The sequence below is a fragment of the Microbulbifer elongatus genome, assembly GCF_021165935.1.
Taxonomy (GTDB): Bacteria; Pseudomonadota; Gammaproteobacteria; order Pseudomonadales; family Cellvibrionaceae; genus Microbulbifer; species Microbulbifer elongatus.
The window spans coordinates 3442990-3500660 of record NZ_CP088953.1; the positions used below are offsets into that span (position 1 = coordinate 3442990).

Consider the following 57671-nt stretch of genomic DNA (forward strand, 5'->3'; position numbering starts at 1 on the left):
GAAAGTGGGCAGCCTGAACTGGCGGGTCAGCACTACCGTGCGGCGCTCCGGGTTATATAGCAGCACCACCGCACCGTCCCCGCGGTCGTAGACTTCCCGCTGCAGAACTTCCCACTGACCTTCCGGGTTTTTGAACTCGAACGTATATTTTTCAAACCGGGACCAGTCACTGGACAGGACCTGACTTTTCAGATTTCTGACCGCATCACTCATGGCAACCTCCACAATTTCATGACTGGCTATCGTCCGCAATACTCTGCCCTGGTGCAAGCCAAAGGCAACAAAAAGGTGCGGCACAAGGCCACCCCAAATCGACGAGAGACGATGCTCCGAAGAGTTTTTAGAACCGGTAACTCATACTGGCTTTAACGGCGCGCAGGATGGCACTCGATCCCGATGGTGAATCCTGATCGCGCACAGCAACGTATTGGCCGCTATCGGGAATCACGTCGCCTGCCTGTACAATAATCCCCCACCTCGGCATACAATGAACACTTTTCTGCATGCAGCCTTTCAAAAAACAATTCACCCTATCAAGGGATTACCTGGCCGAATGTTTTGATCAGTCCCTACCTTATGGAAAAGGTGCCAAGCCCAACTACCTGTTCCCGGCCCTAATGCTGGCTGCCGGTGCAGGATCACTGATTTTTACCGATCAGCCCCGGGTACTGGGCTATATGCTCATCGCTTTCGCGATTCTGGAACTTCTGCATATCCGGTTCCGACGCACCTGGTGGCTGGCGCGGCAGATGTGGGGAAAAAGCGCGGGTAGTGAAGTGACCGTCATTGTCGATGAACGCGGAATAGCCACTCAGAGCGAGCACACACAGACTGCACTGCTATGGTCAGATATCCACGATGTCATTGAGACCGAGTTGGGGCTGATCATTGTGGCAACATCCGGTGGCAGACACTACTTGTCCAAATCCCTGTTTACTGAAGATCTGGTCAGTGAAATTGTCGCCACCGCCAGGGGTTAGTGTGCACTCACGCCTACGCGAAAGGCATTGCAAAAACAACCAGGTAAGAGCAACCTTTATAACGACTTTGCTCACCGTCTAATGAATCGTCCCGAATGCCATACATACTCGCCACTCTGGCCATCACCGCCCTGATCGTAGGCCCGCAACTGTGGGTGCGTTACGTGTTATGGCGACACTCTACCGAGGTCGGCGATATGCCGGGGTCCGGCGCGGAACTGGCCGAGCACCTGATCGAGCGATTTCAACTCGACGGAGTCCAGGTGATCAGGGCCGGCAAAGACGAGAACTATTACTCACCGTCAGAGAAAATCGTCGCGCTCAGCCCGGATGTTTACGATGGCAAATCGGTAACGGCGGTGGCGGTGGCTGCCCATGAGGTCGGCCATGCGATGCAGTTCTGCCGCGAAGAGCCCATCTCCCGACTGCGGGACAAATACCTGGGTCGGGCCGGGCAGATCCAGAAGATCGGCGGCACGATACTGGTCGCAGCTCCTGTTTTCACACTATTGATCAAATCTCCGATCGTCTTTCTGTGGATAGGTCTGATCGCGGTGATCACCATGCTGGCTTCCGTATTGATGTACGTGGCGATACTGCCGGAAGAGTACGATGCGAGCTTCAACAAGGCCCTGCCCATATTGCGGGAAGGCTACCTGCCGGAGCACCTGCTAAGTAAAGCCCACAGTGTGCTGAAAGCCTGTGCCCTCACCTACGTAGCGGGCGCACTGCTGGATGTGCTCAGGCTGTGGCGCTGGATACGATTTTTCCGATAAGTACTGCGGAGCCCGCTTTACCATGAACACCACTGCCGAAATCAAAACCGCCATTATCGGCTACGGTTTTTCTGCGACGACTTTTCACCTGCCGTTTATCCTGAACCTGCCGCTCTTCCGCTTCACGGCGGTCAGCACATCCAAGGGCGAGCAGGTGCAACAGCAGCACCCGGAGGTCGAGGTCTATGCCGATGCAGAGACATTGCTGACCCGATGCGATGCCGACCTGGTGATTATTACCGCCCCCAACGCCGCGCACTTTGCACTGGCCAAACTTTCCCTTGAGCAGGGCAAGCATGTGGTGCTGGAAAAGCCCTTCGTTACCCGCGTCGAGCAGGGTGAGGAGCTGATCGCGCTGGCAGAAAAACAGCAGCGTGTACTCAGCGTCTATCACAACCGACGCTGGGATGGTGACTTCCTGACGGTGCAGAAACTGATTACTGGTAATAGTCTGGGCCCTGTACGCTATTTCGAAAGTCACTTCGACCGCTTCCGCCCCGAAGTACGCAAGCGCTGGCGGGAGTCAGATGTGGAAGGTGGCGGAATACTGTTTGACCTGGGGCCGCATTTGATTGATCAGGCGCTACAGTTGTTCGGCCCGCCCACAGCGATCACGGCGCAGGTACAGGCAATGCGGCCACGGTCCCAAGTGGATGACTTCTTCCACATCACCCTGCACTACTCAGAACTCACCGCCGTTTTACGCAGCAGCCCCTACTGCGCCGCGCCGAACCTGCGCTTCGAGGTGCAGGGGGAGACTGGCAGCTATGTAAAGTACGGCCTGGACCCGCAGGAGGATCGCCTTAAGTCCGGCACACTGCCGGTAACGGCCGATTGGGCGCAGGAGAATACCGAGCAGTTTGGCCAGCTTTTCACGGCCGACAGCACCTATCCGGTTGCTACGGAATCCGGGGGCTATCAGCACTATTATCACCAGCTGGCGTCTGCCATTCAGAGAAATGGTGACGTCCCGGTAAGTGCCGAACAGGCGTTGTGGAGTATCCGCCTGATTCATCTGGCACGACAAAGCAGTGCCAGCGGCCAAACGCTCCAGGTTTCTCGCACCTGAGATTCAGGGAACGAACCATGAAGAAATTAACCGGCCATTGCCCCCGATAAGACAAGCTTTCCAGCTCTCACGCAACTGTTCGCGAAACGTGATACGACGAGTGAGACGTATGTGACCTACTTGGGTATCAATACTGACCCGGCAACCAGCGTCGTCGTTTACTACACTTCTCCCAAAGAGGTACCGTCGATGCTGAAACTGAAGTTCTTACCCGTTTGTTACAGCCTGTTGCTGTGCTCCGTGCTTACCGCTACCTGGACCCAACCCACAGAGGCCTGTACCCGAATTCTCTGGAACAACAACGACTTGGCCGTAGTTGTGAGCCGGACGATGGACTGGCCGGAATCGACCGAGCCGGTGTTAACGGTATTCCCCAGGGGAATGGAGCGCGATGGTGGACGCACCGGGGATACCATAACGGTCAAAGACAACCCGGCCCGATGGACCTCCAAATACGCCAGTCTCGTAACGACGATGTACGGCATCGGAACTGCAGACGGATTGAATGAGAAAGGCCTGAGTGGTCACTTGCTGTACTTGAATGACACCGACTTTGGGCCGCGAGATACCAAGCGACCCGGGGTTCAGGCCGGGCTGTGGCTGCAGTACCTGCTGGACAACGCGGCCAACGTGAAAGAAGCGTTGGCGCTGATGAAGCAGATTCAGATCGTAATGACGGAAGCCCACGGGCACAAAGCCACGGTGCACTTGGCCATAGAAGATGCCAGCGGTGACTCTGCGGTACTCGAATATATCGATGGCAAGCCGGTGGTGCACCACGGCAAGCAGTATCGGGTGATGACCAATGATCCCACCTATGACGAGCAACTGGCGCTGCTGAAGAAGCAGGGTTATTCGAACCCCAGTAGTGACACACCGCTACCGGGAAATGTGAACCCAGTTGATCGCTTCCAGCGGGCCAGCTATTTTTCCGAAATCCTGCCGAAACCCAACACCGAACGTGAGGCGATTGCCGCAATACTCGCCATCGCGCGGAATGTTTCGGTTCCCTTTGGGGCCCCCTACAAAGGTTTCGGTATCTACAACACAGAATACCGTACAGCGATTAACCTGACCGACCGCCGCTACTTCTTCGAACTGACCACTAGCCCGAATGTTATATGGGCCGACCTGGACAGCTTTCAACTGGCCCCAGGCTCACCGATAATGCGGTTAGACCCGGACAGTATTTCCCTCTCGGGCGACGTATCAGAAAAATTTCGCCCAGCCAGCAAGCCACCATTCTGAATGTGAATGATATATTACAGAACTGTATTCCCGGCATGACCGGCTATCATCGTTAACGCATTGATTATTCGAATAGCCCGGCGAGCGACCGAGCACTCTTCGAATATATAAATGACAACGACGAACACCACCCCTCGATGCGAAAACAGACAGCATCGACAGCCCAAATGCATATCTATCCTCTCGCCTTTCTGGCCTCGGTATTGCACAGATTCGTAAGATCGGTATTGTGGAATACTGAACAGCGGAGTACCGATACCCGTCTCCTCGTCAACTATCAGAACGATTTTCTCTGTTTAAAACGTGGCTGGATACAACCGTCATAAGCTCAACTGCGAAGCGCCTACGCAATGGCGCCAAAGAGAACATAAATCATGCGCACCCTGAAGAAAATTGTAATTGGCTACGTACTTTTCAACCTGGTCCTCGCCGGCCTGTTTCTGTCCGCTGGTGGGCTACAAATGCTCGCCAAACCCAAGATCCCACCAATAGAATCAACCACATCGCTCGCCGCCGACCTCAAGTATTTTCAACAGATCGTCCTCGCAAACGAAAAAGGTATTACCCCACAGCAAGCGACTGAATTTACCCAGATTATAGAGCGTGCGTCTTCACCGCAGACAGTAGATGAGCTTACTCTGATCGTTTTACGAGCACTTTCCATTTTCGACAATGCGCATACCACCGCACTGACAACAAAAATGTACCGGCTTCCAGTACGCTTTCACTGGACAGCCAATGGACTGATTATCGTAAAAGCACGCCCAGACTACAGCACACTCCTCGGGCACCGCATTGTGACACTCGGCGGAAAAACACCGGAAGCACTTCTGCCCAAAAGCGCCATTCTGACCGGTGGCGGCACCGAAAGCTGGCGCAAGTACCGCAGCGAGTTTCTGTTTTCCGCACCCAGTGCACTCGCGCTACTCGGATCCCGGATTGATGACGGCGCCGTACAAATCCAAACTGAGAGCCCCGACAAGGTCCACACCACCATTCGGCTCCGTGCAGAGGCAGACCTGAAACCCGGAGACCCGTTCTGGGAATTTCGCAACGCCTTCCCTGAAGATGAACATTTTGAAACCGATGGCTGGGTATCAGCCCTGAGTAAAACCGAGGATCTCCCGCTCTATCTTCAGGAAACCGAGAAACTGCACCTGTTACGTGACATGCCTTCCCACGACGCAATCTATGTACGAATGAATGCCAGCTTCGCGGATAAAAACGAGTCCTTAGAGCACTTTGAACAGAGAATTATCGATCTAGCCAACGCCGACAACGCGAAGAATGTTATCGTAGATTTCAGATTTAACCGTGGAGGTGACTACACAAAGGCATTACCAATTGTCCGCACCATCGCGGATACAGTACCGGCAAATGGTCGCATATACCTCATTGTCGGCCCCAATACATTTTCTGCAGGCATCATTGCGGCAAGCCAATTCAAGCACCTTGCACCTGAAAAGCTCGTAGTAGTCGGAAGCGAAGTAGGTGACAAATTACGCTTCCGCGCTGAAGGCTTCTACCCTAAATTACCAACCTCCGGCGTTCAGCTGTATCTCACCAAAGGCTGGACAGACCTGGCTAACGGCTGTGGATGGTTTGACGATTGCTGGCCACCAAACAAACTACTAATCAGCGAAATTGGTCAACTAGAGATTGACATCCCCGCTGAAAACACCTGGGAATCCTACCTGGCAGGAGAGGATCTCGTTATTGAAGCTGTAATTGAGCATATAGAAAATCAGCGCTCTCTTGCAAAGGTATCGGCGACGCTTTGATTAGATATGACGAGCTGCGACTACACCGACAATTTAGTTAAATAGAGGTGTGTGCAAAGGTGGGTTAGGTTCCCTCAGAGCCATAGTCACTTGTTAGCTGCTTTGCTCGTGCTCGAACCAAATTTTATGCCTGCGGCTTAGCAAGCCAGAGCAGTGGATGCATTTTTTAACAGGTAAGGCCATTGCGTTACTGTGTACCGCATGCGGATCTTCGCAGAATAGATAGAGATCCCATACTCCAGGCGTGCCAGATATTCCGCCCCTTTTATCACAGTGCTCGCAAATGACATCCTCAATGTGAACTCTATACCTTTCACCAGATACCCTTACGAAGCAGATTAACTGATAGCGCCCTCTCGCTCCCATTAGAGCGATTTCAACTCCAGTATATTCACGATACTCCTGTAGCGCCTGTGCAAGAATGTCATAGTGGAAAAGCGAAAATCCTTCAAACGATTTTGTTTCCAGAATACTTGAAACGTCATCAGGACTTAAGAATATTAGATTCTGCCCATCTAAATTGACCTTATCCACAGATCTATTCTCTTACGGCAGCTAACGAGGCTGTAGAAAAACTCCGGCCTTTACTTGCTGCTCATATTTCACCCAGAAAATCGCGTCTCTACGTGAATTCTGGATCTACTTTACATGGCGAAAAGCATTTCAGGGCACTCTCCGCACGAAAAATTTATCTACTAGAGAGAGGCTCGAGTTTTTCTACAGCCTGAACGCCCAGCGCAGGCGCAGCCAGCGCGGAGCAGCTTTTGTGTTAATGTTTGAGCGCCAGCGAGTAACACAAAAGGTGCGTAGTGTTGGCTGTCGCTCTGCCGCTGATTGTTAACCTACCCGGATTCATATACTAACCGCGACAAATTACCTAAAACTGGAGGTGATCTGCGATACTAGGGGCATTTTACTCCCGCCAAGAAGTGAATTGCACCAATGAAGTATCAACAGATCACCAGAGAAGAAAGATACACGATTGCGGCCTACCGTGCACAAGGTCTTTCCGTCACCGATATCGCCGAGTTGACTGGGCGCCACAGGAGTACCCTCTATAGGGAGTTCCAACGTAACAGCTGCCACCGAACCGATGGCGGTTATAGACCGAGTAAGGCCGACAGTCGTACTCGAGGGCGACGCAGACGATCACGTCGTAATAGGCACTATTCTGAACGCCACTTTAAGCTTGTGCGAGCGTTACTTCGGAAGAAGTACAGCCCAGAGCAAATAGTCGGTTACATACGCAGACATAAATTGATGAAACGCCGGTTAAGCCACGAAACTATCTACCAGTATATCTGGAGAAATAAGAAGAATGGCGGCAACTTATGGACGCATTTACGCCAAGCCTCAAAACAGCGTCGAAAGCGCTACAAAGCCTATGACAGCAGGGGGAGACTTGCGGATAAGCGGCACATCACAGACCGACCTAAAAGTGTAGAGACCAGGCGTTACAAGGGCCATTGGGAAATTGACACTGTTCACGGCCGGGGCAGCAACCACTGCATTGTTACATTGCTGGAGCGTAAAACGGGGTTTGTGATGATTGGGAAGCTCAAAAATAAATCAACCTATGAGCTGAACAAGAAAACAGTACGGTTAATTAATCGTGATCCGAGAAATATTAAAACTATAACCGCTGACAATGGTACTGAATTCCACCAATATAAGAAGATTGAGGACTGCTGTGCAGTAAAATTCTATTTTGCCACCCCGTACCACTCCTGGGAGCGAGGAAGCAATGAGCATGTCAACGGGTTAATCAGGCAATACCTTCCGAAGGATCACAGCATGGAAGACATTACACAGCAGCAATGTGACGCTATTGCAATGAAATTAAATAGCCGCCCCAGAAAGCGGTTCGGCTACAAAACCCCAGAAGAGATGTACTATGGAAGATAACAGTTATTGTCGCGGTTCAAACTTGATACTAGGCAACTTACTTGAATAGCGCCTTGAGGTCACGCTCTATATCCTTGCTTTCATCAATATTTATATACTTTATAGGTGTATCTTCATGCTGAGAGTTGAACTCTAGCAATTTTTTATGTGCACTTGACGTAACATTGGCGTTACTAATAAGCACAACGGGCATTTTCATTTCTATAGCTACATGAATAAGTTTATTTATTACCCGCAGAGGCATAACCTCCGTTTCCGTATACTTCACCTCAACAGCAGTGTCTCTCCCCCCTTCCATTTTTATGATGAAATCTGCTGGCGTAGATGGAGGACAATATTCAACGTGATTGGGGCCCAAAGCAGATTTGAGCGTCTCGTAAATCTTACGCTCCATTATCATGCTCGTGTGGACTCTCCGTTTTAGTGACTCTTGTCGATTTTCAATTGTTTCTTCAATTTTAAACTCCTCTAGTTTTAGGTTTCTTGACCAGAGACTAGTTAAACCAAAGTAAGCAGCGATTGAACCTAAAATAGCCGAAACCCATGAAAGAAAATCAGCATATCGCGACAACGATTTTTCTTCATCAACTGGTTCTTCTAATGTAGGCTTTGGCAGCGACAGCCTTACAGAATCTAGCTTTTCAATTAGCGCCTTACGCTGCTCCAGGGGAATAAATTTATTTTCAAGAAATCGTTCCTGAACTTGAATCAGTAATTCCTCACTGGTAAAAGGGTATTTCATATTTCCAGATAGCTCTTTTCCTCTTATAAGAGTGCGGATGTCCCCCGAGTCAATCTCATGGTTGTTGTAGACAAGCTCCTGAATCGACTCAATTAATGCCTCATGAGTACTCTCAATTTTTTTTATCTCAATCTCTTCAACATAGTTTGGGACATAAAAGACCGCGAAGTAGACTGTTAACCCAATACCTACCATTGAGAATACATTCGACAAATTATCTTTCAGTGCAATGAAAAATTCTTTCACCTTATCTCCGATCTATCAGGTGTCTTTTCGCATAACGCCGCCAACAGGGGCGACCAACGTTGTGCGCCTTTTGCGCAATAATGGGAGCGCAGCGACCGCGCAAAAGGTGCACAGCGTTGGGCGTCCCGCGGAGGGCCGAAGGCCCGGAGCGAACTGCTTGGCCTTGTTATTGTTGACGCGCTTTAGACAGAAAATTACTACAGCGCACAAAACTATCAGCCGGAAAAAACAAACATACTTTGAGTGGCACTGTTGCATGCAACGCGCCACCCTCTTCTGATCTTGTTATTAGCCAGACCAGAACGCTCCACCATACTACCCCCGCCGCCTTCATCAAACTTTTAGAATGGATACCACTGAAGACACTTAAAATCGTCTCGTAAATCCATTGCTTGAGATCCAGCCTTTACGGAGCTGGATATTTTTATTTTGCCTGCCAAGCACACCGAAATTTATTTGGCGGCGGCTCTGCGGGCCAGAACAATAACGAGGCTGTAGAAAAACTCCGGCCTTTACTTACTGCTCATATTTCACCCAGAAAATCGCGTCTCTTCGTGAATTCTGGATCTACTTTACATGGCGAAAAGCATTTCAGGGCACTCTCCGCACGAAAAATTTATCTACTAGAGAGAGGCTCGAGTTTTTCTACAGCCTGAACGCCCGCAGCATGGGAAAAATTGGAGCGCAGCGGAAATTTTGTCCCAGTGCCTGCGATTGTTAGGCATTTGCACTCCGGATTAACTCAGAAATAGCTTTATCAATTTCAGGAGCCAATTTTTGCTCAGTATCAAGATGGGGCTTGCACTTCTCCATGCTTTCTCCATCATGGCCACCCTTACTACGGTGGATATCCGCAACCCAGAAACATGCTTCGTAATACTTAGATATTTTTTCAGCCAGGCTTTTAGAAAGATATAACTTCGCATTTCTTGATGGGTAATAGAACTTGGAGACTTCAGAGAGCTCCGCGAACTCAGCTTTCTGCTGCATGTGCATCTTTAGCTCAAAGAACGCATCATAGATTTCCTTCTTGTGGCCAGATAGTGAGATTTCATTTGCTCTCTTTGCCTCTCGCCAAGCCCATCGTGCATACAAAGCTGACAAGCATGCCACAAGAGCAGCCAAAATAGCGATGATGTCGGATAAATCCATGTTGATTTGGCACTCACTCATGATTTTGGTTGCCTAACGCCTTGCTCAGCGGCGGCTTACTTTGTGTGTATTTTGCGCAAGAATAGGAGCGCAGCGACTGCGCAAAAGACGCATAAAGTAAGACGTCAGCTGCAGCAAATTGTTAAGTTTTTCCATGGATTTCGTCTCGCATTGCTATGATCAAATCCCTGAAATTATTGCCGTCGTTATCCCACCAGACCTTTCTAGCTGATAGGTTATTGACTTCCGCACTGACATTTTTGCCAAAATATATATTAATCAACTGCATCGTTGATGAAAAATCTGCATTCAAATCTGACCGTTTTTCGCTTACTGCAAGCGCACTCTTTGTTCCATCAGGTTCTACGCAATCAGCTATTCCAGATGCCTTACATATTTTCAAGTCTGAAGCCAAGTCTGCTTGAAGATTTAGATAGTGTTGATAACCCTCATATTTTGAAGTCAAATTTGCCAGTTTTGAAACTCTTTCCAAGAGCTCGATTTTCTTTGTAAAAAGAATCCTTTCTCGTTCGACTTTTACCTGTCTTTCAAATATTTTTTCACTAGTCCAAGACGGGATTAACGCTCCGGCTAGAGCTCCCGAGAACCCAAGGATTGCTGAAAGAGCTGGCACAATGATATTTACTAAAATTCTACTCATGTGATCTACCAAACTTAACGCTCGCATTTGCGGCTGGTTTGGAGCGCAGCGGAAAACCAGTCCGGCAACATGCGCTTGTTAAGCAATTTTCGTGAAAGAGCGTTCAATTTCATAGCCAATCTCTGAGCCCCGCTCACCAAACATGCTGACATATTTCTTTAACTCAGCGGATCCTGCACCACCAAAAACTAGTTTATTAAGTGTAGCTCTTACACCGAATTGATTTTTTAAATTCTCCAGGGGATTGCCCTGCGTGGCAATCTTGAAGATTCCCATTCCTGCTTCCATTGTTACAGGTCTGTCTTTAGATCCAAATCCAATCTTTTTATCTATATATTGGTTTACTGAGTCAAGTTGCTTTCTGTACTCTAAAAGGCTCTTTGTATCGTCTGCACTCATTGCATTCTGGAACATTTTCAACCAATCACGAAGTGATTGAAAATCATCTCTCATTTGTAATGCAGTACTAATCAATTGATTAGCAGAATTCGCTTCTTGAATGACTCTAATAGGTAATGCTGGAATATTAACGTAAGCAGAAAATAGTGAATCATTACCATAAATCTTCTTTGTTACTTTTACTTTCTGGTCATCTAAAAACGTAGTGAGTTGATGAAGAGCATCGGCTGCAGGCAGCATGAACCCAGAATTCACAAATAGTCTTTTCCGTAAAGGGTGGGGTGTGTAGCCTTTTTCATAAACAAAGCCTCTAGCGCACATACCAGCGCCGCCCCATAAAGTTGCAGATAGAAGTGGATCTGGTGTTTGTTTGTTAGCATTCCAGCCATCGACATTCTTCTGATGAGAAACCCGCAAAGATTCCGTGGAGCAAATATGGTTTACGATCGATTCACGGGGGCCTGCAATTTTTTCAGGTTCAGATAAAAACGGATATGGTCGTACAACACCAAAACACTTTGCTTCTAGTATTGGGCTATGCACTTGCTCCCATGCGTGCGTAAATTTTTCGTCTACCAATATTTCATCGCGGAGGATCAAATCAGAAGTGAAATCAAAGAGAGCCTCTGTTTGAATAATGGCGCTCGATATGGGCTGATAAGAATGCTCTTCGCCTTTTAAAACAATTTCACCAGCTACGTCACTCTCAAGCCCCCTAACAAATAGACTTGTTATGTCCTGTAACGACCAGTTGTCCGAGACTACGCCTTGAGCCATTGTCTGTCCTTTTGCTTAACGCCCGCAGCAGGGGTGACCAATACTATGCACATTTTGTGCGAAACTGGGAGCGCAGCGACCCGCACAAAATGTGCATAGTGTTGGGCGTCCCGCGGAGGCCCGAAGGGCCGTAGCATACTGCCTGCGTTTGTTAAGGTTTAGTTGCTCCACTGCAATGGCGAGCGAGCTATATGTACTGCCAAAATAGAGGGCGCAATGGGAAAAACTAGCCATAAAAACGCATTATTTTCAGAATAATATGCGATACCAACTACTGCCCAGAATGGAACCAGCAGGTACAGAAAGAAGTAAAAACTGTACTTTATTGGTATGTAGCATTTAGCACCGCAGTTCCCGCAAAGCTTGGGAGACAACCTGGTTGCCCAAAGCTTACGAAAAAAACTAAATTCCGCCTTCTTACATTTTGGGCACTGAAACATCCGAAACCTTAACGCCCAGCGCAGGCGCAGCCAGCGCGGAGCGCCTTTTGTGTTAATGTTTGAGCGCCAGCGAGTAACACAAAAAGTGCGTAGCGTTGGCTGTCGCTCTGCCGCTGATTGTTAGCTGGCGGGCTCACAATGCACCTCAAACTGGCATTTTACCCCGGGCTGTCACTACCAAAATTTTTAATAGTTTAGAATGTGAAGTCCACTACAGAATTCCACCGCCTTCCATTTAAAATTTTAAGTGTATCTACGGCTAAATTTTACAACGTGAAATTATTCAAACCATTCATTTTTGTGGCTTGGCTGCACCCTTAATTGTTCTTCACTCTTTTTGTCAGAGATCTTAACACCGGCAGTAACTGCCGCTCCTTTAGCAAGAAAGGAAGCCAGTTTACCCATTTTCTTCGCCGCTCCTTTCGTTGCCGCATAGGCCTTTTCCGCGTCTTTCTTAATCTCGGACATAAATATAACCTTAAATTTTTTGCGCCGTATTGCTTGCCAACGTAGACAGCTAACGCCGCGAGCAGCGGCAGCTTACTTTGTGCGCTTTATTGCGCGAAAATGGGAGCGTAGCGACCGCGCAATAAAGTGGACAAAGTAAGCTGTCCGGTGGAGGCCCGCAGGGCCGGAACGAACTGCCTCGCCTTGTTAATGTTTGATGACCTGAAAGCAATTTAATACTGAACAAGACCACCAAACTCAACGCCACAAAATTGCCAACATACTGCGAGCGGCACGATTGGCTGTACCATACCACGCTTTCCCTGGAGCGGCTTAAACGCCCAAAAGGAACACCCCTCCCGACTTCTTCCGCCGCCAGCGACAACCTTAACGAAGGGAAGCCTCTGAAGGCATTTCATATCAACCGTCAATCCCTGCTAGCGATACTGCTTCTACAACGCTAGAGGCCGCCGAATCGCTCATCAAGTACACTGCAATTTTCAGGCGGCGGCATGATGAACCTGAACATTAACGAGGCTGTAGAAAAACTCCGGCCTTTACTTACTGCTCATATTTCACCCAGAAAATCGCGTCTCTTCGTGAATTCTGGATCTACTTTACATGGCGAAAAGCATTTCAGGGCACTCTCCGCACGAAAAATTTATCTACTAGAGAGAGGCTCGAGTTTTTCTACAGCCTGAACGCCCACAGCAGGGGCGGCTTAGTTTATGCGCGTTTTGCGCGAAAATGGGAGCAAAGCGACCGCGCAAAACGTGCATAAGGTAAGACGTCCCGCGGAGGCCCGTAGGGCCGGAGCTTTACTGCCTGTGATTGTTAAGTTTTTGCTGCTCGCGATTTTGCCGGTACCCGTTTACGAAGCCCCACAATGTGAAGAAGCCAAACACACCCGCGAAGAATGCGAGTGCATAGAAAAACAATGGATCATTAGCAATGGTCAACAACTGCTCTTGATACCTGAATCGTATTTTCTTTAGTAGAAATTTGCCATCTATCAGCAACCAAGGAATCAGTAAAAAAAAGATACTGAGTCCTACGGCCAGGTTGATGATTGGCGGTGTACGCGCCTTCCTAATTCCGCCGAAATCAAACATTGCTTTTATGTTCATGAAACTTAACGCCGCGCTCAGCCGCAGCTTACTTTGGGCGCTTTGTTGCGCGAAAATAGGAGCGTAGCGACTGCGCAACAAAGTGCTCAAAGTAAGATGTCGGCTGCAGCGCCTGGTTATGGCTGACGCGCTCCGAAGTACCTACGGGCACCGAATGCGCCGAAGCTTCTTAAAAACGAGGAAAGAACTTCCAGCTTCCCCCCCAACCAATTATTCTCTTTTTGGCACTCCGCATTGTTGCAGCGGAGTTGCCGCGATTCCTACAGGCTTAAACGAAAGCACTAGGAACGAAGCTGCTTGATTTTATCATGGCAAATAGCCAAATACTGCGGGCCAAAACAGTGCTTTCAATTACACACTGGCACACACCATAAATTTTACGGCCCGGCACCATAACGCCCGCAACAGGGGCGACCAATGCTATGCACGTTTTGTGCGAAACTGGGAGCGCAGCGACCCGCACAAAACGTGCATAGCGTTGGGCGTCCCGCGGAGGCCCGAAGGGCCGGAGCATACTGCTTGCGCTTGTTATGAGTTTTCAACGTGCGGAGTAGCTCCAAATTGCATACGCAAGAAATGGTGTGCCGCAAAAGACTATAAAAAGTCCTGCATACTTTAACATTTGCAGTCTGTGCCGATTGCCCTCTTCCGTAAAAAAATGAGGGATAAATATACAAATTGGTATGTACTGCCCCCACCACATGTTTGGCTTAAAATGAGAAAGCAGACCAATCATGTGCCTCGCTGCTTGAAACCACAGATAGAATCCTATGAGAAATAGTGGCACGCCGACAACGAATACAACTATTTCTGGGATATTTCCTGTCATTGCTACTTACGACTCATAACGCCGCCGGCAGGGGCGGCTTACCTTATGCGCGTTTTGCGCGAAAATAGGAGCGTAGCGACCCGCGCAGGACGCGTATAAGGTAAGCCGTCCCACGGAGGGCCGAAGGCCCGGAGTATTTTGCCCGGCATTGTATGGTCAAATTCCCCAAATATTCGATAAAGTGAGGCCCGTAACTTGCCTCCACAAGTTACCGGTGTGGCAGCTCGATGCCTGGCAGGAGCAGGTTCTACCTAGCCCGTTAACAAGCGTGTAGCGCCACACCGACCCTATGTATAACCCGAACAGTCGAATGGGCCTCATGAGCCCGAATGTAGCAAGGATGGGATGATCTCACAATGCGCGAAATGGCTACAAAAGGGGTAAACGTCGGTGCAGATATTGGGAAGGCTTTTCTTGATATCTACATCCACGAGCGAGACCGGTATTGGCAAATTGATAACACCAAAACCGCGATCAATAAATGGATCAAGGCGATACGCCGGTTCAAGGTCGAAAGGGTCGTGCTAGAAGCGACCGGCCGGTATGAACGCCTGTTTTATGAGCAACTCGTTGAAGTTGGCATTCCTGTCGTAATTGTGAATCCGTTAAAGGTGCGACGCTACGCGGGAGCCGCAGGGGTTCTCGCCAAGACAGACAAGGTTGACGCGAAGCTCATCGCAGAGTTTGGTGCAGTGATGCAGCCTAAGGTTATGCCTCCAGAATCAAAAATACAGCGTCAAATCAAAGACTTACTGGTTAGACGGCGGCAGCTTATGACCATGCGCACGATGGAGAAAAACAGAGGAAAGATAATGCCCAAGTGCCTTCAAGCTGATTACCGCCGCCATATTAAATTCCTGGAAAAGGAAATCGAGAGAGTCGACGAAAAGCTCGATAAAGCAATCAAAGCCGAGGAGCTTTGGCGCTCCAAGCGCGAACAGCTCGAATCGGTTCCTGGGGTAGGTAAATTACTGGCGACTACGCTAATAGCGGAACTGCCGGAGCTGGGTAACCTAAGCCCCAAGGAGATCGCAGCGCTCGTCGGCGTAGCACCTTTCAACAGAGATAGTGGGTCTCTCAGGGGGAAGCGTCGAATAAGAGGTGGCAGAGCACCTGTTCGAACGATTCTCTATATGGCCACCCTTTCATCGACGATTCACAATCCGATGATCCGAGAGTTTTATAAGCGGCTCGTGAACCAGGGCAAACATAAAAAAGTCGCCCTGACGGCCTGCATGCGAAAGATGATCGTGATACTAAATGCCATGGTGAGAGACGGTACTTACTGGGGAGAAAGCGACCTCAAGTTGGCAGCTTGACATCACAGTCGCTTGTTAGCATCTTCTTGGCACTAGAGCCTGACGAATACTGCGACGCTGCTCTGAGTTAAATGTAAAGTACGGGAACTCGATTTTACGACCAGACAGCCCGAGAATCACGAAATTTATTGATGGAAATATTTTCAAATTTACAGATTTTATATCTGACCGATCTAAATCGGTGACATCGCCAAAATCAGTGTACCTCACCTTATCCTGGGTAATTTCGAGAGAGTGCTCGACAACCTTATCACCACCAGTATTAAATAAAACTAGCCAAGTAAATATGGCCATTTGAAATACGAAGAATCCGAAAGTATAAATTTTTAAATAAATTTCGTTAATCGGGAAATCCAAAAAAATTGAACCTGAGTAGCACGTAACCAGTAAAACTATCGCATAGATTGACGATTGAATTATCCGAGAAACAGCATCTTGCGTTCTTGACTGAAAAAATACTTTATTCATTGGTTATGCTAACGCCGCCAACAGGGGCGCCCAACGTTGTGCGCCTTTTGCGCAATAATGGGAGCGACAGCGACCGCGCAAAAGGTGCACAGCGTTGGGCGTCCCGCGGAGGGCCAAAGGCCCGGAGCAAACTGCTTGGCCTTGTTATGAGCCGGGGCAACCGAGTGGCTCTCTACTATACCTTTCAAACCCAACTTTGCTCGCCAACTTAAACTCTTGATTTGATATCGATATTAATTGCTGAGTTTTATCTGATCCATCTGGCCACACTAAACTAAGCGTATCTCCTGAAATACTCCATTTTCCACCAGGGCCGGGCTTCTCAACCTCCAGCGAACACGGCACAATTGCAATACAAAAGTTTTCACTCTCTTGGAAGTTAAGTTTAATGTAACCGCTTTTCCCCATATTAAAATACCAAACTCCAAGTATTAGCTCCGACTTAGAGGGTACTGGCACAACGCTGTATTGACTAGTGCAGCCAGTCAGAATTACGACAAGAAAAACTATCACATACTTGATCAAACTTTCGATCTCAGGCTCATAACGCCGCGCTCAGCCGCGGCTAACTTTGTGCGCTTTATGCGCGATAATGGGAGCGTAGCGACCGCGCATAAAGTGCACAAAGTTAGACGTCGGCCTGCAGCGCATTGTTAACTGTCTGACTCTATTAGTCGTTGGGCCAGCTCGACGGGCTCCACCTCCAAACCGAAAAGATGCGCATCCCAATTCGGGCCGACCAAGTGGCCATCAGTATGCATCCCTCTAAGCCAATTATCGATAAAACTATCCAACCCAATCAAAGATGGTACGGAATCACTCCAAACCTCTTTGCAATGCCTTTTTGCGTAGGACTTATCTGACCAAAATACGTAGACGAGCGTTTCTTCAAACTCATTTGACTCGCTAGTAGCCCAAGTGCCATCTGGGTGTTTAATACCCCATACTTCACCTGACTCTATAACTCTCCGAACAAATCTTTCGTAATTTTCTATTGTCGTAGCTGAATCTTGGAACATAGTTTAATTCATGAGTGACAGTTAACGCCTTGCTCAGCGGCGGCTTACTTTGTGTGTATTTTGCGCAAGAATAGGAGCGCAGCGACTGCGCAAAAGACGCATAAAGTAAGACGTCAGCTGCAGCAAATTGTTAAGTTTTTCCATGGATTTCGTCTCGCATTGCTATGATCAAATCCCTGAAATTATTGCCGTCGTTATCCCACCAGACCTTTCTAGCTGATAGGTTATTGACTTCCGCACTGACATTTTTGCCAAAATATATATTAATCAACTGCATCGTTGATGAAAAATCTGCATTCAAATCTGACCGTTTTTCGCTTACTGCAAGCGCACTCTTTGTTCCATCAGGTTCTACGCAATCAGCTATTCCAGATGCCTTACATATTTTCAAGTCTGAAGCCAAGTCTGCTTGAAGATTTAGATAGTGTTGATAACCCTCATATTTTGAAGTCAAATTTGCCAGTTTTGAAACTCTTTCCAAGAGCTCGATTTTCTTTGTAAAAAGAATCCTTTCTCGTTCGACTTTTACCTGTCTTTCAAATATTTTTTCACTAGTCCAAGACGGGATTAACGCTCCGGCTAGAGCTCCCGAGAACCCAAGGATTGCTGAAAGAGCTGGCACAATGATATTTACTAAAATTCTACTCATGTGATCTACCAAACTTAACGCCCAGCGCAGGCGCAGCCAGCGCGGAGCACCTTTTGTGTTAATGTTTGAGCGCCAGCGAGTAACACAAAAGGTGCGTAGCGTTGGCTGTCGCTCTGCCGCTGTTTGTTATGCATTGGAGCCAGCTACGTAGATAACTGCCGGGGCAAACGTTGCGGCGGTAAGAATCCAAAAAATCAAGAAGTTGGCTCTACTTGCCTTGTTGGGACTCTCTACTCGATAGTATGTATACGTGACATACCAGTACACCATAGGACAAACAATCATCAAGCCGACCAAGGTAAATCCTACCGCATTAGATACACTATCAGCTGAAACAATAAAGTTAAAAGGAATTACTAAAAAGATAAGTATCGACCACAGGAATGCATGGATAGATAGCCGATACCAAATACTTAACATGTACTCAAAACCGCAATCCGGGCAGCGAGACTTAGAAAAACTAATTGGCACCACTTCATCTACTTTTTTCGATTTGCACTGAGGGCACTTTATTGCCATTCACTTATTCCTACGTGATGCATAACAGTTTTATTCATACGCCATAGGCTTTTGTTGCAGAAGCAATTGTTCCTCGGCGCAGAAATCAACACCTCAACAAAAATAACCAAGAATCAACAACCTATAGAAACAGGCCGTCACATTCATGCGAGCAAAAGAAGCCCATGGCTTTTGTTCTTGTTTTCCAAATGGCTTGCATGAAATAGCCAAACCCTTTGTATATCAAAGGTTTAGCCTATCTCATTCCCTGCACACAAGCCATAGGCTTCTGAATCTGGCGTTGACGCGGTTTATTTACAGATATACTGTATATAAAAACAGTTACGGTGAGCAATTTATGGACAACATTAGAAAACGTGTACCGGTGCGCCCTGTTCGACTTTTAGACACTCTTCGGTTGCACATGCGTGAAGCCGGTCTCGCCTATACGACTGAACGTACTTACATCCACTGGATTAAGCGATTCATTCTGTTTCACAACAAACGGCACCCCCAGGATATGGGCGTTCCAGACGTGGAGTTATTTCTTACCCATTTGTCGGAGGAGCGGGACTGTTCCGTAGGTACCCAGCGAATCGTTTTGAACGCGCTGGTATATCTGTACACTCGCTTTCTGGATATCGAACTAAAGGATCTTTCTTTCACGCAAGCGAAACGTCCTCGCCGCCTTCCTGTGGTTTACAGTCGCGAAGAAGTTGCCTCGATCTTATCGCATCTTTCTGGACCTGGGCGATTGCGGGTGCAGTTGCTATATGGATCAGGCTTGCGCTCGGCTGAGATGCTCTCTCTTCGGGTGAAAGATATTGATTTTGGCAGCAATAATATTTATGTGCGCAGCGGTAAAGGAAATAAGGACCGTACGACGATATTGCCACAGGGGCTTGTCGCAGACCTGCGCCGCCAAATTGAGCGTGTACGCATTCTCCACGAACAGGACATGGCCGATGGTATCGGCAATGTTTATCTTCCCGATGCGCTTGCGCGGAAGTATCCCAAGGCGGCCAGTGAGCTTGGGTGGCAATACCTGTTCCCGGCATCTCAGACTGGTCCTTGCCCGCGCACTGGCGAAGTACGCCGGCATCACCTTCATCCAACAGCATTGGCCAAGCAAATCCGCCGTGCGGTAAAGGCCGCCGGGATCCGCAAGCCGGCAAGAGCACACGCCTTCCGGCACAGTTTTGCCACGCACTTGCTTGAATCGGGGTATGACCTGCGGACGATTCAAGAGCTGTTGGGCCATTCTGATATCAGCATTACCGAGATCTATACCCACGTAGTTAACCGTGGGAGCAAAGGCGTTTTGAGCCCGATGGATTCCCTCGATCATGGCCTTTCAATCCACCCTCATGCCGGGAATCCAGCTGGTCATGAGATAACCGAACCAGCACCGGTGTATCAGATTGCCTGCTGATTCGGTACAGGCTAGATCTTCCACCTATCTTCAGACATAAAAAAACCCCGCAGCGCGGGGTTTTTTTATGGCTTGGCTGGAGGCCGGCTTACATCATGCCGCCCATACCACCCATTCCGCCCATGCCACCCATGTCAGGCGCAGCCGGCTTCTCTTCCGGGATTTCTGCAACCATGGCTTCAGTGGTGATCATCAGGCCAGCGATGGAGGCCGCGGCCTGCAGCGCGGAGCGGGTCACCTTGGCGGGATCCAGGATACCCATTTCCAGCATGTCGCCGTACTCACCGGTACCGGCGTTGTAGCCGAAGTTGCCTTCGCCTTGCTTCACTTTGTCCACGACAACGGACGCTTCGTCACCGGCGTTGGTTACGATCTGACGCAGCGGCATTTCCATCGCACGCAGTGCAGCAGCGATACCGTGGTTCTGGTCTTCATTGTCGCCGGTTACCTTGATCGCCTGGGTGGCGCGTACCAGAGCGGTACCACCGCCAGGAACAACACCCTCTTCTACAGCAGCGCGGGTTGCGTGCAGGGCGTCTTCAACGCGGGCCTTCTTCTCTTTCATTTCGACTTCGGTGGCTGCGCCAACCTTGATCACTGCAACACCGCCAGCCAGTTTGGCAACGCGCTCCTGCAGCTTCTCTTTGTCGTAATCGGAAGAGGACTCTTCGATCTGTGCGCGGATCTGCTTCACTCGCGCTTCGATATCGGCTACGTCACCAGCACCATCTACGATCACGGTGTTCTCTTTGGACAGGGTAACGCGCTTGGCAGTACCCAGGTGCTCCAGAGTGGTGGATTCCAGTTCCAGGCCAACTTCTTCGGAGATCACGGTGCCGCCGGTCAGGATTGCGATATCCTGCAGCATGGCTTTGCGACGATCGCCGAAGCCCGGTGCTTTAACCGCGGCAACTTTTACGATACCGCGCATGCTGTTGACAACCAGGGTGGCCAGCGCTTCGCCTTCTACGTCTTCGGCGATGATCAGCAGCGGCTTGGAAGCCTTGGCTACCTGCTCCAGCAGAGGCAGCAGGTCGCGGATGTTGGAGATTTTCTTGTCAACCAGCAGGATGAACGGGCTGTCCAGTTCCGCAGTCATGTTTTCCTGGTTGGTAATGAAGTACGGAGACAGGTAGCCGCGATCGAACTGCATACCTTCTACAACGTCCAGCTCGTTTTCCAGGCCGGAACCTTCTTCAACAGTGATTACGCCTTCTTTGCCCACTTTCTCCATCGCTTCCGCGATGATGGTGCCCACCTGCTGGTCGCTGTTGGCAGAGATGGTGCCGACCTGGGCAATAGACTTGCTGTCTTCACAGGGGGTGGACAGGCCAGCGATGTGCTCAACCGCCGCAGCTACGGCTTTGTCGATACCGCGTTTCAGGTCCATCGGGTTGAAACCGGCGGCGACAGACTTGAGGCCTTCGGTGACGATGGCCTGGGCCAGTACGGTTGCGGTGGTGGTACCGTCACCGGCGGTGTCAGAAGCCTTGGAGGCGACTTCTTTTACCATCTGTGCACCCATGTTCTCGAACTTGTCTTTCAGCTCGATCTCTTTGGCTACGGATACACCGTCTTTGGTTACGGTTGGCGCGCCGAAAGCTTTGTCCAGAACCACATTGCGGCCTTTCGGGCCCAGAGTGGTTTTTACCGCGTCTGCCAGGATGTTTACGCCGTTCAGCATTTTCTGGCGAGCGTCATCACCAAATTTAACGTCTTTTGCTGCCATGGTCTTAATTCCTCAATTCTGTTCGTCGTTGTCTGATACTGGGGCTAATTAGCCTTCCAGTACGCCGTAGATGTCGCCTTCGCTCATGATGATCAGCTCTTCGCCGTCCACCTTGAGGGTGTTGCTGTCGGCGTAACGGCCGAATACTACGGTGTCACCGACTTTTACGGACAGTGCGCGAACGTCGCCGTTCTCCAGCTGCTTGCCTTCGCCCACGGCAACCACTTCGCCCTGATTCGGCTTTTCTTTCGCTGCGCCCGGCAGAACAATACCGCCTGCAGTTTTCTGTTCTTCTTCCTTACGGCGTACGACTACACGGTCGTGTAAAGGACGAATTTTCATGGATTGGCTCTCCAATGCGTCGATTTAGGGTTGCAATTACAAGGGGCCGCCCCTCACTTCGAGGGCTCGGCCAGCCCCAGCTCCGGTATCCGGCGCCAGGAAAAATCTTGAGTGGAGCCTATATGTGGGAGCCCAACGGCGATTTCAACAGCCTTGCAGAAAAAAACTGCAAAATTTCCTTGTGGAGGCCGCCGGCCAGCGGTGCCCCGACGGGCAGGGGAATGCGCTGCCAGCGGGATATGCGGAGAACGGTCTGAGGGGAAGAAGTGGTAAAAAGACCAAAGAGGCGACTGTTGGTCATGGGGTACCGGTGCGAGACGGGGAGCGGAACCCCGTCACCGGTTAAAAATCAGTCAGATTTATGCTCTGAGCCCGGGTCTTCGCGCTTGTAATCTCCCCCGATCACATTGCGAGGTCCTTTCCCTTCATGGCCAGCACTCCCTGAACGGGGATCCGCACCCTGTCCGCCGGGCTGCTGGTAGCCCGTATGGGACCCGTGCACCACCACTACATGGCTGAGAAGACGCCCGAGTACCAATTGACGAATACCAGGAATCAGGCAGATGAACCCAAAAACATCGGTAATGAAACCCGGGGTCAGCAATAGCACGCCACCGACGGCGAGGAAGATACCTTCTGCCATTTCTTTAGCGGGCAGCTCCCCCATCTGCATCTTCTGCTGAGCCCGCATCACGGTAGAAATTCCCTGGCGCTTGAGTAGTGCCAGCCCAACGACCGCGGTGAAAAACACCAGACCGATGGTAGGCAGTGCGCCGATTTCCTCGCCAACACTGATCAACACCCACATTTCAAGAATGGGTAGAATAATGAACAACAGCAGTAAGGGTCGCATAGGCCCGGGCTCCAGAGGGGTTCAGTGATCGGTGAGCGTCCCTTTCTCCAGGACTATCTGGATCTGGGATTCAAGTTCGGGGCAGCCCCAGTTCCCTTACATGCGGGCGCCGCCGTCAATTTCCACCACTCGCCCAGTCAGATAGTCGTTTTCAATGATGAAAGAAACGGTACTGGCAATCTCCTCCGGCTCGCCGATTCGACGCAGGGGCACCTGTTTGACGAGGCTTTCCAGAATTTCCGGGCGCATCTGTGCCACCATTTCGGTGCCGATAAAGCCCGGCGCGATCGCGGCAACCCGCACCCCGTACCGTGCCAACTCTTTCGCCCAGGTAACGGTCATCGTCGCAACACCGGCCTTGGATGCGGAATAGTTGGTCTGCCCCATATTGCCAGCCCGGGATACACTGGAAATATTGATGATCACGCCACCGCTTCCCTTCTCCGCCATGATCCCAGCGGCAGCACGGGTGCAAAGGAATACACCGGTCAGGTTCACATCGATCACCGACTGCCACTGGGCCAGTGACATGCGATCGGTCACCTTGCCGTCTTTCACCTTCAGCAGCATGCCGTCACGCATAATACCGGCGTTATTCACCAGGACATCCAGCGTGCCGAAATCCGCAGTGATCGCCTCAAAGCAGTGGTCCACTGCTTCTTCACGGGAGACATCCACCACGTAACTTCTGGCCTCCGCCCCCGCGGCCTCACAGGCGGCGACACTCTCATCGAGACGCTCTTGATTCAGATCGAGCAGCGCCAACCGCGCACCGCGCTGGGCGAGATACACCGCCATGGAGCGCCCAAGACCCTGGCCCGCTCCGGTAATGGCTACAACGCTTTTTTCTACATTCATAAATCAGTTTTCCGAAAATACGTGTCCTGGACGTTCCCGCTGCGGGATGAGAACTGCCCCCCGGTATCCGCGTAGGTCGGTTGGGCAAGCGTAAACGGATGCCCGCTATTACCAGGAGTAACCCACGCCAACCGTCATTTTGGTGTCCTGTTTTTCGCTATCGATCGATGGCGTATTGTCGTACTGCCAAGCGTACTTCACTTCCATCAGGATACCTTTGACCAATGGCGTGCGAACGCCGATCTCCGCCGTACTCTGGTAGTCATCACTGGACTCGAATGACTGCAGCAGTTCCTGGTTGTAATAGATCTCGGGGCCCACATCAAATTTATAGCGATAGTTCCAGGCGGAGCGACCCGCAGCATAACGCGAGTCCCCGGTGGTATTGAGACTGGGGTCAATATACTCGTCCTTCAGACTGCTCACACCGCCCTGAATGGACAAGGCCGACTTATCGGTATCAAAAAACAGATAACCGAGACCGAGACCAAGGGTTGTGGTCAGGTCTATGTTGCGCGCTTCTTCGTGGACCAGGGAGCTGTTTCCCGCGGCAAACCATTTTTCCGCAAAAATCCACCGCAGATCGTAGCTCAGGCGGTATTTTTCCAGATCATCGATTTCCGGGTTGTTCTGGTTCTGATACTGGGTACCGATAATGTGGTGGAAATCTCCGTTGCGTATATCGAAGTTGGCATTAATATCCCAGTCTTCCCGCTCGCGGTTACCTTCTTCAAAAACCCCGGACGCTGCCACATTGCCGTGAAAGATAATCGGGTTTCCGACGAAGTTGACGTAGGGCTCTGCGCGGTCAATGGCGGGGAAATCCATTACCCACCCAGAGCCTTCATCACAGTAGAGTTCCCACTGCTCCTGACGGTGGCCCGCCAATGCGCAGGGTTCATCGCGCCCGGCGATCTTGAGGTCCTTGTCGGTTTCCAGAGACAGGATCTTGCCTTTTTCCACGGTGATCTCACCGAAGGTCTCGGAATTCCAGACCACGTTATCTTTCTCCACTAGCACCAGCTCACCGTAAATTCGGTCGCCGTTGGACAGGCTGAGTACACCGGCCTGGGCTTGCAGCGCGGCCGCACTGCAGGCCAGCAGAGTCAGGGTACTCTTTCGGGAAAAAAGTGCGGAAAACAGTGGAGTAATCGGAGAAAATCGGGGGACAACAGACAGCACGAAACAACCTTTCGATAGCTTTACATTATTAATTGTTCGAAACTAATAACTTAAGAGTTCGACACAGCGCAGAAGTTCACAAACTTCAGGATCAGAATTGGTGCAGAAACCTACATCAACTGACAATGATGCCACAACTCGCATCTTTCTTGCACTCGCGCGGGTACCGCAGGGACGGGTGGTCACCTACGGAAAACTGGCGGAATTGGCCGGGTTACCACGTGCAGCGAGGCTCGTCGGCCACACCTTGAGGAAACTGCCCGGGGATACCACCCTGCCGTGGCACCGGGTGATCAACGCCCAGGGGAAAATCTCCCTCCCCCCGCCGGGTTCGCAACGTCAGAAGGAGCGCCTTGAAGCGGAAGGGGTGGTGTTGATTAGCGGAAAAGTGGATCTGGCCCGATATGGGTGGCCGCAGGCCGATGAACTCTAGGGCACCGCGGGTACCACCCTCAGCCCGGGGCCTGAAACGACAGGCCGACCGCTAGCCGGGCGCAGCCTCTTTGGCGAGCGCCTCTTCGCGGCGGCTGCGCCACCACAGGTAGACCGCCAGCAGAATCGCCGGCACACCGATGATCGCGGCATAGGTAAAGAACAGGTTGTACCCTTGCGCATCCACCACGATACCCGAGAAACCACTGATAAACTTCCCTGGCAGCGCCATCAGCGAGCTGAACAGCGCGTACTGGGTGGCGGTATAGGCCTGGTTTGCGAGGCTCGACAAGTAGGCGATAAACACCGCATTGGAAAGCCCGGCGCTGACATTGTCGGCACTGATGACCAGCGCCAGCCAGGTTTTGTCCGGACCAATGTTGGCCAGGTGGGCAAACAGCAGGTTGGTTGCCGCCACCATCGCGGCACCCAGTATCAACGGGCGCATGATGCCAAAGCGCACCACTAACAGACCACCGAGAAATGAACCGAAGATGGTAAAGAAAAAGCCGAACACTTTCGTGATCTGGGCAATGTCACTTTTACTGAAGCCAAGATCCAGATAGAAAGGGTTGGCCATCACCCCCATGGCAATATCGCTTAGCCGGTAAACTCCAATAAACAGCAGGAGTACCAGGGCGAACCGGCCATTACGCTGGAAGAATTCGATAAACGGACAGGCAACTGCACGCACGAACCACTCCCAAATCCGGCTGTGCTGGCCACTGCCCAGCATCCGATCCACCCACTCGTGCTGAAACTCTTCCGCCATGGCTTTTACTTTGGCGTGATCCGGTTCAGAGATCAGCAAGGTGGTGATGACCCCTACTCCCATCAGCGCTGCCATGGTGGCATACGCGACAGACCAGTTCGCCAGTTCTGCCACGTACAAAGCCCCCGCACCCGCTACCAGCAAGGCAATGCGATAGCCGAACACATAGTTCGCGGCCATGGCCCCCTGTAAATTTCGGTCAACGGACTCGATGCGATAAGCATCGATCACCACGTCCTGGGATGCGGAACAAAAAGCCACTACCACCGCGAGAATCGCAACTTGTGTCAACGCCAGTTGCGGATTGACACTCGCCATACCCAGCAGGCCAAGCGCCACACCGATCTGCGCGGTAATCATCCAGCTGCGCCGTTTACCCATCACGCGCGTTAACAGGGGGATCTTCAGGTAGTCGATGACCGGTGCCCACAGCACCTTGATGGAAAAAGTGATGCCCACCCAGGCAAAGAAACCGATCGCCGTGCGGCTCACGCCATAATCGCGCAGCCAGGCTGTGAGCGTGGAAAACACTAGCAGCAGCGGCAGGCCGGCGGAAAAGCCGAGGAAAAACATCGCCAGCACTTTGGGCTTGAGGTAGACCCGGAGCGCCTCACCCCAGGTCATGTTCTGTTTTTGCATGGGCAGGCTCTGTTTCCTTTTATCGGCTTGCCTGATGTTCGGCGCTAGCGCCTGATCGCAATCAGCGGCTAGCGCCCAAATTTTAATTCCAGCTGCGCTTCTGCCAGTTTATTGGCATTGATCTGGTACGCCACCATCGCCGCTGGGCTATTTTCATCCAGGGGCAGCTGCTCCACCTTCAGCGCATAGACACGAAACTGATAGCGGTGTTCACCATGTCCCTCCGGCGGGCAGGCACCGCCATAGCCGGGACTGCCAAAATCGGTGCGGCTCTGAATCGCCTCCGGAATCAACCCGTTTTTGGGGTCGCCTGAGCCTTCCGGCAGGCCGCGCATCTGCGCGGGTATATTGAAAACCACCCAGTGCCACCAGCCGCTGCCGGTGGGCGCGTCCGGGTCGTGCATTACCAGAGCGAAACTTCGGGTCCCCTCCGGAGCACCCGACCACTTCAGATGGGGCGAGATATTCTCGCCATTGCAGCCAAACCCGTAATACCGGTGTTCGGCGCGCATCCGGTCACCTTCCGCGTAATCCGGCGACGTCAGCACAAATGGCTCGGCGCGGGCATCCAATGCAAATAGCAGCGCAGACAGAGCGACGAGCGGGAACAATATTCTCCCCAGTGTAGCAGTCTGCGGGCGACAGCCGCGCCACAGGCCATATCCCAGAACGTTCATACCAGTCCTCCCTTCCGGCCCCGTACAGCTTACTCAATTTGCCGCAGCAATAGCCGCCACCGCCGCCAGATCCATATTGCCACCGGTTAACACGATTACCGCCCGCTTGCCGCGAAAGCGCGCGGCGTGTTCAAGCACAGCCGCCAGTCCCGTCGCAGCAGACGGCTCAACCAGCTGCTTGGTGCGGCCCCAGAGCAGCGACAACGCGGTCACGATGTTTTGCTCGGAAACCGTCACAATGTCATTGACGCTCTCCCGGATTACCGCGAAGTTGCGCTCTCCCAGGGTTGTACGCAGGCCATCGGCGATCGTATCCGGAGTTTGCTCGGTCACACGTTTGCCCCCGCGAAAAGAGCGTTGCGCATCGTCAGCGCCTTCGGGTTCTGCCCCCAGTACCTTGACTTGCGGCGCCAGCGCGGAAACCGCCAATCCCACACCCGCCAACAGACCACCGCCGCCCACCGGCGCCACCAGCAGGTCGGGGGTAAAGCCCAGGGCGCGACACTGGCCGATGACTTCCTGGGCCACAGTCCCCTGCCCGGCAATGATCCGCGGGTCGTCAAACGGAGGCACAATATGCGCGCCGGTCTTTTCGACCACGTCCGCCAGGGCTGATTCGCGCGCCGCGAGGGTCGGTGCGCAAGGCACGATGTCTGCACCGTACCCGGCGACAGCCGCTTTTTTCGCGTCTGGCGCATTCTCCGGCATCACTACGGTGCAGCGGAGGCCCCGTAGGGCCGCTGCCCAGGCCAGGGCAGCCCCGTGATTCCCCGAGGAATGGGTCGCCACCCTGGTAGTGCCCGGTGGCAGATGAAACAGTGCATTGGCCGCACCTCGCGCCTTGAAGGCACCCACCTTCTGCAGGTGCTCGCACTTGAAGTAGATTTCGGCACCCAGTTGCGCATTGAGCGCCGATGAATGAATGAGGGGGGTGCGATGGACTATTCCAGAGAGGCGTTCGGCGGCGGTGAGCACGTCTGCCGCCACCGGCAGGCCCAGAGGAGACAAAGCGGAATCAGATAAAAATTCAGACACAGGTATTCGCTTTCGTGGGCCGCCAGCTACCAAAACAGCACATACAGTGCCATCAGTGTAATCCACATCAGCAGGGCTCGTGACAGCAGTGCCTGCATCGCTTCCACTTCCGCACCGCACAGTCGCTGCCCCTCATCAACGGCAACCCCAGCACTGCATTCACTGCTATCAATACCACCCAACGCCCCCTCCATATAATGCTCGAGCACATCCGGGGTGGTGGTTTCCCGGCAGGTCAGGCGCTCGCGCCACACCCGATAGCAGCCGGCGAAATTGCCCACAATTGCCAGGGTGAAACCCAGAGCGCGCACCGGGAGCCACTCAATCAGCCACAGCCAACGCGCCGCCAGCGTTCGATCCTGGGCAAGCAGGTCACCCTCTACGGGGTTCTGCGGCGCTCGCGCAAAAGCTTCCAACGCCATCTGGCTCATGCGATACAGCAGAGCCCCGGGCACCCCCAACAACAGGAACCAGAACAGCACTGCAAACAGTCGTTCGAAGGCTCGATAAACCGCTGCGCGAAAAACAACTCGGTGCAACGTCTGCGCATCCGGTGCCTGTCCCGCCGCACAGGCATCTTCGGTCGTCATCAGCGGGGCGGCAGCGGCTTTCGCCGCCTCCAGGTCCCCCTGGTACCAGGCGCGCAGGTAGTTTGCTAACGCATCGTTAAAGTTACCGCGCCCAAAGCTATACAATAACGCCGGCACACTAATGAGAATCACGCCCAGCCAACCCAGCAGCGACTCCGCCAGCGCCAGAACGATGGCAACCGCCACCACCGGCGCAAGCACCAGAATACCGAAGCCAATGCCCGCGCGAGCGCGCAACGATGGTTGACGAAATACCAGCGCTTGCCAGCGTCCGAACCAGGCATCGCGGTGTAGGGGCCCACCGGACCCCCAGATCTGAACAAGCCCCAACGCCAGCAGCACAATCAGAAGTGCCATAGCTCCCCCGCTATCATCTTTTTGGTTCAATACCCGCCGCAGCTGGTCCTCGGGCTTATTTGCCTGAGGTCGGCCCGGTGAGCTGATCCAACTTATTAAAATAAAGGTCCCAGTCAAATCCCGGACCCGGGTCCAGCTTGCGCCCCGGCGCAATGTCCGAGTGCCCGGTAATCCGCGACCGATCGATGGCCGGATAGGCCTCGAGAATAGCTTGCGTGACTTCCGCCAGTGTCTCGTACTGAGCCGGAGTGTAGGTATCGGTTTCCAGCCCCTCCAGCTCAATACCGATGGAGAAATCATTGCAGTTTTCACGCCCACAGAACATCGACTGCCCCGCGTGCCAGGCACGGGCATCAAACGGCACATACTGGGTAACCCGCCCGGTGCGATCGATCACCAGGTGGGCGGAGACTCGCAGAGTGGCGATTTCAGAAAAGTAGGGATGGGCATCGATATCCAGATGGCCGAGAAAGAACTCGTCAATATAGGGGCCACCGTACTGCCCCGGCGGAAGACTGATGCTGTGGATAACCAGCAGATCCACTTCGGTGTTGTCCGGGCGGGCATTGCAATGCGGACTTGCCACGCGACGAACACCCGACAGCCACCCTGACTGGACCTGATATTTCAAAACATAACTCCACCGGAACTGAGCAGGGAGCTATTTTATGGAAGCGAAGAAGTATCTGCCAATAGCGGCCCACATTTAAGATCAATGATATACCAATCCTGTGTGCCGCTGGCAGCAACCGGCGGGTTATACCCGAATGGGGATCTTGCTTTCACCACAGCTGCCCACCACATACTCCAGTGCCCGCTCAAACAGAGGCCCCTGCTCCAGTGGCAGCAACGCTTCGTCACGCAACGCGTGCGCCAACTGCAGGCGAGAGTATACGGCCACTTTGGCTCCCTGACGGTTAACGAACATAAACTGGTCCAACTCGCGGATAATCGCCGCGAGGCGACAGCGCACCGGCAGCTTTTCCGAGTGACGCAACAGGAACCAGCTGTCTTTGAGGTGGTAGGTCTGCTGCCAGTGGTTATCGTCGCTGGGTAGCGGCTTGAGGTCCGCCGGTTCCGTCACCGCAGCGTCGGTCACCACCTGCTGGATCTCTTCCACATCCGGCAGCGCTTTCTGGTCTGCCGGCAGTTCCAGCGCTTCATCCAGCACTTCAGTTTGCGCTGCTGGCGCAGCCACGCCGAGCATGGCGTCATCTTCAGCGACGGCGTCTTCCTCTACCGGAATAGCCAGCACGCTATCGGCCTCTCTACGCAACTCTTGCACCAGACGCTCGCGGGTCCGACGTTCGCGCTCAGACTCCACCCGTTCACCCAGGGTCTGACGCTCCCGGTACAACACTTCCAGTCCACCCATCAGCCGCTGGCGGTCACCGGCGCTCATGGACAGGGATTGCGCACCGTCTTCCAGACGCTTTTTCAAACCGGGTAACAGGCGCTGCATTTTCACGCTGCTCTCGGGCATCGGCGCTACCACGCTCCAGATCAGATCCCGCGCAGTGAGTACATGCTGACGCCACACACCACTATCCGTCCCCTCTTTCAGGCACGCGCGAAACAGCACACTACTCCACACACGGTTCAACCACTCGTGAACAATCTTCGGCAGTTTACGATCCGCAGTGAGGGTGTCATATACCGCAGCTACCCGCGCCTTGGCCGCCTCGACCCGCGCGGTTCCCTGAGCTTCGTCGATGGTGCGACGCTCCATTACCTCGGCGCGCCGACGTTCCCGCAGGGAAAACTCGCGGAAGGACTCCAGCAATTGCCGGAAAACGCGGTCGTCCCGGTCGTAACGGGACAATACCTCTTCGACAATAGTGCAGACCTCGCGGTAAAGCGGGTCATTCAGATAATTTTCCCCGGGTTGCCAGCCAATAGCCGCATCGGCGAGCTCATTCAGCAGGCGCCGCGCCGGGTGCCCGCTTTTGCTGAAAAATGCCTTATCACTCACCGCCAGTTTCAGCATCGGCAACTGCAGGCGAATCAACTGAACCTTAATAGGCTCCGCGAGATTGCGGTCCTCGAGCATAAACGAGAACAGCATGTCCACCAGACGGATTACTTCGCTGTCCAGCTCGTGCAGAGAAGCGCTCTGCTTGGACTCGACCAGGCGCTGTTGCAGCAACTCCGTCACGTTGATCAACTGGCCTGCCGCACTGGCCTGGGCAGGCAGGGAGGACTGGAACTGGCCCAGGTGCTGCAACAGCGTCGGGGTGGCCATGGCGGGTGCGCCGGCACCGGCGGGCAGGAGCCCCGGTGTACCGCTATATCCGCTCGCAGACCCGGCTCCAGCACTGCCTGCGGGAATGGCAGCGGCGGGGAATGTGCCGCCGGCGCCCGGGTCGCCGGCCAGCGTGTGGTAGCTGCCAGGGGGCATACCGGCCGCGCCAGAAGGCGCTCCCATTGGCGATACCTCAGTGGCAGCCCCTACGGGAGCCGCAGCAGATGACAGGGGGATCTCCCCCGCCTGGTTCCCCGGCCCAGCGGTCGCTGGTGCAGATGGGCGGCTGCGATGACGCAAAGGGTCTTCGATGGTTGGCAGAACTCCCTGCTCGATCAGTAGCGTATTGCAGGCCTCATAGAGTTCCCCCAGTCGATTCACCAGATGTAACTCAAACTTCTTCAACACTGTCATACGTGCGCGCAAGCACACGTCAATATCGTTCAGGACATCGACAAACGCATTGCAGATGGCAGCGGGACCCAGCGGCAGGTTTTCATCGTATATCTTGCTGGACAACAGTGTATCGAGGCGTAGAGACAGTGCCGCAATGGCCTCCGCGTAATCGCGGCGAATATTTGCCACCATGGAGCGGATGGCAACCTGCTGCTCAAGGTCGTCGTTATTAAGCAGGGAGAGACTTTTCAGGGAGGTACTCAGGTCCGGACTGACGTCATCACCGGACGCGTCGTTACGGGGGTTATGAAAGCGCTCCTCGATACCGTCGCACAACCCATCAATCAGGTTGCTCTGCTCTACTCGAATGACGCGAATCGCATGAAAGAGTTGATCCTGCTCGTCCTGCTGGTGCGCTTTTTCCGCCATCATAAACAGCGAATCATCGACCTGCGCGAAGACTTCCTCCGCACGGCCCTGAATCCACTGAATGGCTTTCTGGTTTACGAGGCTCACGTTTCTGGACAATTGTCTAGCATTTGTGCCCATCGCTGGGCTAGACTGGGCCTCTCGGGTATTGCCACTTTTCGCACCACCGGTAATCACAAATAGTTCGTTATTATTTCTTTCCATTTCGTCCTTGCTCACCCCGGCACGCCCTCCTGGCATCGGTTACGCCGCCTCATCACTGAGAAGCCGTTGCGCGCAATCCCCCAATACAACTACCCCGTAAAGCGCCCGCAACAGAAACGGCAATGACAGCCACCACAGATTCTCGACACCGAAAATCCCATCAGTGCCTGAACTGCAACTGGCTGATACGTAAAAATTGAAAAAAGTCTGACTTCAACGGGCGGTTAATCCCGATGAATAAAAGCTGCCGATCAATATCCAGCAAACCCAAACGACACGCAAGTACCAGAAAGGGCCATTTTTCGTAGATTTCTTTGAATATTGTGCGGATATACCAACACGACAGGAAAGGCAGGAGAAAAAAACGGACAGGATCGCGGGTAACCTGACGTTAAACCAGAGACCTACAAATTATTACAATTTTCTGACAACACAAAGTAACGTACTTTACATACGCCCGTCAAAAAACCCGCTTCGCTTCCAGGGCGCCTGTACCGAAGCGGGTATTCCTCGCGACAGTGGTTACGGGGAGAAAATCAGCGCATTTCACCGCGCGACTGTCGTACGGTTCCGATCACCGACTGCAGCGCGCGTTCGAACAGCATGCCATCGTCCATCGACATAAGCTCGCCTTTGCGCAGGGCAATAGCCAGCTCCGCCCGGGTAAATTCAGCGACCTTGGCACCATTGCGGTTGACGAAGATAAACTGATCGATGTCTTTGATGACCGCCGCCAGACGACAACGGAACTGCTCTTCCTCACCGCGCTTGAGCTCAAACCAACTTCCCTGGGCGAGACGGAAAGTCTGCTGCCAATGGGTATCGGTCTCTGGAATCTCTTCACGGATGACAGCATCCGGTTGCAGCTCGACTTCAGCCACCGCCTGCTCCAACTCTTCCATTTGCGGCAGCTCTACAACCGGTTCAACCGGCTCTTCGCGAACGGGGGGCTGAGGCGCGGATTCGGCCTCGTCCTCTACCGGGGCCTGACTGGCCGCTTCCGCAGCCATCGCGCGCGCTTCCTGCTCGACCTGCCGGCTGCGTTCTTCCAGCAACCGCTGCGCCAGAGCAAAGCGCTCCCGGTAAATTTCTTTGAGGCCGGCGAACATTCGACGGGCTTCAAAACTGTTCAGTGATACGGCCTCGACACCGGCCTTCAGACGTCCCTGCAACGTAGGCAGCAACCCCAGCAGCTGCTTGCGACTCTCTGGCATGGGAGCGTGTACACTCCAAACCAGATCCCTCGCGGTGCGCACATCGCGGCTCCAGCTTTCGCTCTCGGTGCCCTCTTTGATGCAGGTCAGGAACAGCATATTGGCCCAGACCTTTTCCAGCCACTCGGACACTACCGGTGGCAGATCCCGCTCCGCCATCAGCGCATCCATTACCGCAGCGACCCGTGCGCGCGCCGCCTTGGTTTTGGCCTTACCATCGGCCTCATCCACGATGCGCTGTTCGAGACGCTGGGCACGCTTGCGTTCACGCTCAATAAATTCGCGGAAAGACTCCAGCAGCGTGGAGAAGATATTGATATCCTGATCGAACTCCGCCAGTACCCGGGCAACCACTTCACCAATCTTTTTATACAGCGGGTCTTTTTCGTAATTGTCTTTGGCCTGCCAGCCGGTACAGGCGTCCGCAAGCTCGTTCAGCAGTTTGCGCGCCGGATGGCCGCCCTTGCTGAAAAAGGACTTGTCGGCAATGGCGACCTTGAGCAGCGGTAATTGCAGGCGCCCCAATTGGGATTTGATCGGCTCGGCGAGATTGCGGTCTTCCAGAATAAAAGAAAACAGCATCTCCACCAGCTTGATGATATCGCTGTCCATCTTGGCCAAGGCTGCGGACTGGCGCACTTCCACCAACCGCTCCTGCAGCATACTGTTGACATTCAACAGCTGCACTTCGCCATCACCATAGCTCTCGGGCAAATGCGATTGCAGTGCACCCAGGTGCGACAGCAGGTCCTGCGGTGCCATCGGCGCAGCGCCACTCCCCAGCGGCATCAGTCCATGCCCGGCATAGGCCCCCGGCTGCGATCCGCCCTGGTCGCCCTGCGCAGTAGATGCGGAGCCCGCCGGTTGCTGAGGGCGCGGTGCCGGCCGTTGCTGACGGGCAGCGCGACGCTGCTGCTTCAGAGACGGCAGCACACCCTGCTCGATAAACAGGTCGTTGCACTGCTGATAGACCTTGCCCAGATTCAGCATGACCATCTGCTCGAATTTTTTCAGCAGGGTCAGACGCGCGCGGATATGCAGGTCCAGAGCGCGCGAGGCCTCGATAAAAGCATCACAGATAGCGTCGGGGCCCAGGGGGTTGTTCTTGTCGTAGATCTTGACGGAAAGGAGCGTGTTGAGACGCAGGGTGATTTCGGTGAGTGGCTCGGCAAAGTCTCTCTTGGCATTGGCCACCATGGTGTCCACGGCAACCAGCTGTTCCAGGTCGTCGTTGTGCACCAGAGAAAGGTTATCCGCCGAGTAGGGGTCCTCCTCATCGGCACTGATTTCGCGCACCTGAAATCCCTGCTCGAGGGCATCGGCAAATCGCTCGACCAACCGGCGGCGCTCGACACGCAGCAGCCGCAAGGCCCGAAACAGGCCGTCCTGCTCTTCCTGACCGTGGGCTTTCTCGGCCATGGCAAACAGGGAATCGTCCACCTTGGCAAATACCTGCTTGGTGTGATCCATCAGCAGGGCCTTCGCCTTATCGCGCACGGCCACGACCGGTGGCGGCAGGGTAACCGAGCCACTGCGACGACTCTGCCCCGGTTCACTTTGGGCACCGCGCATGGATACCACATTGGACGCAACGGTCGGAGCTACACTATCGGTATCTTTCATTGCCATCTAGCCTCGCCGACCATTGCCTTCATCAATGAAGTGGTCGGGTGATGCGACACAGCGGCCCTGGGAAGCGCACTGTGCATGGTTTATTGAGTTTCCGGCCCTTTTGCCTGCTACCTCTCCGCTCAATTTCCAACCACTTTCCGGTGGAACAAAGAAACCGAGCACAAAAGAACGGATCGCCCTATCTTGGTCGACCGTTGATTCTAAGTACAGCGACCACCCAAGCACAACCTCCGTACAACTGGCACTATCGTTTTTGCGACCCTAATCACAGGCCTAGATGCTACCGGGCGCCCCCAGCGCCCCATAAAATACTCCGCGCCACTGCGCCCCACAGCGTCAGATTTGCTACTATGGCCGCCGTTTAAGCGCCCCCATTACGACGCGCCGCATCCACCCTCTTCCGCCCCCACTGTACGCCAGCCCGGGGCAAAGCACTATCGAGGTCCCAGCATGACACCGGCCGATACCAGCATCCCCAATCTCGCAGCAGACATCCAGCGTTCTGTAAGCGCTGCGCTGGCGGAGGATGTCGGGGATGGCGATATCACCGCGCAGCTGATTCCTGCCGATCGCACCGCGCGCGCCCGGGTGATTACCCGCGAAGACTGTGTTTTCTGCGGCCGCCCCTGGGTCGAAGAGGTGTTTCGTCAGCTGGACCCGGATCTGGATGTCATCTGGCATGTTGAGGATGGCCAGCAGGTAGCCGCCGACAGTGTACTTTTTGAACTCGACGGCAACGCCCGCAGCATCCTGACCGGCGAGCGCTGTGCGCTCAACTTTGTACAGACCCTGTCTGGCACCGCCACTACCGCGGCCAGCTATGCGGCCCTCGCCGCCGGTACGGAAATCAGAATCCTTGATACCCGCAAGACCATCCCCGGTCTGCGCACCGCGCAGAAATATGCGGTGCTGTGTGGGGGCTGTGATAACCACCGCATCGGCCTGTTCGACGCCTTCCTGATCAAGGAAAACCATATTGCCGCGGCGGGCGGCATTCACAACGCGGTGGCACAAGCACACCAGATCAAGCCCGGCGCGCTGGTAGAAGTGGAAGTGGAATCGATCGAGGAACTCGAGCAGGCGCTGGATGCAGGTGCCGATGTCATCATGCTGGACGAGTTCACCGACGAGATGACCGCACAAGCACTGTCACTGGCCAAGGGGCGCGCGAAAATCGAAATTTCCGGCAGCGTGAACGAAACCCGCCTGCAGCAGCTGGCGGGCCTCGACGTGGATTACATTTCTTCCGGAAGTCTGACCAAACACCTGCGTGCCATCGACCTGTCACTGCGACTGGATTCCGACTCCACCGCCTGACGCGCTACTACCTCGCGCAGGTGATAGCGGGGACGGCGTTTTACCTCCTCGTAGATCTTGCCGAGGTACTCGCCGATCACCCCCAGGCACAGCAGCTGCACACTGCCGATAAACAATACGGGGACCATAATGGATGCCCAACCGGGCACCGCGCTGCCGGAGAACATTTTGACCACCAGCACCCAGGCGATCAGCACCAGGGAAACGGTTCCCGCCAATAGCCCCAGAAGGGTGATGGCGCGCAGGGGCGCAATCGAATAGGCGGTGACCCCACGCCAGGCGAGCGACAGCATTCTGCGCAGTGGGTACTTGCTCTCTCCCGCCAGGCGCGGACGGCGTGCATAGGAAACCGTGGTGGAACGAAATCCGAGCTCGCGCACCATTCCCCGCAGAAACAGATTGGTTTCCGGGTATTCCAGCAGCGTGTCCACGGCGCGCCGGGACATCAGGCGGAAGTCCGCATGATTGAACACCAGGTCCACCCCCAGGCGCTGCATCACCCGGTAATAGCCTTCGGCGGTCATACGTTTGAACCAGGTATCCGTGTCCCGCTCGGTGCGCACGCCAAATACCACCTCATTGCCGGCGACAAACGCATCGATCATGGCCGCAATATTCTCCGGGCCATCCTGCAGGTCGGCGTCAATGCTGACCACCATATCCTCCGAGGTCTGCGACAGCCCGGCGTACAGCGCATTCTGATGACCGCGATTTCGCGACAGTGCCACCGCGACGATACGCGGATTCCGCAGTGCCAGCTGCTCCAGCATGGGCCAGGTAGCGTCGCGGCTGCCGTCGTCGACAAAATAGATTCTTGAACGCACATGGATGCGTCCAGCCTCGACAAGCCCGGCCACAACCGTCAGCAGTTCCTGCGCCGAGTCTGACAAGACTTCCTGTTCGTTGTAACAGGGCACAACAATCGCCAGAGAAGGCGGCGCACCCGCGCCGATAGGGTCGCTCATGGTCTCCATTTTCGCTCCCGGTATACCCAGAATTGATGCAGTACAAAGTTGCTTACCAGTGTGACGAGCGTGGCGGCCACCTGTGCCAGCAAGTAAGGTAAAAAAAGAAGGGACACGGTAAAACAGAGCGTATTCACCCCCAGCCCGATCGCCACGACCCCGGCAAAGCGCGGCAACGCCTGCGTGTGCCCGGCCTGCCCCTGGAAGGTGATATAGAAATTCAGTAGATAATTGAGCGCGGAGGCAACGCCGTAGGCAATAGCCGAAGCGAGCACTGCAAACACTCCCGCCAGCTCCACCAGCAGAACCAGCAGCAGGTACTGAACACCCGTTGCCAGCCCCCCGACCACCACGAAACTCCCGAACCTGCGAAGCAGCCGCATCACCGGCCGCCACCAGATCGGGGCCGGGCGCTGTGCAGCGGCGGGCCCACCCGGCTTACGCACTGACATGATCCGGAGCTGGAGGGTGGGCGGCCGCCGTTGCCGGCAGCGGCAATGCCGCCTTGTCGCCAGCATCGGCCACCGGTTCGTCTGTCTGTGTGTGTGTCGAACGGAGCCCGCCACCGGCTTCCAGGTGACGCCGCCGGCGCAGCACGCCCGCCAGTGCCACACCCTGGACCAGAAGAAATCCCTCCAGCGGTTTACGATAACGCCCCTCATTGACCGCGATGGGCAGCACGCCCTGCACCAGCAACCAGGTGGCCACCAACACAGCAAACAGGCGCACTTCCCGCAAACGCCGCCAGTAACACAAGGTACCCACCATCAATAGCAAGCACAGCGGTGCCCATAGCCAGCGACTGTGATGGTTAAGCCGTTCGATGAGGCGCGCGCGATTGTTGTCGGGCCAGGACGACCCAAAGAACAGATACACCAGGTTTTCACCGGTCAGGTGAAGATAACGCTCCATCGTCATTGGGTAGCGTGCCAGCGCCGCTCGCCAGTCTTCCGCTCCGTTGGCAATTTCGATACGCGCGTGTACCGCGCCTTCGCGGGTTGTGGTCCAGTCGCTCAGCGGCGCCAGGGGCTTTTCCCCTGTCGACGGGGAGCCAAACCAGTAATTCCACTGCGCGCCATCCTCGCGCAGATAGTGCACGTGTATTTCCCGCTTGCCGGAGCGCAGGTACAGTGCCACCAGCTGCCCGATACCATGGGGAGAAACCATATGCATTACCGCATAGCTGCGGTAGGCCAGCGGCCCCATCAGCAATGTCAGTACAAGAAGACTGAACCCCGCCTTGGCCAGTTTCTGGGGTTGCACCAGCCACAGCCACGTGGTCACCACCGCGGCCAGGGGGATGGCGATCCCCCGGGTGAGCCCGGCACAGGTCCACAGCACCACCATCAACAGGAAGCTCGCCAGGGTCTGTTTGCGCCGGCAGCGCCAGCTGGCGTAAAGCGCGGCTCCCAGCAGCGGCAGCAACAGTGTTTCCTGCATGAAATAGCTGTAGATCCCGATCCAGGAAGGCAATAGAGAAATCGCGGCCCACACCGCCGTGGCCTGCATGCGGGAGGGCAGCAACTCGCGGGCGAAGCGATACCAGATCCAGGGCGTCAGGCAGGCGAGCAACGCCGTATAGAACGCAATCAGCAGAGGCTCTTTCAGGGTCAGCTTGGCGAGCACACCGATGTACAGCTGGTACATCACTGGGTCGGTGAGGGTCATCGGATCAGTGCGCAGCGTTGCCGTGCCCTGCTCCCAGTGCCGTTGGGGGTCGCTCCAGATATGCGCGAGGGGGTTGTAGGTAAAAATATGCTCTACACGCAGCCAGATACCCAGTGCGATCAGAAAATACAGGCCGGCGTAAATCAGCCAGCGCCGATCGAGCTGCCGTAATTGCGGGGGCAAACCGCTCGCCAAGCCGCGCAGATTCCCGCTCATCGATACCACCGGCTCAGGCAGGTCTGGCCGGGGCGGAAGGCGCCGTTGATCCGGTCACCAGAGGCTCTACCGCCGGGGCATCGTCGCCGTGGTAGAACAGGCGACCGTTACCAAACCGCAGCAGCGGGAAGCGGCGTCCGATAAAGGCAAAGATACCCCGCTCTCCAATATAGCGCGCATAGGCTACATAGGTGGGATCCCAGGCAAGATGACGCTCCTCGGTGCGCGCACGCATGAAGTAAATGAAATTCACCATCAGCAACAGCAGGGACTGGCGCAGGGCTTCGGAGCCACTGGCGCTGACCATAAAGGGCATGGAGATCATCCACCAGGACAGGTTCTTGCTGATATAGGCCGGGTGTTTGGTGAAACGGTAGGGTCCGTTGGTCAGGATGCCGCGATGCGTCAGGTTGGAAAAGCGGATACCAAACGGAATGCTGGCCCACACATAAATCGCGATCAGCAACAGAATGATCGATCCCCACAGGGTGTAGGCCCAGGGGGTATCCCAGAACCAGTAGCCCCACGCCGGTGCATCGTCGTACTTGAGATAGGTACCGGAGAACAGGCTCCAGAACGGCTGATAACCGATCAGCGCCACGCCCCAACCGAGAAAGCTCGGCTCAGCGGTGCGGATATGGGAGTCAAACAGTCGCAGGGTGCACACATAACCCACGGTCACAAACAGCAGGTCGATGTAAAACAGGAAGTTGAAAGTGAAATCAAAAACAGACTTGAAGCTCACCAGCAGACGTGAGAAGTCAAAATTCAGCAGGTTGGTAAGATTGTTGCCCAGGTACACAAACATCAGCGGCAAGAAGAACAGTTTTACCAGCCATCCCAGGTACAACTGGCCAATGGTTTTTCCGGACACGCCTTTGCGGTTACCCATGATCCAGCTGCCCAGCTGCCAGTAGCTGTCCTTGGGCGACTGCATGGCGCCATCGACCAGATAGAAATACGGAACCGCAAGCAGCATCCACCAGGGCAGCACAGCTTTCACCACGGTGAAATAGTTGTCGTAGAACGAGCCGTGATATTCCGGAAACAGCCAGTAGACAAACGCGACGGAACCGACAGTAAGATAAAAGCCAAGCAGCTTCAGTGCCGTGCGACCAAGGCTGAAATTGACGCGACGAAAATCCAGGCCGGCGGAAGGGTTGCGCCAGGGCTTGAGGATCAGCCACTCCAGAATGATGATCGGCAACGCCAATGCTACCGCCACCACCACCAGAGACTGGGTCTTCACGTGCAGATCCTGCCCGTAGGCGCGCAGCCAGAATACCGCCGCCAGAGATAACCCCAGGGCGAACAGGTTGATCCAGATATTGGTTGGCGCCGCAGGACAGGACGGAACGGCAGCGGCGGTCGCCGACTGCTGCGCAGCGCCCGCGCCGGTCGACTTACGGGAGGCTTTTTTGCTTTTTATTTTTTTCATACTGGGTCCAACGGGAACTGCCAACTACCTTCGGGTCGCAACTACTCTGGTCGTACAGGGCGGCCACGCCACCGGTCATATTTGCGCCAGTTTACCCCTAACCCCGGGGTGCCGCCAGACGCGCACCAGCGTGGTACCTGAAGGGGAGAATCAGTCGGCAGCTCCGTCGTCAGACTCATCATCCGCGGTATACTGATCGGCGTGATGATGGTGGTGATGGGAGCCAGCAGAGGGTTCGACAGGAAGTTCTTCTGAGTGGGATTCCGTATGCGGGCCGTGCTGCCCGGCATGGCCCCCATGCTGGCCGTGATCGCCGTGACCAAAGCCCCCCCAAAGGGTCCACAGCCCGAACACGAATACCAGAGATGCCATGGACAGGCGTACGCCGGGTTTCTGGATCAGCGCGCGCAAACGGGTTGCCGCCACTCCCGTGGCCAGTACCGCCGGCGCCGTACCCAGGCCGAATGCAAACATGGCCAGCGCGGCTTGCGGCGCACTGCCCTGCGCCAGGGCATAGGTCAGCGCACTGTAAACAAGGCCGCAGGGCAACCAGCCCCACAGGGCCCCCAGAGCGACGGCCTGCGAAGTGGAATTGACCGGCAACAGACGCCGGGAGAGTGGCTGCAACCCGCGCCACAGCACGGCGCCGCCGCGCTCCAGCCACACCAGCCCGCGCCACCAGTTCGCCAGGTACAGGGCCATCGCAATCAGCATCAAACCGGCAACGACCCGCAGTGGTGCCAGACCGGCGGCTAGGTCCACCGCCAGATAGGCGCCGACGGCGCCGACAATCAGCCCCATCAGCGCATAACTGGCGATCCGGCCCGCGGAGTAACCCAGCAGTCTGGGCCACTGGGGCTTCTCGCCGGGCACCGCCAGCCCCAGCGCGCCGGAGATACCGCCGCACATCCCGATACAGTGGCTACTGCCAAAAAAGCCGATTGCCAGCGCCGCGGCCAGCACGCTCCATTCGGGCATCAGTCGCCCTTCCGCCGGTGGTTTTCCGCCGGCGCGCGATCAGCTTCAGACGCGCCTGGGGGCGGGACCACGTCATCGTCAAACAGGATACGGCGCCCCTCGGTCTCCAGGTCGTCGTACTGACCACTGTTTACCGCCCAGAAAAACAGCTTCACCGCGCCGGCGATGAAGAGAATCACAATGGGCACCAATAAGAAGATACTGTCCACGTATACCTCGGCAGGACAAACAAAAGATTACCAATGGGGCGCTCGCGCTACCCCTTCGGCTGCCAGCGGGACAGGCGCAGCGCGTTGACCACCACAATCAGCGAACTCAGGGACATGCCAATGGCCGCCGCCCAGGGGGGCACCAGCCCGAGAAACGCCAGGGGCAATGCCAGGGCGTTGTACAGGATCGCCCAACCCAGGTTCTGGCGAATAATTGTGCGGCACTTGCCTGCCAAAGCAAAGGCCCTCGGCAGAGCCTGCAGATCCCCCTGCAGCAAAATGGCATCCGCCCGGGATTGTGCCAGATCTGCCGCCGACATCATGGCAACGGAAACATCGGCCCCGGACAGCACCGGAACATCGTTGATGCCGTCACCAATCATCAATACCCGCTCGCCCTCCCCCTGCAGTGCCTTCAGGCGGCGAAGCTTGTGCTCCGGTGAGGCCCCGGCACGATATTCGGCAATACCCACGCACTCCGCGACCCGCGGCACTTCTGCCGACTGGTCGCCGCTGAGAAGCTCGGAATTGACCCCCTGTGCGGCCAGCATGGCAACCGCATCCGGCGCAGTGGGGCGCAGCGCATCTCCCAGGCCCAGCCAGGCCACGGGCCCGCGCTGATCTCCCAACATTAACCACTGGCCCTGAGCAGACGGGACCTGCGGGTCCGCTATGGGTATCGCGGTTGCGCGATCAGCGAGCTCGAGCACGAATCCGGGGGCACCGAGGCGGTACACCTGTCCGTCACAGCGCCCCTCCACACCGCAGCCGGTCACCGAACGCAGCCCATCGGCAGCGCGATTGCCAAACCAGGGCCGGAACGCGCGCGCCAGCGGGTGATTGTTGCGGGCCTCCAGCGCTGCGGCGATATCTCGCGCCGCCTCCTCACTGATACCGGTACGCAGCGGGTGAACCGCGCGTAGCTGCGGTGCCCCTTCCGTGAGGGTCCCGGTCTTGTCGAAAATCACCCGCGTCACTCGTGGCAGCGCTTCGAGCACATGCCCACGAGCCACCAGCAGCCCGAGCTGCTGCAGGCGCAGTGTTGCAGCAGCCAGTGCAGCGGGCGTCGCCAGAGACAGAGCGCAGGGACAGGTGACCACGAGCACGGAAAGTGCCACCCAGAAGGCCCGCTCCGGCGCCTGCTGCCACCAGAATACAAAAGCCGCCACTGAAATCATCAAGACTGCGGCAATAAACCGCCCGGCAATGCGATCGGCCAGCGCGGCCTGCGCGGGCTTATCCAGTTGCGCCTGCTCGACCAACTTTTCAATGGCCGACAGCCGGGTGCCACTACCGGCGGCAGTGATACGCACCGTCAGAGAGGAGTCGCCGTTGACGCTGCCGGCGAATACCGCACTGCCGGCCTGTTTCTGCTGCAGCGCCGATTCACCGGTCAGTACCGATTCATCCACACCGCTGGCTCCCTCGGTAACCACGCCATCCACAGGCACGGTATCCCCGGGTCGCAACAGAATGCTTTCGCCCTCGGCCAGGGCGGCAACCGGAACCGACTCCACCTCGCCATCACGCCCCAGTCGCAGTGCCGCCAGCGGCAGCAGCTGCGCGAGGCCGCCGCTGGCCAGGCCCGCCTTGTGCCTCGCCCGCATTTCCACAAAGCGTCCCAGCAACAGGAAGAAGGTGAACATGGAAACGGACTCGAAGTAGACCTCACCGGTATCAAACACCGTGGCATAAACACTGGCGCCATAGGCGAGGCCGATGGCCAGGGAAACCGGAACATCCATCACCAGGTGGCTACTGCGCAAGGCACGCCAGGCGGCGCCGAAAAAGGGTTGAGCTGCATAGCAGACCACCGGCGTGGCCACCACCAGAGACACCCAGCGGAAGAACTGCTCAAACTGAAGGTCAATGCCCTTACTGCCACCAAAATACAGGGCGATGGCAAACATCATCACCTGCATGGTTCCGAGCCCGGCGACGCCGAGGCGACGAATTGCCCCGCGGCGCTCCTGCTGCAGCATACGTTCACTGTTCGCAGCGGTCGCGGGCGATGGACGATAACCAATGGAAGCCAGGGCAGAAAAGATCGCACTGACCGCAACCCGGTGCGGGTCGAAGACAATTTGTGCGCGGTGGGTACTGGCATTGACGGATACCCGCGCCACCCCCGCCAGTGACATCAGCTGTTTTTCTATCAGCCAGACACAGGCGGCACAGGTGATACCGCCCACCAGCAAGCTCACCACCTGCAGCTTGTGTGGGTTTTCAATACCGGGCAGTGTGCCAGAGTATGCGCGCACGAACTCACTCTGCACCTGGGGCAGGTCATATGCCTGCCAGCGCTGCCGCTCCGACCCACCTTCCGGGCGCTCACTGTTCTGCTCGCGAAAGCGATAAAAGTTATCCAGCCCCCCCGCCACAATAGCGCCCGCCACCGCTTCACAACCGGGGCAACACATAGCGCGCGCTATCCCATCGATTTTGACGGAATAATGGCTACCTTCGGCAACTGGCAGACCACAGTGAAAACAGGCGTTTTCACTGTCCGGGGAGTGCGAGGTGACGTTCGAGGAAGACTTCGAAGGCGTGTCGGTGGTGGTTTCGAGCGGTTCGATCATTGAGTCACTGCTCGACGGGTTTCAGGGGCACTCCGTTGCCAATATTGAAATTGATCTCGCCTTTCAGGCGCCACTGTGCCTCGCTCTCCTGCTCGCCCAGCGGGCTTACCTGCAGATACCAACGGTGCTGCAAGGGCGCGGCTACCTGTCCACGGTAGCGGCCCGTGGAAATTTCTTGCAGCAGGATACGCTCATCCAGATCCGCTTCCACCGGGTGGCTCAGCACCAGTACCAGTGACTCCGGATAGCCAGGCAGGTCGCCGCGCAGATCCAGGGACACGGTTTTGTCTTCCGGCGAAAACAGGATCATTCCGGCCAGGTTCATGGCCTTCGCCCGCTGATCCTGTTCCGCGCTGTAGTGGTACAGACGGCTGTCCTTGTAATAGGTATCACTGACCACATCGTCACCGTGACGCACGGCGACGGAGACCAGAACGAAGGATACGATCACCACCAGTATCAGCGGTGACATAACCATCCAGAACCAGGGTTCGCGAAACCAGGGTGCGGTCTTGTTGGAATTTGCTTTTTGAGACACAGAATCAACCAAAATCTGCTGAAACCCGGTGGAGCAGCGGTGCCTTCAGCCCCGCTCCGCCCGACCTGGTCTGTTTACTTGGGGCCGATAAACACCGTTTTGTGTCGATCGTTGAGTTCCGGTGCACCCTTCGCCTGGATCTCGATATAAATATCGTGCTTGGTGTCCTGCAGCTGCTTCTTCGGCACACTGACCCGAATGGGCACGGAGTATAACTCGCCCGGGTTCACCAGTGGGCTTTGCTGCATGCGTAGCGAATAATCGTACCCGGGCTTGCCGGTGATTCGAATGCTGAACTCGTGGGGCCGCTGATCCATATTGTTGATCTTGACCGTGTAGACATTCTGCACCATCCCCTGGGAAATGCGATACATGCGCGCGCCGCGGTCACGCAATACTTCCGCCTGCACCGGAGAGCGGGTGGCCACCTCATAGGAGAAGGCTCCGATCAACAGCAGCAGCACCAGACCATAACCCACCAACCGCGGCCGTATATACTGGGTTTTGCCGGTTTCCAGCTCGTCTTCCGAGGTGAAACGGATCAACCCCCGCGGGTACTGCATTTTGTCCATTACGCTATTGCAAGCGTCCACACAAAGGCCGCAATTGATGCACTCGTACTGCATGCCATCGCGAATATCGATATCCACCGGGCACACCTGCACACACCAGTAACAGTCGATGCAGTCGCCCAGGCCCTGGGCCTTGTAATCCACACCCTTCTTACGTGGCCCACGGGCTTCCCCACGCCTGGCATCGTAATACACCGCCAGTGTGTCCTTGTCGTACATGACCGACTGAAAGCGTGCATAGGGGCACATATATTTGCACACCTGCTCGCGCATAAAGCCTGCATTGAAGTAGGTGGCAAACATAAAGAATGCGACCCAGAAAGCTCCCTGTGGATGTGCGGTAAAGGTTGCGAGATCGACCACTAGATCGCGGATACCATAAAAGTATCCGACAAACGCCAGGGCCGTGGCGAGGGATATCAGCAGCCAGATCGCGTGCGTGCCCCCCTTGCGCAGCACCTTCTCGGCGCTCCAGGGAGCGGCATCCAGTTTCATGCGTTTCGCACGGTCACCTTCACATACCCGCTCGGCCCAGATAAACATCAGCGTCCATACGGTTTGCGGACAGGTAAAGCCACACCAGACCCGCCCCAGCCAGGTGGTGACCGCAAACAGAGCAAATGCAGAGATAATCAACAGAGCAGCAAGCAGGATGCCGTCTTGCGGGCCAAAGGTCGCCCACAGTATGTGGAACTGCCGCGCGGGCAAATCGAAATGTACGGCCTGGCGCCCATCGATATTGAGCCAGGGAATAAAGAAAAATGCGAGTAACAGAGGCAGGCCGGTATATTTGCGGATACGGGTATAAACGCCGCGGATATGCCGGATATAGACCTTGTCGTCTGACTCGTAGAGCATGCGATAGCGGACTTCGCCACCACCTTCCTGCTCTTCCCGGGTAGGAATTCTATCGCTCACAAAACCTCGCTTGCCCGAAGGGACTCGGGATGGATACTGCAATCATTGCAATGAGGCTTGTTCTTCTTCCCTGCAGTGCCATTCCCTGTGGACAATGGGGGCTCGCGCCCCCATTGACTGAAGTGGCGCAAACTGGGTTGCGCCAATGCGATCCACTTATTGCTGCACGTCTTCCTGACGGGACAGACTGTAGACATAAGCGGCGACCAGACGGATCTTGTCTTCCCGCAGCTTGTCTTTCTGGGAGGGCATGTTATTGCTTCGGCCGCCACGCACGGTGTGCTGAATTTCTTCACGGGTGCCGCCATAGAGCCAGATATCGTCGGTCAGGTTCGGTGCACCCAGTGCCTGGTTGCCCTTCCCGTCCGCTCCGTGACACGCCATGCACACGGTACCGAATACCTGCTTACCCTGCTCGGCGAGGGCGGCATCATGCTCCAGACCATTCATGGCCAGAACATATTCGGTGACATTCTTCACCCCGTCTTCGCCGATGATCGGCCCCTGCGGCGGCATCAGCCCCTGGCGGCCGTTGTGCAGTGTTTCCAGAATTTTCTCCGGAGTGCCGCCATACAGCCAGTCATTGTCGGTCAGGTTCGGGAAACCGTAGTTACCGCCGCCGTCCGCGCCATGACAGACCGCGCAGTTGTTGGCAAAAATACGCGCTCCCATTTTCAGCGCTTCGCGATTCTCGGCAATTTCCTCGATCGGCATATCCACATACTGGCCAAAGTTCTCTTTGAACTCAGCCTGGGCCTTGGCCTCCGAGGCTTTCAGGGCACCGACAGACGTCCAACCGGCGATCCCTTTAAAGTTACCCATGCCCGGATAAATCACCAGATAGGCGGCGGAAAATACCAGTGTGAAAATGAACAACAGGAACCACCACTTGGGCAGTGGGTTGTCATACTCCTCGATGCCATCGTACACGTGGCCGGTGGTGCGGTTTTCCGGGTCGTCCTGATCGTCGACCGCCACTTTGCGGTTTGCAAAGAGAACCCAAGTTACCAATGCGAGATTGGCGAGGGTGAGCACAATTACCCAAACACTCCAAAATGTACTCATTTGTCCTGCCCCTGTTCCTGTTTCTTACCGGCCTCGTCGCCAGTGGTGCTTTCGCTCTCGCGAGCGGACTTGTCTAGAGTTTCCTGCTCATCGGCGAATGGCAGCTTTGCATCTTCCTCAAAACGCTTTTTGCGCTTGGGAGAGAAAGCCCACCAGCACACCGCGAGGAATGCCAGTGCGCCGAGAACAACGGCAATCTGCCGCAGAATATCGATAGTCACCGATTACCTCGCTTAGCGTTTCTGCTGTACCAGGATGCCCAGCTGCTGCAGGTAGGCGACCAGAGCATCAATCTCGGTAACGCGACCGCCCACAAAGGGTTTGCTGGCGTTGGCGATATCTTCATCGGTGTAGGGAACACCCACCGCGCGCAGTGCCTTCATCTTTCTCGCCGTATGTTCCCCGGTGACGATATTGTCAAACAACCAGGGGTAAGACGGCATGATGGATTCCGGTACCACGTTGCGCGGATCGTACAGGTGCGCACGATGCCACTCATCGGAATAACGGCCACCCACGCGGGCGAGATCAGGGCCGGTACGCTTGGAGCCCCACAGGAAGGGGTGCTCATACACGGACTCCTGAGCCATGGAGTAGTGGCCATAGCGCTCTACTTCCGCGCGCAGCGGGCGCACCATCTGGGTGTGGCATACGTGGCAGCCTTCGCGGATGTAAATGTCGCGGCCTTCCAGCTCAACCGGGCCCAGAGGCTTCAGGCCTGCAATGGGCTCATTGTTGTTGGTGGTGAAAAACTGGGGAACGATTTCCACCAGGGCACCGAAGCTGATCGCGACCACGATCAGCACCATCATCAGGCCGATGTTCTTTTCTACGATGTCATGATTTTTCACGATCGTTTCCCCTTAAGCATTCTTCGCAATCGGCAGGTTTTCGTCGTGCCGCACTTCGCCTTCTTTCGGCTCGTCGGTAACGGTGCGGAATACGTTGTACGCCATCAGGAACATGCCGGTCAGGAAGAAGGCACCACCCAGCCAGCGCACGATATAGCCCGGGTGGCTGGCAATCACACTCTCCACAAAGCTGTAGGTCAGAGTGCCGTCGGCGTTGAAGGCGCGCCACATCAGGCCCTGGGTAATACCGTTCACCCACATCGCAGCGATGTACAGAACGGTGCCCACGGTGGCGAGCCAGAAGTGCGCATTGATCAGCTTGACGCTGTACATTTCCTTGCGCCCCCAGAGGACCGGCACCAGGTGATACAGGGCACCAATGGAGATCATCGCCACCCAGCCGAGTGCGCCGGAGTGCACGTGACCAATAGTCCAGTCGGTATTGTGGGACAGTGCGTTTACGGTCTTGATGGACATCATCGGACCTTCAAAGGTGGACATACCATAGAAGGACAGGGACACCACCAGGAAACGCAGGGTCGGGTCAGTGCGCAGTTTGTGCCAGGCACCGGACAGAGTCATGATGCCGTTGATCATGCCACCCCAGGAAGGTGCAAGCAGAATCACAGACATGATCATCGCCAGGCTCTGGGTCCAGTCCGGCAGTGCCGAGTAATGCAGGTGGTGACCACCGGCCCAGACGTAGATCGAAATCAACGCCCAGAAGTGCACGATGGATAGCTGGTAAGAGTAAACCGGGCGACCGGCCTGCTTCGGCACGAAGTAATACATGATGCCGAGGAAGGCGGCAGTGAGGAAGAAACCGACCGCGTTGTGGCCGTACCACCACTGGATCATCGCATCCTTGGTGCCGGAGAAAATGGAATAGGACTTGAACGGCGCAACCGGAATTTCCAGGTTGTTGACGATATGCAACGCGGCGATGGTGATGATATAGGCGCCGAAGAACCAGTTTGCCACATAGATATGAGAGGTACGGCGCTTGGCAATGGTGCCGAAGAACACGATTGCATAGGCAATCCACACCAGGGCAATCAGGATATCAATCGGCCATTCCAGCTCCGCATACTCCTTACTGGAGGTGTAACCCAGCGGCAGTGTAATTGCAGCGGCGATAATGACGACCTGCCATCCCCAGAAGGTGAATGGAATCAGCCAGCCACCCCACAGACGGGTCTGACAGGTACGCTGCACCACATAATAAGAAGTCGCAAACAGCACGCTGCCGCCAAACGCGAAAATAACCGCGTTGGTATGCAACGGACGCAGACGACCAAAGTGGGTGAAAGGCTGCCACAGATCGTTCAGCGCCGGCCAGGCCAGCTGTGCGGCGATCAGGACGCCGACGCCCATACCAAAAATACCCCAGACCACCGACATGATGGTGAACTGGCGCACAATGTTGTAGTCATAGTCCGGCAGCTTGCCGGCCTCTGCCACTGTAGTCGTCATTGTGTTACTTCCGTTGCTTTTAGAGATTCGTTTCCGTCAACGCGGGGCACTCGCCATAATCACCAATAGGGGGCGGCGGCTATACCCTTCACGGTAGACCGGGTGGGCACAGGAACGACGATTTAAACGCTGTTATCGCCCTTCCCGGCTGATTTAGATCAAGTCTCTGCCCTTACCTGCCGCAATACGCAGGCGCAAGGCGTTCAGTTTGATGAAGCCCTCGGCATCCTTCTGGTCGTAGGCCCCGGCATCGTCCTCAAAGGTGGCGATCTTTTCATCAAACAGGCTATCTTCAGAGCGGCGACCGACAGCGGACACACTGCCTTTATACAATTTCAGGCGTACTTCACCGTTTACCACCGACTGGGACTGATCAATGGCGGCCTGCAGCATTTCGCGCTCAGGGGACCACCAGTAACCGTTGTAAATCAGTTTCGCGTAGCGCGGCATCAACTCGTCTTTAAGGTGCGCCACTTCGCGATCCAGAGTAATGGACTCAATCGCGCGGTGCGCTTTCAGCAGGATGGTGCCGCCGGGAGTTTCGTAACAGCCGCGGGATTTCATGCCCACGTAGCGGTTTTCCACGATATCCAGTCGGCCAATACCGTTGGCACCACCGAGCTTGTTCAGTTTCTCCAGCAGGGTCGCCGGGCTCAGACGCTCACCGTCAATGGCAACCGGGTCGCCGTTTTCGTATTGCAGGGTGATGTAAGTGGGCTTGTCCGGGGCCGCTTCCGGGCTGACGCTCCAGCGCCACATATCTTCTTCCGCTTCCGCCCAGGGCTCTTCCAACACACCGCCCTCGTAGGAGATGTGCAGCAGGTTAGCGTCCATGGAGTAAGGGGACTTTTTCTTCTTGTTGGAAAAGTCCACCGGAATCTTGTGCTGCTCACAGTACTGCATGAGCCTTTCGCGGGAGTTCAGATCCCACTCACGCCAGGGTGCGATAACCTGGATTCCTGGCTTCAGGGCATAGGCGCCCAGCTCGAAACGCACCTGGTCGTTACCTTTTCCGGTGGCCCCATGGGAAATGGCATCTGCGCCGGTTTCGTTGGCAATCTCGATCAGGCGCTTGGCGATCAGTGGGCGGGCGATGGAGGTACCCAGCAGGTACTCACCTTCATATATGGTATTGGCGCGGAACATCGGGAATACGAAATCGCGCACGAACTCTTCGCGCAGGTCGTCGATGTAGATCTCTTTCACGCCCAGAGCTTCGGCCTTGGCACGTGCCGGCTCCACTTCTTCACCCTGACCGATATCGGCGGTAAAGGTGACAACCTCACACCCATAGGTATCCTGCAGCCAGCGTACGATTACCGAAGTATCGAGCCCGCCGGAATATGCCAATACCACCTTATCGATCTTGCTCATTACTATCCTCTGTATAGTGGGCCCGTGCATGCGGGCTGTGCCGTCACTCCAGACGCACTGCCGCCGTAACGGGCTGTGCACCTGTGAAAACTGTCGGTCTGGGGGGATTATTTTTGGATGTGTGCCCAGGTACTGCGGGTAGGCCGCCTTTTTTCGGGGCGCGATTGTAGCGCCTAGAACGGCATACGACTAGCACCAGACGGCCAGCCGAAAGATCGCACAAAAAGCAGGCAGCGCATCTGCTTACTTTACATTCAATCTGGCGAGAAATGAGACATTCGCTGCAGTTTTCGCAATTTTTTGACGCTTCGGGTAGCATCGGCGCCGCGATCAATCCGGGAGGAGATATTCGGTGGAGCCCAAACAGCAAATTACGCTGCGTAAACCAGATGACTGGCACATTCATTTGCGCGATGGCACAGCCTTACCGCGCACCGTAGGAGACGCCGCCGACCAGTTTCAACGGGCCATCGTCATGCCCAATCTGGTGCCGCCCGTTGTCAACGCCGCCGACGCCCTGGCCTACCAATCGCGTATTCAGGCGGCCATCCCGGAAGGCAACGCCTTCACGCCGCTGATGGTGATCTATCTGACCGATAACACCTCCGCAGAGGTGGTCCAGCAGGCGCACGCCGCCGGAGTGGTTGCCGCCAAACTCTACCCGGCCGGTGCCACCACCAATTCCGACTCCGGCGTCACCGACGTCGCCAATATCTATCCGGCGCTGGAAGCCATGCAGTCCTGCGGGATGAAACTGTTGCTACACGGCGAGGTGACCACCAGCGACATCGACATTTTCGACCGCGAGCGGGTGTTTATCGAAAACATTCTCGAGCCGGTCGTGGACGATTTTCCCAATCTGAAAATTGTGCTCGAGCACATCACTACCGCCCATGCTGCGGAGTTTGTGGCCCAGGCCCGCGAGGGCGTTGCCGCCACCATCACTGCGCACCACCTGCTGTACAACCGCAACCATATGCTGGTAGGCGGCATCCGCCCGCATTACTACTGTCTGCCGATCCTGAAACGCGGCTACCACCAGAATGCGCTGATCGAAGCCGCGACCAGTGGCAACCCGAAATTTTTCCTCGGCACGGATTCCGCCCCCCACACACAGGGTAAAAAGGAAACCTCCTGCGGCTGTGCCGGGTGCTACACCGCTTTCAGCGCGATCGAGCTCTATGCGGAAGCCTTCGAGCGCGCCGGCAAACTGGACAAACTGGAAGGTTTCGCCAGCGATTTCGGCCCCGACTTCTATGGCCTGCCGCGCAATACCGATACCATTACACTGGTGCGCGAGCCCTGGACCCTTCCCGCGGGCCTGCAGATGGGCGACGACGCCCTGATACCACTGGCCGCCGGCGAAACCTTGAACTGGCGCCGGGTATAATCCCCGGTACCACCGCAAATTTGAATTGGCTTAGACCTCAGGATACCCGTGACCCCAGCAGAAACGCCCAACGGCCCCAAAAGTCTTCTGGCTCAACGCTTCCGCGGCTTTCTGCCGGTGGTGCTGGACCTGGAAACCGCGGGCTTTAACGCCCGCACCGACGCTCTGCTGGAAGTGTCGGCGGTCATCCTGAATATGGATGAAGCGGGCACCCTCTACCCGGAGGAGACCCATAGCTTCCATATCGAGCCCTTCGAGGGGGCGAATATCGAACAGTCTGCGCTGGACTTTATCGGCGTAGACCTGGACTCGCCGGATCGCGACGCCTGGCCAGAGGAAATTGCCTTACCGGAACTGTTCCGACAGATCCGTCGCGCCATCAAGAATCACAGTTGCACACGCGCCATTATGGTGGCGCACAATGCACACTTTGATCTGGGTTTTATCAATGCCGCAGTGGCACGCTGTGGCCTGAAGCGCAACCCGTTCCACCCCTTCTCCTGTATGGACACCGCCACCCTGGCGGGACTGGCCTACGGACAGACGGTGCTCGCCAAAGCCTGCCAGACCGCGGGAATGGCCTTCGACAATAGCGCTGCGCATTCCGCGGAATACGATGCGGAAAAAACCGCCGAGCTGTTCTGTGGCATCGTCAACCGCTGGCGCGATCTGGGCGGATGGCCGCTGGCAGCCGCTACGGACGACTTGCCGGCAGAAGACGCGGGCTGACCGCCCCCTTGCATACGACTTAGGTCGCATATTCACCGTTTCGGCCCCTCGCTAGGCTGGGGTTGCTTCCAATAAAAATAACGGTGAAAGCGATGAAACATTTCGAGCAGCGCAAGCTCCTGGGCGCAGGCCTGGGTCTATCTCTATTGCTGGGTACGGCAGCGGCAGACGCCGGTAGCTGGCAACAGAATGTCGCTATTGGCGGCTTCAACAAGGTTCATATTTACACCCCAGACTCAAATTCCCCCATCGGCGATGGCAAATCGCTGCTGGTGGTACTGCACGGGTGCACCCAATCCATCGATGCCTACCTGGGCGCAAATCTGGAACAGGCCGCGGAAGAATACGGCATGGTAGTGGCAGTACCCGATGCCATGAACAAGGCCGGCTTCAGTTGCTGGTCCTATTGGCAGGGCACCCGTTCACGTACCGCCGGTGACTACAAGAACCTGATCACGCTGGCAAATACCATGAGTGGTGATTCCAGTCGTGGCATAGATCCGAATCAGGTATATATCGCAGGCTTATCCTCTGGCGCTGCATTTGCCAATACCACCGCCTGTATCGCCCCGGACGTCTTTGCGGGTATGGGGATCAGCGCAGGGCCGAGTATCGGTACCAGCTCCAGTGGTGCCATCGGCAGCTGCGAGACCGCCAACGTCACCAGCCGCTGTAATTCGTACGCCGGCGGCTACGCCGATCACTTTGACACCCAGGTGGCATCCATCGCCCACGGCACCAACGACACTACCGTAGACGATTGTTACAACACCCAGAATGCGGAAGGTATGGCCGGTGTCTATGGTGTCGTTCAACTTCCCGGTACCAACACGTATACGGATAGCGGTCGCAGTGCTAGCGAAACCCTGTGGCAAGACGGGCGTGTCTCCATGCTCTGGCTGAATGGTGTCGACCACGCCTGGTCAGGCGGTCAGGGCGCCAGCGGCAGCTACATCAGTGGTGCGGGTATCAATTACGCCAGTTACTTGGGCCAGTATTTCATCGACAACAATCAGCGCGTCGACCGCAACAGCGGACCGGTCATCAGTGATATCAGTATCAGCACCAGCGGCAGCCAGGTACTGGTCAGCGGGCAGGCAATGGACGCCGAAGGCAGCGTGCAAAGCGTTGATGCCACCTTTGACGGAGACACCAGCAGTTCGGTGAGTGGAGGCACCGACGCCAGTGGTTTTTTTTCATTGACCAGCCCGCCGCTGGCGGATGGCCTTTATGAAGTCACCGTCACCGCAACAGACGATGAAGAGGCCGCTGGAGAACCCTACCTGTCGACTGTGCGGGTAGGTCCGGAGCCGCCGGCCATGGCGCCGGAGCTGAGCAACCTCAGCGCCCATGTGGCCGGTCAGTGCGTTTCTGTGAGTGGCAATGTGGTCGATCAGAATCAGGATCTCGAAAGCGTCACCATCGCATTCAGCAATGGCAGCATCAACGCATCAGTGGCAGGCACCGACTTCTCCGGTGAGCAGTGCGATCTGCCCGGCGGCGCAGGAACCGCCACGGTAACCGCGACGGATATGGCGGGCCTGAGCAGTAGCTCGAGTGTAAGCTTCGTCGCCGATGCCGGCGTCACTGCGACCCTTGACCAGCACATCGCTGCTGGCCGCCTCGACTACACCAACTACGCCAACTGCTACCTGGAATACAGCAGCGCCAGCTTTCGCCTGGATGAATTTCCCGTTAGCGGTGGTCAGTGCCAGTGGCGGGACACCGATGCGTCCTGCAACGGCCCCCAGGTAGCCTGCACTGGCAGTGCCAGTGGCGGAAGCAGTTCCAGTAGCTCTGGAGGCAGCAGTTCGAGCTCCGGCGGAAGTGGCTCGGGTGGCAACGGTGAAACCTGTACCGAGCACGCCACCTACAACTACTACCAGAAGACCGCCGGCCGCGCCTACAGTACTGGCAACCCCATGGCCCCGGACTATTTTGCCCAGGGTAGCGACGAGCCGATGTCTGGCTCAACCTGGGGTCTGAACACGCTTCACAGCAGCGACGGCAACACCTGGTCACTGGGTGGCTGTCCCTGACAGCCACCTGAACAATCGCAATCAATCACAGATAAAGGCCTGATAAATCAGGCCTTTATCGATTTACCAGGCAAGAAAATCTGCCCCCGCGCCACTCCGTGAACAGCGGGACAAGAAGGAGGCATTGTGGCGGGTGATTTTTTGCACAAATTGCGGTATTATCTGCCGTTCATGCATAAAAGTGGACAGAATTGTGGCTAAAAAAGCATCCAGCGCCAGCAAACGCGGCAAGGAAACCGTTTCTACGGAGTCGCGCGAAGCCATCGAAGCTCAGATTCAGGCGTTCCTTGCCAGTGGCGGCGAGATTGAGCAGGTGCCCAAAGGGGTCAGTGGTCAAACCAACACTTCTGGTCCCAAGCATATTACTCTCGGTAAGAAGCCCCGCGCCTGACCCAGTTGGTCCCGAGCGACCGACGATCTCAACCGTCCCCGGCTAGCCCGCGATACTCGCAGCCCCTTAAAAAGGGTTGCCGTTCTATTGTGACGCGCTGAAAAAGTGCTCCGCCTGAATGCCTCACCCCTGACCTCAGAACACCGGTGAACCCAGATAGCCGAGACACAAAAAAGGCGGGTTGTCCCCGCCTTTTTTCGCTTGCCGTCAAATTCCTGCGCTATGGCATTTCATCCAGTTCTGCCCCTTCTTTCACTGGCGGCATCAGATCTTCCTTGGAAGTCTTCATTGCCATCAGGACATTGGCTGCCACATACACGGAAGAGAACGTACCGATCACCACACCCACAATCAGCGCCAGGGAGAAATTGTGGATCAGCTCGCCGCCGAAGAACTGCAGCGCCCAGAGTACCAGTAAGGTGGTGAACGAGGTCATAAAGGTACGACTGAGCGTCTGGCTTATGGAGATATTGATGACCTCCTCCGGCTCGGCCTGACGAACTCTGCGGAAATTCTCCCGCACCCGGTCGTAAACCACAATGGTGTCATTGATTGAGTAACCGATCACCGCCAGTACCGCGGCGAGCACGGTTAAGTCGAAGTCCAGACGCAGAATGGCGAAGAAGCCCAGTACGATAATTACATCGTGGATCAGGGCCACTACCGCGCCTACGGCAAATTTGTACTGGAAACGCAGCGCTACATATGCCATTACCACCACCAGCGCGAACAGCATGCCCAGGCCGCCATCGTCGCGCAGCTCTTCACCGATCTGCGGGCCAACCATTTCCACCCGGCGCAGGTCAATGCTGCCGTCACTGTGCTGGCGCAATACGCCCACAACCTTATCGCCGACAGAGTTAGTCGCTTCTGCGTCGCGCGCATTCTGCTGCGCCTGCTGCTCGGCGACCTCTGGTGGCAGCTTGATCAGCAGCTCGCTGTCCGAGCCAAAATTCACCACCGCGGCGCCTTCGAAGCCCGCGTCCTCCAACTGGCTGCGCACATCTTCAATTTTCGGGGCATTTTCGTAGCCCACTTCAATCTGGGTACCGCCGGTAAAGTCGAGCCCGAGCTTCAGGCCGTTCATCGCCAGCGCCACAATGGAGGCGATGACCAGGACGAACGAAAATACAGCAGCGACTTTGCGCCAGCGCATGAAGTCGTATACACGCTTGCCCATATACTCGGTGATCTTGCCGTTCTCTTCTTTGGTATTGCTACTCATCACCCTTCCCTCAAATCCAGAGTTTCTGCACACGGCGGCCGCCGTAGAACAGGTTAATCAAAGCACGGGTGCCCATGATGGCGCTGAACATGGATGTCAGGATGCCGATCGACAGGGTGACCGCGAAGCCCTGTACCGGGCCGGAGCCGATGGCGTACAAGATGACAGCCACAATCAGGGTGGTGATGT

55 protein-coding genes (2 of these 55 only partly in view) are annotated in these 57671 nt (G+C 55.3%); 14 read left to right on the top strand and 41 right to left on the bottom strand.

The features are described 5' to 3' along the window. A protein-coding gene (locus tag LRR79_RS14245) for an NUDIX domain-containing protein (protein WP_231757851.1) crosses the window boundary here: on the bottom strand, positions 1-213 show its beginning. The gene continues 372 nt to the left of window position 1, outside the view; the window shows 213 of its 585 coding nt (coding positions 1-213); it begins with the start codon at positions 211-213; its stop codon lies off the left edge, out of view. Between the two features lie 290 nt (positions 214-503). Here LRR79_RS14245 and LRR79_RS14250 point away from each other — a divergent pair, with 290 nt between their 5' ends. The 5 genes from LRR79_RS14250 to LRR79_RS14270 all read left to right on the top strand — a co-directional run bounded on the left by LRR79_RS14250 (position 504) and on the right by LRR79_RS14270 (position 5854). After that, a complete protein-coding gene (locus LRR79_RS14250; RefSeq protein WP_231757852.1) occupies positions 504-980 on the top strand; it encodes a YcxB family protein in 477 nt (158 codons plus the stop codon). Between the two features lie 95 nt (positions 981-1075). After that, positions 1076-1756 carry a zinc metallopeptidase gene (locus LRR79_RS14255; RefSeq protein WP_231757853.1) on the top strand — a complete coding sequence of 227 codons (681 nt, stop codon included), beginning with the start codon at positions 1076-1078 and terminating at the stop codon, positions 1754-1756. 22 nt (positions 1757-1778) lie between these two features. After that, positions 1779-2825, top strand: coding sequence for an oxidoreductase (locus tag LRR79_RS14260; protein ID WP_231757854.1), 1047 nt, complete (start codon positions 1779-1781; stop codon positions 2823-2825). 111 nt (positions 2826-2936) lie between these two features. Further along, positions 2937-4073 (top strand): linear amide C-N hydrolase, encoded by a 1137-nt coding sequence (locus tag LRR79_RS14265; RefSeq protein WP_231757855.1) that lies wholly within the window; start codon positions 2937-2939, stop codon positions 4071-4073. A gap of 374 nt (positions 4074-4447) precedes the next feature. Beyond that, positions 4448-5854 carry a S41 family peptidase gene (locus tag LRR79_RS14270; RefSeq protein ID WP_231757856.1) on the top strand — a complete coding sequence of 469 codons (1407 nt, stop codon included), beginning with the start codon at positions 4448-4450 and terminating at the stop codon, positions 5852-5854. 93 nt (positions 5855-5947) lie between these two features. On the opposite strand, the gene LRR79_RS14275 is transcribed toward LRR79_RS14270, so the two are convergent. Further along, the gene (locus tag LRR79_RS14275; RefSeq protein WP_231757857.1) at positions 5948-6388 is read right to left on the bottom strand and encodes a hypothetical protein; all 441 of its coding nucleotides are present in this window, start codon (positions 6386-6388) and stop codon (positions 5948-5950) included. Positions 6389-6796: 408 nt separating this feature from the next. Here LRR79_RS14275 and LRR79_RS14280 point away from each other — a divergent pair, with 408 nt between their 5' ends. Beyond that, complete coding sequence (locus tag LRR79_RS14280; RefSeq protein WP_231757858.1) at positions 6797-7759, top strand: IS30 family transposase; 963 nt, start codon at positions 6797-6799, stop codon at positions 7757-7759. Between the two features lie 37 nt (positions 7760-7796). Here LRR79_RS14280 and LRR79_RS14285 read toward each other — a convergent pair whose 3' ends face one another. The 6 genes from LRR79_RS14285 to LRR79_RS14310 all read right to left on the bottom strand — a co-directional run bounded on the left by LRR79_RS14285 (position 7797) and on the right by LRR79_RS14310 (position 13828). Next, positions 7797-8747 carry a hypothetical protein gene (locus tag LRR79_RS14285; protein WP_231757859.1) on the bottom strand — a complete coding sequence of 317 codons (951 nt, stop codon included), beginning with the start codon at positions 8745-8747 and terminating at the stop codon, positions 7797-7799. Between the two features lie 717 nt (positions 8748-9464). Then, entirely contained in the window at positions 9465-9899 is a 435-nt protein-coding gene (locus LRR79_RS14290) for a hypothetical protein (protein ID WP_231757860.1), read from the bottom strand. A 142-nt stretch (positions 9900-10041) separates the two neighbouring features. After that, a complete protein-coding gene (locus LRR79_RS14295) occupies positions 10042-10560 on the bottom strand; it encodes a hypothetical protein (protein WP_231757861.1) in 519 nt (172 codons plus the stop codon). A 78-nt stretch (positions 10561-10638) separates the two neighbouring features. Continuing rightward, a complete protein-coding gene (locus LRR79_RS14300) occupies positions 10639-11736 on the bottom strand; it encodes a hypothetical protein (RefSeq protein WP_231757862.1) in 1098 nt (365 codons plus the stop codon). Positions 11737-12455: 719 nt separating this feature from the next. Further along, entirely contained in the window at positions 12456-12644 is a 189-nt protein-coding gene (locus tag LRR79_RS14305; protein WP_231757863.1) for a hypothetical protein, read from the bottom strand. 797 nt (positions 12645-13441) lie between these two features. Beyond that, positions 13442-13828 (bottom strand): hypothetical protein, encoded by a 387-nt coding sequence (locus LRR79_RS14310; RefSeq protein ID WP_231757864.1) that lies wholly within the window; start codon positions 13826-13828, stop codon positions 13442-13444. Positions 13829-14935: 1107 nt separating this feature from the next. Here LRR79_RS14310 and LRR79_RS14315 point away from each other — a divergent pair. Beyond that, on the top strand, positions 14936-15898 hold the full coding sequence (locus tag LRR79_RS14315) for an IS110 family RNA-guided transposase (protein ID WP_231757865.1): 963 nt from the start codon (positions 14936-14938) through the stop codon (positions 15896-15898). A 15-nt stretch (positions 15899-15913) separates the two neighbouring features. On the opposite strand, the gene LRR79_RS14320 is transcribed toward LRR79_RS14315, so the two are convergent. The 4 genes from LRR79_RS14320 to LRR79_RS14330 form a co-directional block, all read right to left on the bottom strand. Further along, complete coding sequence (locus tag LRR79_RS14320; protein WP_231757866.1) at positions 15914-16366, bottom strand: hypothetical protein; 453 nt, start codon at positions 16364-16366, stop codon at positions 15914-15916. A gap of 653 nt (positions 16367-17019) precedes the next feature. Next, positions 17020-17385 carry a DUF2750 domain-containing protein gene (locus tag LRR79_RS17405; RefSeq protein WP_407665214.1) on the bottom strand — a complete coding sequence of 122 codons (366 nt, stop codon included), beginning with the start codon at positions 17383-17385 and terminating at the stop codon, positions 17020-17022. A gap of 130 nt (positions 17386-17515) precedes the next feature. Further along, positions 17516-18034 carry a hypothetical protein gene (locus LRR79_RS14325; protein WP_231757861.1) on the bottom strand — a complete coding sequence of 173 codons (519 nt, stop codon included), beginning with the start codon at positions 18032-18034 and terminating at the stop codon, positions 17516-17518. A 126-nt stretch (positions 18035-18160) separates the two neighbouring features. Then, positions 18161-18553, bottom strand: coding sequence for a hypothetical protein (locus LRR79_RS14330; RefSeq protein ID WP_231757867.1), 393 nt, complete (start codon positions 18551-18553; stop codon positions 18161-18163). Between the two features lie 145 nt (positions 18554-18698). On the opposite strand from LRR79_RS14330, the gene LRR79_RS14335 reads away from it, so the two are divergent. Then, positions 18699-19964, top strand: a complete 1266-nt coding sequence (locus tag LRR79_RS14335) for an integron integrase (RefSeq protein ID WP_269455085.1) — start codon at positions 18699-18701, stop codon at positions 19962-19964. Positions 19965-20052: 88 nt separating this feature from the next. On the opposite strand, the gene groL is transcribed toward LRR79_RS14335, so the two are convergent. From groL to LRR79_RS14360, 5 genes are all read right to left on the bottom strand, one after another. Next, positions 20053-21693: a chaperonin GroEL gene (groL, locus tag LRR79_RS14340; RefSeq protein WP_231757868.1), complete on the bottom strand. Its 1641-nt coding sequence runs from the start codon at positions 21691-21693 to the stop codon at positions 20053-20055. A gap of 48 nt (positions 21694-21741) precedes the next feature. Then, a complete protein-coding gene (locus LRR79_RS14345) occupies positions 21742-22035 on the bottom strand; it encodes a co-chaperone GroES (protein ID WP_043321025.1) in 294 nt (97 codons plus the stop codon). Between the two features lie 349 nt (positions 22036-22384). Continuing rightward, positions 22385-22888, bottom strand: coding sequence for an FxsA family protein (locus LRR79_RS14350; RefSeq protein WP_231757869.1), 504 nt, complete (start codon positions 22886-22888; stop codon positions 22385-22387). A 96-nt stretch (positions 22889-22984) separates the two neighbouring features. Next, a complete protein-coding gene (locus LRR79_RS14355) occupies positions 22985-23746 on the bottom strand; it encodes an SDR family oxidoreductase (RefSeq protein ID WP_231757870.1) in 762 nt (253 codons plus the stop codon). A 108-nt stretch (positions 23747-23854) separates the two neighbouring features. Next, entirely contained in the window at positions 23855-24928 is a 1074-nt protein-coding gene (locus tag LRR79_RS14360) for a DUF481 domain-containing protein (protein ID WP_231757871.1), read from the bottom strand. A gap of 100 nt (positions 24929-25028) precedes the next feature. Here LRR79_RS14360 and LRR79_RS14365 point away from each other — a divergent pair, with 100 nt between their 5' ends. Continuing rightward, positions 25029-25361, top strand: coding sequence for an MGMT family protein (locus LRR79_RS14365; RefSeq protein ID WP_231760037.1), 333 nt, complete (start codon positions 25029-25031; stop codon positions 25359-25361). 51 nt (positions 25362-25412) lie between these two features. Here the strand turns inward: LRR79_RS14365 and LRR79_RS14370 are convergent, their stop codons facing one another. From LRR79_RS14370 to LRR79_RS14400, 7 genes are all read right to left on the bottom strand, one after another. Continuing rightward, complete coding sequence (locus LRR79_RS14370; protein ID WP_231757872.1) at positions 25413-26771, bottom strand: AmpG family muropeptide MFS transporter; 1359 nt, start codon at positions 26769-26771, stop codon at positions 25413-25415. Between the two features lie 68 nt (positions 26772-26839). Next, complete coding sequence (locus LRR79_RS14375) at positions 26840-27448, bottom strand: YbhB/YbcL family Raf kinase inhibitor-like protein (protein ID WP_231757873.1); 609 nt, start codon at positions 27446-27448, stop codon at positions 26840-26842. A gap of 33 nt (positions 27449-27481) precedes the next feature. Continuing rightward, a complete protein-coding gene (locus LRR79_RS14380) occupies positions 27482-28483 on the bottom strand; it encodes a threonine ammonia-lyase (protein ID WP_231757874.1) in 1002 nt (333 codons plus the stop codon). A 26-nt stretch (positions 28484-28509) separates the two neighbouring features. Further along, positions 28510-29430, bottom strand: coding sequence for a regulatory signaling modulator protein AmpE (gene ampE / locus LRR79_RS14385; protein ID WP_231757875.1), 921 nt, complete (start codon positions 29428-29430; stop codon positions 28510-28512). 55 nt (positions 29431-29485) lie between these two features. Next, positions 29486-30016: a 1,6-anhydro-N-acetylmuramyl-L-alanine amidase AmpD gene (gene ampD, locus LRR79_RS14390; RefSeq protein ID WP_231757876.1), complete on the bottom strand. Its 531-nt coding sequence runs from the start codon at positions 30014-30016 to the stop codon at positions 29486-29488. A 171-nt stretch (positions 30017-30187) separates the two neighbouring features. Continuing rightward, a complete protein-coding gene (locus tag LRR79_RS14395) occupies positions 30188-32584 on the bottom strand; it encodes a DUF1631 domain-containing protein (protein ID WP_231757877.1) in 2397 nt (798 codons plus the stop codon). A 653-nt stretch (positions 32585-33237) separates the two neighbouring features. Beyond that, entirely contained in the window at positions 33238-35544 is a 2307-nt protein-coding gene (locus tag LRR79_RS14400) for a DUF1631 domain-containing protein (RefSeq protein WP_231757878.1), read from the bottom strand. A 453-nt stretch (positions 35545-35997) separates the two neighbouring features. Between LRR79_RS14400 and nadC the strand changes: the two genes are divergently transcribed. Then, positions 35998-36864 (top strand): carboxylating nicotinate-nucleotide diphosphorylase, encoded by an 867-nt coding sequence (nadC, locus tag LRR79_RS14405; protein ID WP_231757879.1) that lies wholly within the window; start codon positions 35998-36000, stop codon positions 36862-36864. Here the strand turns inward: nadC and LRR79_RS14410 are convergent. The 15 genes from LRR79_RS14410 to LRR79_RS14475 form a co-directional block, all read right to left on the bottom strand. After that, on the bottom strand, positions 36783-37838 hold the full coding sequence (locus tag LRR79_RS14410; protein WP_231757880.1) for a glycosyltransferase family 2 protein: 1056 nt from the start codon (positions 37836-37838) through the stop codon (positions 36783-36785). The two genes, nadC and LRR79_RS14410, sit on opposite strands and share 82 nt — an antisense overlap. Beyond that, positions 37826-38275, bottom strand: coding sequence for a GtrA family protein (locus tag LRR79_RS14415; protein ID WP_231757881.1), 450 nt, complete (start codon positions 38273-38275; stop codon positions 37826-37828). Before LRR79_RS14415 ends, LRR79_RS14410 begins: the two co-directional genes overlap by 13 nt. Then, positions 38268-39713 (bottom strand): glycosyltransferase family 39 protein, encoded by a 1446-nt coding sequence (locus tag LRR79_RS14420; protein WP_231757882.1) that lies wholly within the window; start codon positions 39711-39713, stop codon positions 38268-38270. Before LRR79_RS14420 ends, LRR79_RS14415 begins: the two co-directional genes overlap by 8 nt. A gap of 13 nt (positions 39714-39726) precedes the next feature. Next, positions 39727-41151, bottom strand: coding sequence for an isoprenylcysteine carboxylmethyltransferase family protein (locus LRR79_RS14425; protein WP_231757883.1), 1425 nt, complete (start codon positions 41149-41151; stop codon positions 39727-39729). 150 nt (positions 41152-41301) lie between these two features. After that, the gene (locus tag LRR79_RS14430; RefSeq protein WP_231757884.1) at positions 41302-42129 is read right to left on the bottom strand and encodes a sulfite exporter TauE/SafE family protein; all 828 of its coding nucleotides are present in this window, start codon (positions 42127-42129) and stop codon (positions 41302-41304) included. Next, on the bottom strand, positions 42129-42338 hold the full coding sequence (ccoS, locus tag LRR79_RS14435; protein ID WP_231757885.1) for a cbb3-type cytochrome oxidase assembly protein CcoS: 210 nt from the start codon (positions 42336-42338) through the stop codon (positions 42129-42131). The genes LRR79_RS14430 and ccoS overlap by 1 nt, the downstream gene beginning before the upstream one ends. Positions 42339-42385: 47 nt before the next feature. Continuing rightward, a complete protein-coding gene (locus LRR79_RS14440; protein ID WP_231757886.1) occupies positions 42386-44917 on the bottom strand; it encodes a heavy metal translocating P-type ATPase in 2532 nt (843 codons plus the stop codon). A 4-nt stretch (positions 44918-44921) separates the two neighbouring features. Then, positions 44922-45455: a FixH family protein gene (locus tag LRR79_RS14445; protein WP_231757887.1), complete on the bottom strand. Its 534-nt coding sequence runs from the start codon at positions 45453-45455 to the stop codon at positions 44922-44924. Positions 45456-45529: 74 nt separating this feature from the next. Next, the gene (gene ccoG, locus LRR79_RS14450) at positions 45530-46945 is read right to left on the bottom strand and encodes a cytochrome c oxidase accessory protein CcoG (protein WP_231757888.1); all 1416 of its coding nucleotides are present in this window, start codon (positions 46943-46945) and stop codon (positions 45530-45532) included. Positions 46946-47101: 156 nt separating this feature from the next. Next, entirely contained in the window at positions 47102-48010 is a 909-nt protein-coding gene (gene ccoP / locus LRR79_RS14455) for a cytochrome-c oxidase, cbb3-type subunit III (RefSeq protein WP_231757889.1), read from the bottom strand. Next, positions 48007-48231 (bottom strand): CcoQ/FixQ family Cbb3-type cytochrome c oxidase assembly chaperone, encoded by a 225-nt coding sequence (locus LRR79_RS14460; protein WP_043321044.1) that lies wholly within the window; start codon positions 48229-48231, stop codon positions 48007-48009. The genes ccoP and LRR79_RS14460 overlap by 4 nt, the downstream gene beginning before the upstream one ends. Positions 48232-48243: 12 nt before the next feature. Next, positions 48244-48861 (bottom strand): cytochrome-c oxidase, cbb3-type subunit II, encoded by a 618-nt coding sequence (gene ccoO, locus LRR79_RS14465; RefSeq protein WP_231757890.1) that lies wholly within the window; start codon positions 48859-48861, stop codon positions 48244-48246. Positions 48862-48873: 12 nt separating this feature from the next. Further along, positions 48874-50334 carry a cytochrome-c oxidase, cbb3-type subunit I gene (ccoN, locus tag LRR79_RS14470; protein ID WP_231757891.1) on the bottom strand — a complete coding sequence of 487 codons (1461 nt, stop codon included), beginning with the start codon at positions 50332-50334 and terminating at the stop codon, positions 48874-48876. Between the two features lie 59 nt (positions 50335-50393). Further along, positions 50394-50444: a hypothetical protein gene (locus tag LRR79_RS17410; RefSeq protein ID WP_407665254.1), complete on the bottom strand. Its 51-nt coding sequence runs from the start codon at positions 50442-50444 to the stop codon at positions 50394-50396. 43 nt (positions 50445-50487) lie between these two features. Next, entirely contained in the window at positions 50488-51708 is a 1221-nt protein-coding gene (locus LRR79_RS14475; protein WP_231757892.1) for an argininosuccinate synthase, read from the bottom strand. Between the two features lie 352 nt (positions 51709-52060). Between LRR79_RS14475 and pyrC the strand changes: the two genes are divergently transcribed. From pyrC to LRR79_RS14495, 4 genes are all read left to right on the top strand, one after another. Further along, entirely contained in the window at positions 52061-53098 is a 1038-nt protein-coding gene (gene pyrC, locus LRR79_RS14480; protein WP_231757893.1) for a dihydroorotase, read from the top strand. A gap of 48 nt (positions 53099-53146) precedes the next feature. After that, complete coding sequence (rnt, locus tag LRR79_RS14485; protein ID WP_231757894.1) at positions 53147-53827, top strand: ribonuclease T; 681 nt, start codon at positions 53147-53149, stop codon at positions 53825-53827. A gap of 92 nt (positions 53828-53919) precedes the next feature. Next, positions 53920-55866, top strand: a complete 1947-nt coding sequence (locus tag LRR79_RS14490) for an extracellular catalytic domain type 1 short-chain-length polyhydroxyalkanoate depolymerase (RefSeq protein ID WP_231757895.1) — start codon at positions 53920-53922, stop codon at positions 55864-55866. Positions 55867-56059: 193 nt separating this feature from the next. Next, complete coding sequence (locus LRR79_RS14495) at positions 56060-56257, top strand: hypothetical protein (protein ID WP_043321079.1); 198 nt, start codon at positions 56060-56062, stop codon at positions 56255-56257. A 220-nt stretch (positions 56258-56477) separates the two neighbouring features. Here the strand turns inward: LRR79_RS14495 and secF are convergent, their stop codons facing one another. Both secF and secD read right to left on the bottom strand, forming a co-directional pair. Next, positions 56478-57482: a protein translocase subunit SecF gene (gene secF / locus LRR79_RS14500; RefSeq protein ID WP_231757896.1), complete on the bottom strand. Its 1005-nt coding sequence runs from the start codon at positions 57480-57482 to the stop codon at positions 56478-56480. 10 nt (positions 57483-57492) lie between these two features. Further along, positions 57493-57671: the 3' end of a protein translocase subunit SecD gene (gene secD / locus LRR79_RS14505; protein WP_231757897.1), read on the bottom strand. It continues 1690 nt past the right edge of the window; the window shows 179 of its 1869 coding nt (coding positions 1691-1869); the start codon falls outside the window, past its right edge — the gene reads right to left on this strand; it ends in the stop codon at positions 57493-57495.

Excerpts from the sequence above, each read along its gene's own strand:
- LRR79_RS14250 (WP_231757852.1), top strand. The coding sequence starts at position 504 with ATGCAGCCTTTCAAAAAACAATTCACCCTATCAAGGGATTACCTGGCC.
- LRR79_RS14255 (WP_231757853.1), top strand. The coding sequence starts at position 1,076 with ATGCCATACATACTCGCCACTCTGGCCATCACCGCCCTGATCGTAGGC.
- LRR79_RS14260 (WP_231757854.1), top strand. The coding sequence starts at position 1,779 with ATGAACACCACTGCCGAAATCAAAACCGCCATTATCGGCTACGGTTTT.
- LRR79_RS14270 (WP_231757856.1), top strand. The coding sequence starts at position 4,448 with ATGCGCACCCTGAAGAAAATTGTAATTGGCTACGTACTTTTCAACCTG.
- LRR79_RS14280 (WP_231757858.1), top strand. The coding sequence starts at position 6,797 with ATGAAGTATCAACAGATCACCAGAGAAGAAAGATACACGATTGCGGCC.
- LRR79_RS14290 (WP_231757860.1), bottom strand. The coding sequence starts at position 9,899 with ATGGATTTATCCGACATCATCGCTATTTTGGCTGCTCTTGTGGCATGC.
- LRR79_RS14295 (WP_231757861.1), bottom strand. The coding sequence starts at position 10,560 with ATGAGTAGAATTTTAGTAAATATCATTGTGCCAGCTCTTTCAGCAATC.
- LRR79_RS14300 (WP_231757862.1), bottom strand. The coding sequence starts at position 11,736 with ATGGCTCAAGGCGTAGTCTCGGACAACTGGTCGTTACAGGACATAACA.
- LRR79_RS14305 (WP_231757863.1), bottom strand. The coding sequence starts at position 12,644 with ATGTCCGAGATTAAGAAAGACGCGGAAAAGGCCTATGCGGCAACGAAA.
- LRR79_RS14315 (WP_231757865.1), top strand. The coding sequence starts at position 14,936 with ATGCGCGAAATGGCTACAAAAGGGGTAAACGTCGGTGCAGATATTGGG.
- LRR79_RS14320 (WP_231757866.1), bottom strand. The coding sequence starts at position 16,366 with ATGAATAAAGTATTTTTTCAGTCAAGAACGCAAGATGCTGTTTCTCGG.
- LRR79_RS17405 (WP_407665214.1), bottom strand. The coding sequence starts at position 17,385 with ATGTTCCAAGATTCAGCTACGACAATAGAAAATTACGAAAGATTTGTT.
- LRR79_RS14325 (WP_231757861.1), bottom strand. The coding sequence starts at position 18,034 with ATGAGTAGAATTTTAGTAAATATCATTGTGCCAGCTCTTTCAGCAATC.
- LRR79_RS14330 (WP_231757867.1), bottom strand. The coding sequence starts at position 18,553 with ATGGCAATAAAGTGCCCTCAGTGCAAATCGAAAAAAGTAGATGAAGTG.
- LRR79_RS14335 (WP_269455085.1), top strand. The coding sequence starts at position 18,699 with ATGCGAGCAAAAGAAGCCCATGGCTTTTGTTCTTGTTTTCCAAATGGC.
- groL (WP_231757868.1), bottom strand. The coding sequence starts at position 21,693 with ATGGCAGCAAAAGACGTTAAATTTGGTGATGACGCTCGCCAGAAAATG.
- LRR79_RS14345 (WP_043321025.1), bottom strand. The coding sequence starts at position 22,035 with ATGAAAATTCGTCCTTTACACGACCGTGTAGTCGTACGCCGTAAGGAA.
- LRR79_RS14350 (WP_231757869.1), bottom strand. The coding sequence starts at position 22,888 with ATGCGACCCTTACTGCTGTTGTTCATTATTCTACCCATTCTTGAAATG.
- LRR79_RS14355 (WP_231757870.1), bottom strand. The coding sequence starts at position 23,746 with ATGAATGTAGAAAAAAGCGTTGTAGCCATTACCGGAGCGGGCCAGGGT.
- LRR79_RS14370 (WP_231757872.1), bottom strand. The coding sequence starts at position 26,771 with ATGCAAAAACAGAACATGACCTGGGGTGAGGCGCTCCGGGTCTACCTC.
- LRR79_RS14375 (WP_231757873.1), bottom strand. The coding sequence starts at position 27,448 with ATGAACGTTCTGGGATATGGCCTGTGGCGCGGCTGTCGCCCGCAGACT.
- ampE (WP_231757875.1), bottom strand. The coding sequence starts at position 29,430 with ATGGCACTTCTGATTGTGCTGCTGGCGTTGGGGCTTGTTCAGATCTGG.
- LRR79_RS14400 (WP_231757878.1), bottom strand. The coding sequence starts at position 35,544 with ATGGCAATGAAAGATACCGATAGTGTAGCTCCGACCGTTGCGTCCAAT.
- nadC (WP_231757879.1), top strand. The coding sequence starts at position 35,998 with ATGACACCGGCCGATACCAGCATCCCCAATCTCGCAGCAGACATCCAG.
- LRR79_RS14410 (WP_231757880.1), bottom strand. The coding sequence starts at position 37,838 with ATGGAGACCATGAGCGACCCTATCGGCGCGGGTGCGCCGCCTTCTCTG.
- LRR79_RS14420 (WP_231757882.1), bottom strand. The coding sequence starts at position 39,713 with ATGAGCGGGAATCTGCGCGGCTTGGCGAGCGGTTTGCCCCCGCAATTA.
- LRR79_RS14425 (WP_231757883.1), bottom strand. The coding sequence starts at position 41,151 with ATGAAAAAAATAAAAAGCAAAAAAGCCTCCCGTAAGTCGACCGGCGCG.
- LRR79_RS14430 (WP_231757884.1), bottom strand. The coding sequence starts at position 42,129 with ATGCCCGAATGGAGCGTGCTGGCCGCGGCGCTGGCAATCGGCTTTTTT.
- LRR79_RS14440 (WP_231757886.1), bottom strand. The coding sequence starts at position 44,917 with ATGATCGAACCGCTCGAAACCACCACCGACACGCCTTCGAAGTCTTCC.
- ccoP (WP_231757889.1), bottom strand. The coding sequence starts at position 48,010 with ATGAGTACATTTTGGAGTGTTTGGGTAATTGTGCTCACCCTCGCCAAT.
- ccoN (WP_231757891.1), bottom strand. The coding sequence starts at position 50,334 with ATGACGACTACAGTGGCAGAGGCCGGCAAGCTGCCGGACTATGACTAC.
- LRR79_RS14475 (WP_231757892.1), bottom strand. The coding sequence starts at position 51,708 with ATGAGCAAGATCGATAAGGTGGTATTGGCATATTCCGGCGGGCTCGAT.
- LRR79_RS14490 (WP_231757895.1), top strand. The coding sequence starts at position 53,920 with ATGAAACATTTCGAGCAGCGCAAGCTCCTGGGCGCAGGCCTGGGTCTA.
- secF (WP_231757896.1), bottom strand. The coding sequence starts at position 57,482 with ATGAGTAGCAATACCAAAGAAGAGAACGGCAAGATCACCGAGTATATG.